The organism is Rhizobium sp. 21-4511-3d, from assembly GCF_053522545.1.
In genome coordinates this window covers 1-56931 of sequence record NZ_JBNWCF010000016.1, presented here as the reverse complement: position 1 = coordinate 56931, position 56931 = coordinate 1, and the positions used below count along the sequence as shown (strand labels likewise).

Here is a 56931-nt window from a genome sequence, read left to right as displayed (position 1 = left end):
CGGCAAGCTCGGCGGCCTGCCGCGTATAGATGCGGAAGGTCTCGTTGCCGCCCTGGCCGGTGCGGCCGTTGAGGTCGAACGTATCGGTACCGGCGCCGCCATCGACGATGTCGCGGCCGTCTGTTGCGCCGTTGTTGTTGGCGTTCCAGACGATGGTGTCGTTGCCTCCACCGGCGAGGATGATGTCGTTGCCGGTGCCGCCGTCGAAGGTGTCGCCGGTATTGTCGCCGATCAGGATGTTGTTGCCGGTTGTGCCGCTGACATCGTTGGTGTCGCGGGTGACGGATACCGTTGCAGTATCGGTCGCCGCACCGTCGCTCACCGTATAGGTGAAGTTGCGCTGCTGCGTCGTCGTCTGGGTAACGGTGACGTCACCGTTGGCATTGGCCACGGCCGTGAAGTTCGTCTGGTTTTCGGTGGCGCCGGTGATGTTGAGAATGCCGTCGATATCCGTATCGTTGGCGAGTAGTGCCCATTCCGGGATGACGAAGCTTCCGCTCTCGACATTGGTGATGACGGTGTCGTCACCGGCGACGGGTGCATCATTGACCGCGGTGACCGAAATCGTCGCCGTCGACGGATTGCTGTCCATCAGGCCGTCATTGACGACGACGGTGATGACGCGTGGCACGGTTCCCGGCTGATCGGAGTTATTGCCGAAGGAGATCGCCTGGATCGCCGCCTGGTAGGCAGCAAGGGTGGCGGTCCCCGTCAGCGTGATCGCGATCTGGCCGGCGACCGACGTGTCGGTCTGGGCTGTGATCCCAGCCGGAAGCGTGCCTGCGCTCAGCAGGTCGCCGTTCTGGGCGTTGGTCAGCACGATCCGTGCGGAGACAATCTGGCCGTCTTCGTCGGTGATGGTAGGGCCGGAGGCGATGGCGATCGGGTCGCCATTCTCCACAAAGGTCGCCGCGTAGTTCGTCGATGGTGCGGCAGCCAGGCGGGTGAAGTCAATCGTCACGTTGTCGATGGTGACCACTTCGTTGGTGTTGTTGAAAGATGTTGACGTGAAGCGAATGGTGGCGTCTGCCTCAAATCCGTCCTCGGGGCGAGGGAGCGTGAAAGTACGCGACGTCGTGTTGGCGTTGCCGGTGATAATGTCGATCGTAGTGAAGTTCTGGCCGTCTGCCGCAAACTCAACCGTTACGGTCTCCCCTGCGTCGAGATTAGCTTCCTCGATGTCGTAGCTCAGCGTTGCGACTGTTGCGCCCGCAAGGTTGACGATGCGCTCTATCGCAGCGCCGTTGCCGCTTTCAAAACGGAGTTCGCCACCGTTGACGAGCACGTCGCCTCCTGTTGCGCCGCCATTGTTGCCGGGATTTCCGTCGCTGCTTTCCACCCACGAAGAAGCCCAGGGCGTCGTGCCGTCAGAGCCTGAGTAGTTCGACGGGCTGAAGTCGTCCAAATACTGGCCACGATCGAGTGTGTAGAGCTGCAGCTGCGGCGGGCTCAGCATGTAATCGCCGTCGGCAAAGCGCAGGCGCTCGATGTTGAAGAGGCGGTCGGTGCCGTCGGAAACTGGATTGCCAACCGCTTCCTCCTCGCCGTCAGGCCCGCCGTCTGCGTCGAAGCCGGTATGGGCGACGGTGATGCTGCCATCGGCATTCTGGGTGATCGTGTAGTTGGCGCGGACGTCGGTGTAGACGGCGGTATCGATATCGCCTTCTTCCCCGCCGTCGATGATTTCGCGGACAATTTCCAGCTGGCTCGGGTTCAGCGTGCGGTCGAACATCAGGTCGCTGAGTGTGCGGCCATTAAACATCGCCGCGCCGTTGGGTGCAAAGACGCCCTTGGAGAGCCCGTCGGACGAGCCGATCTCCGTGCCGTTGAGGTCGTTGATGCGGATGCGGACGTTCAGCCAACGGTCGCCGTCGATGACGTCGTCACCTGCGAGACCGGTGATCGTATCGGCACCACCGCCACCGAGCAGGATGTCTGACGCATCGGCCGTATCCATGACGATGGTCTCGGTGACGCCGTTGACCGTCACACTGGTGCGGGCGCGGTGAGCGACGAGCTCGGAGAGACCGGCGATCAGGCTAAGGTTCTTCTCAAGCAGTGCGTTCGAATAGCTCTCGAGCGGGCTGCCGGTGCCGGGAATGGCGGCGGTGTTCTGCAGTTCCGCCGCGGCATTGGTCGGGCGGACACGGCCGGTCAGGATGTCGTCATGGACCCAACCTGAGAGACCTTCGACGAGGTCGAAGCGGTCGCGCAGGATGAAGGCTTCCTGGGTGGCGAAGAGCGGGATGCCGAGATCGGAATTGGCCGCCGTGTCATCGCCCTTGTGGATTGCCCAGTCGAAACCGGCCATGCCGTTGCTGCGCTGGATGCCATCGCCCTGGAACATGATGTCATCGCCGGATTCGGCGTCGTAGTCGGTGTCGCTGCCGTCGCCGTTCAGGACGTCGTGGCCGATGATCGAGGAGTTGAAGAACAGTTCGGAGTTTTCACCCGAGAGCGTGTCGAAACGCCCGCCGCCTTCGATCCAGTCGTTGCCCTCGTTGCCCATCAGGAAGTCGCCGCCGTCACCGCCGCGGATGAAGTCGTCGCCGAGGCCGCCGAGCACGTGCTTGCCGTCAGGACCGGCAATGATGAAGTCCTTGCCGTCATTGCCGAAGATCAGCGCCAGACCGCTGCCGCCATGGATGACGTCGTTGCCGCCTTCGCCATGCAGGAAGTCGGCCGCGCCGATATCGGTGCCGGCATTGGTGATGATGTCGTCGCCGTCGCCGCCGTGGACATGATCGACGCCGTAGCCGGCTTCGAGCGTGTCGTTGCCGCCATAGCCCCAGATCGTGTCGTCGCCTTCGCCGGCAATGATCGTGTCGTCTTCATCCGTGCCGCCCATGACGACATGATCGCCGCCGTGATAGGCCATGTAGTCGAGATCGCCGTCACCATCGGTGTCGCGGCGCACGACCAACGGCGTCAGAGCCTGCAGGATCGCGTCGGTGAAGACCGGGTCCAGGCCGACCTGCTTGGTGATGTCCATCTCAAGCGTATGGTCGGGCGTCGAGAAGATGTCGCCCGGCAGAGAGGTGGAGCCCGCGCCGAGATCGGTGTTGCGCATGATGATCTTGCTCAGCGAGTTGTTTTCCAGCTCGTTGAGAAGGTTCAGGCCCTGGACACGCGAGAGATAGTAGAAGCGGTCGGATTCCTGCAGGTTTTCCATCTGCAGTTCGAAGACGAAGGAGAAGGTGGAGCCCAGCATGCCGCCGAAATCCATCTTCTTCTCGGCAAGGCCGCCGATCCAGAGATCGATGTCGTTCAGGCCGCTCTCCACATTTGCCCAGGTGCCGGTCGAGTTCAGGAAGTCGAGGCGGTCGGAGGGTGCGCCCGCCGTGCCGAGCACGATGGAGGCTGCAGCAGCGCGCTTGGCGTCAAGCGTCGTGGCACCGGTGATCGAGGAATGCGTGCCGTAGGCGGCGATGAAGTTGACGATCGAGGCGGTGTTCTGCAGGTTCAGCGCGAAGTCCGTCCAGCTGACATAGGGCTTCAGCTGCGTGTCCTGGCCGGCTGCCTGATAGAACTGCGCACGCGCCTCGTTCAGCGTCGGCAGTCCGACGTCGCGGCCGCGGGCGATGTTGAGGGCAGCAAGGTCGAGCGGGATGCCGACCAGCTGGTTGCGCAGCACGTCGGTGACGAACTCGTCGATCTCGTTGCCGCCCTGGCGGGTCATGCCGCGGATGATCGCGCCGGCTGCCTCGTCGTGATCGATCAGCACGTCGCCGTTTGCATCGACCTCGCCGAGTTCGAGCGGGTTCAGGAAGCCGTCGAAGAGGGTGATGTTGTCGAAGCTGAAGGTGCCGTCGGGATTTTCGACGAGACGGTCGATATCCTGGTTCAGCATCGAGTGGCCGAATCGGTAAACAGCATGGGCGAATTCGGCAAAGATCGCCGGGTTGATATCGGTCGACGGCTCGAAGAGGAAGGCGTCGATATCCGGCTGCATCTTTCGGCCGAACTCTTCAAAGACCAGATGCTGATACTGCATTTCGGTCGTGAAGCGGCCAGCCTGGAAGAGGCGCTCGCCGTTCCAGACGAGGCCTTCGAGCTCGGCTTCGGTCGTTGGCAATGTGGTGATCGGCTCGAGGAGCCACTGGTTGATGAAGACCAGATCGGCGCTGTCGAGGACCACCTGCTTCGTCTGCTCGACGACGCTGTTGTGCTCCGAATGGAAGATATGGTGGATTGAGGTCAGGCCGATGTTTTCGTTACCGCGGCCGTCGCCGGTGATGTAGTGGGCGTCGAGTAGCTCGTCGTCGTATTCGAGGTTCTGACCGCGAGAATTCACGGCCACCGGATTGCCGGCGACATCGTCGGCATCCGCAACCAGCACACCACTGGCGATGACCGGTACTGCGGCATGGGCGATATCATCGAGGAAGGCATGGCCGATGCGAACGGCGCCGGCTGTGCTGACCGGGGCGCCCGGCGTGCCGGAGACGACGATGTCGTCAGCCGTGTTCGGGATGCCGTCGGCGCCAATGCCGGTGATGATCTGCGCATAGCCGTTGGCATCGGGGATGAAGCGGCCATAGGGATCGGTGCGCAGCAGCGGAATGTTGGTGACATCGGCATCCGTCAGCTCGATGCCGAGCATCTCGCGGGCCTGTTCCTTGATGTCGGCCCAGGTCGGCAGGCCGCGGGCGCCATCGAGAAGATTGCCGGTCGCGACCGGCTTGCCTTCGTGCATGACATATTCGCGCAGGAAGACCTGATGCGAGGCATGCGAGGTGTAGGTCTGGTTCTGGTCGACCCAGGGGGTCGTGGTGTTGGCGGCGACTTCGCCATCGGCGTCGCGGCTGGCGCGGGTCAGGACCATGAAATTGGTATGCGGCGATGCCGGATTGTAGAGCGGGTCATCCGGCGACAGCGGGATATAGACCGTGCCTGCGCCGCCCTTGGCCACGAGGTCGAGGCCGTGGTCGAAGAACTGGCCGAACAGCGTGAACATCGAGTTGTAAGGTGCGGAATCGCCGATATCGGGCGAGACGTTTTCGAAGGTGTAGACGTAGACGGGCGTACCGGCCGCGGCGAGAACGGTGCCGTCGGGACCGATCACGTCATTCGCGTGGACGACGGCGGCGCCGTTGGCGTCCTGCATCGGCGCGCGCGTCGCCGTCTTGCCCTCGGCGAGCATGGCGTCATAGACCATGATCGCGGCCGGGTTATTGCTGGTCTGATCGACGATCAGGTTGGAGATGATGCGCGGATCGGCATCGACGACGGTGCCCGGCGCCAGCATCGGGTTGCCGGTCGGCGTGCCCGGCGTATAGTTGCCGTTGGTCAGGTAAACCGGATTGGCCGGTGTCCCGAACATCTGTGTGTCGTCGTTCTCGTTGAGGTAGTTCGGCTGCACCAGCGGCGTGAACGGCTGGTCGGCTGCGCCCCAGGTTTCCTTGCCGTCGAGCAGGTTGTTGTAGCTGCCATCGACGGTTCTGAGACCATAGGGCAGGAGATGCGCCTGCGGCGCGCCCGTGCCGGTCGCGCCGGCTGCCTCGCCGGCTTCGGCGACGAGAGCCGCGAGGTCGCCACCGGCCGCATGCTGTTCGGCGATGGCGATCTGCTTCAGGATGAATTCGAGATCGTGTCTTACTAGCGTTACCATTTTCCCCTCCGTCGGCGCGCTGTCCCGGCGCCTGATGTTTGCAAATTTCCCCTGTCCGCCGGATCGCTTGACGATTCCGGCGGCTCGATATGCCCTTGATCTGTTTAGAAGCCCGCCTTGCACGGCTGGCTTGGGATGATGCGATCTTGCGGAAAATTACCGGGGTTTTGAACGGCGCATGGTCGGACGATGTTTTCGATGTTCGTCCACCGGCGGAGCAGGTCTTCGGTCCTTATTACTCCGGGAGCAAAGTCCTATGATGAATTGGCCTTTGGTCTGATAGCATCGGTCTGCGCCTATAGTATAAAAATGGTCCTTTCTTTCGTGCCGCAATACTGCGACGATAGAGGCCTGATCGGCATTGGGGGACGTTTTGCCGAGTAAATACTTTAGGGTGGGGATATTAACGTGCATGAAGAGGTGAAGGAGCCAGCGCAGCAGCGCTCGCCGCTGTTCACGCATGTGATCGCCTGGGTGGCGCATCGGACGCTTTCCACGCAGTTTCTGATTGCGAGCGGCCTCGTCATTCTGATCGCCACGCTCTCGGCCGGCTATCTGACGACGCGGCTGGTGTCCGACAAGGCGCTGAACAGCAAGGCGGGGACGACAGCACTTCTGGTGCAGAGCCTGACGGAGGCAGAGGTCCAGGCGCTGGCGCTCTCGAAGGTTCTTCCGGCTGCCAGCATCGAGCTTCTGGATTCGCTGTTCGACGATCCGGATTTCAAGGCGCGGTTTCCGCATCTGGAAATCTGGGCGACTGATGGGACAGTCGCCTATTCGCGCGCGAAGCCGATGATCGGCCAGCGTTTCGAGTTTCCCGATGGGCTGCAGCGGGCGCTGAAAGGTGAGATCGTCGCCATCTATGCCGATCTCAAGGCCGCCGAACATACGTTCCGCAATATCAATACGGAATATCTGGAGATCTACAGCCCGCTCCACGACCAGGCTTCCGGCCGCATCATCGGCGTCGCCGAGATCCACGAGGAGCCGAATAGCTTCATGGGCGAGCTCGCCCGGTTGCGGATCGTCACCTGGGCGACGGTCGCGCTGTTTTCGTTCGTCGTCATGCTCGGCCTGTTCCTGATCGTCAGGCGCGGCAGCCGGACGATCGAGACCCAGCGCCATGCGCTGAGCCATCGCGCCGAGGAGGCGGAGCTTGCCTCGAAGGAACTGATGGAGCTGCGCGATACGGCGCGGCGCGCCTCGATGGAGCTCGCCAACATGAACGAGACCTTCATCCGCCGCATCGGCGCCGATCTGCACGACGGTCCCGTTCAGCTGATGACGCTCGCCATCCTGCAGCTCGACGAGCTGCGGGACCTGACCCGCAAGGATGAGCGCGACAGGGCGCTCGACGCGACGAACAAGGCGCTGGGCGAAGCGCTCATCGAAACGCGCACGGTAACCAAATCGCTGCTCCTGCCGGAGATTCTGCATCTCTGGGCCAAGGATGTGGTGGCCGAAGCGATCAAGCAGCACGAGGCGCGCACCCGAACCAAGGTCGCCTTCACCTCAAGCGGCACGAATGCCGATCTGCCCCCGGCGCTCAAGACCTGCATCTACCGCTTCGTGCAGGAGGGGCTCAACAATGCCTACCGACATGCCGGCGCCAACGGTCAGCGTGTCCGATGTCGGATCGACATGCCGGTCGTCTCGATTTCGGTCGAGGATGACGGTCTGCCTCCGGGGACGCTGCCGCTTGCGGCGCGCGAAGGCGGAATGGGCCTCTACGGCCTTCGCCAGCGCATCGAAAGCTTCGGCGGGTCGCTGACCATCGGCAAGCGCCCGGATGGCGGCATGGCGCTGACAATGACGCTGGAATTGCAGCAGGCCGATGCCGCCGCCCATTGAGCGGGAACTAGCCGAATTGATAGGTAGCTATAAGCATAGATGTGGAATAGACACAAATACGATGAAGTTAACCAAGCATTAAAATCCAGCTTTATGTTTTGCTCTGATTACATTAGAGCTGTTGGATAGAAAGACGAGGGGGTTATTCGTCATCATGTCTATCTCGGTCGCGTTCGTAGATGATCATCCAATATTACTGGATGGACTGGTTAATCTTTACTCCGCTAAGGATGACCTCCGGGTCACGGCGCGCGGGGAGAATGCTATCGACGCCCTGAAGATCGTCGAGGAGCATCGTCCCGATGTGCTCGTCACCGATCTCAGCATGCCGGGCGACACGCTGGCGGCGCTTGAGCTGATCCAGAAGAATTACGAAGGCACCAAGGTCGTGGTCTTCACGGCGACCGCCAATATCGACACGGCGATCCAGGTTCTCAATCTCGGCGTCTGCGGCTATGTGCTGAAGGGCAGCACAGCGCGCGATCTCTACGAGGCGATCAAGACCGTCCATGACGGCAGCACTTTCATCACGCCGGGCTTCGCCACCAAGGTCATCCTGTCGATGAAGACGGCGGAAATCCGCCGCAAGGCGCAGATGCAAAAGCGGCTCAGCGCCCGCGAGGAGCAGATCGTCACCTACCTGCTGCAGGGCAAGACCAACCGCGAAATCGCCAGCATGCTCGACATCAGCGAGAAGACGGTCAAGCACTACATGACGCTGCTGATGCAGAAACTCGATGCCCGCAATCGCGTCGAAGTCGTGCTCGCGGCCCAGAAGCTGCAGGCGCCGGTCGAGGCCAGCGCTCCGTCCTCGATGCTTCTCTCCTAGGCCGAGAAACTAGGCTGGCAATGCTGCCGGCTGGCCGCGGCCGAGCGAGAAGCGGATGCGGTATTCGGCCGGTGAGAGGCCGAGAATCTTCCTGAAAACCTTGCGGTATGTCTTCGGATCCTCGTAGCCGCTCTGCCAGGCCACCTGCTCGATCGTCATATGCGACCGCTCCAGCAGTTCGCGGGACTTGGCGATCCGCAGGCGCTGGCAATATTCGGTCGGATTGATGCCCGTCGCCTTCTGGAAGCGGCGCAGGAAGGTGCGCTCGCCGAGCCCGGCGCGTTCGGCCATGGCAAGCAGCGTCAGTCCTTTTACGTTCGTCCCGTGAAGCCAGTGCTGAATCTTCAAGATGATGGTGTCGCCGTGATCGAGCTTTGGCGAGAAGGTGGCGTAGTAACTCTGCTCGCGGGCGCCGGGATCAACCAGCATGAAGCGCGCGGTCGCCAGCATGACGCTTGAGCCCATCAAGCGGTCGACGAGTTTCAGCCCGAGATTGATCCAGGCCATCATGCCGCCGGCGGTCATGATATCGCCCTCGTCGATGATCAGCTTGTCGGTGTTGACGCCGACATCGCCGTAGCGACTGGCGATTAGCTCCTGATGCGACCAGTGGGTGGTGATCGTGCGGCCGGAGGCGAGCCCGGTTTCTGCGAGCAGATAGGCGCCGCCGCAGACCGAGCAAATCGTCGTACCCTCGGCGTGGCGGGCGCGGATCCAGCCGGGAAGGCCGCCCATGCGGCGGCCGACCGGCAGGTCGTTCAGCGTTGGCGGCAGGATTAGTGCCATCAGCTTCTCGCCGGTGCCGGGCTGGCTTTCGAACATCTTGCGGACGGAACCATCCTCCTGCAGGTGCCAGTGGCTGACGCGCACCTGCGGCGCGGTCTCGCTGTGCTCGGCCGCCTGCATGCCGGCCACCTGGAACATGTCGGTCAGACCATAGATCGCCGACATCAGGGCACCCGGATAAATGACGATGCCGATATCCACCGGCGCGTCCAAAGCCGCTTTTGTCAATTCCGCCCCCATCGTTGTCAGCTTCGCCCGTCGAGAGCCTAGGCCCGCGGGTCTATCAAATCAACCAGCGCACCGGACAGGACGCGACGAGATCTGAGAGACCAACCGGAGGACAGGACAATGGCACAGGCAACCGCAGCAACCGCAATGATTTCCCGCAGAAACATGCTGGCCGGCGCATTCGGCGCAGCAGCGACGGCAACCGCACTTTCCACCATCGCAACCCCAGCCAAGGCCGAAACGAAGGCCAACCAGAGCAACGAAGGAACACGGACCATGGGCAGCAGGATTATCACCCGCGACGGCGTCGAGATCTATTACAAGGACTGGGGCAAGGGCCAGACGGTCATCCTCAGCCACGGCTGGCCGCTTTCGGCCGACAGCTGGGAAGCGCAGGCCTTCCATCTCGCCAATAACGGCTTCCGCGTCATCACCCATGACCGCCGCGGTCACGGCCGGTCCAGCCAGCCGTGGGACGGCAACGACATGGACCACTATGCCGATGACCTCTCCGATCTCATCGGGCAGCTCGATCTCAAGGAGATCATCCTGATCGGCTTTTCGACCGGCGGCGGCGAGATCAGCCGCTATATCGGGCGCCACGGCACAGGCCGCGTCGCCAAGGCCGGCCTCATCTCCGCCGTGCCGCCGCTGATGGTCAAAACAGACAAGAACCCGGGCGGCCTGCCGAAGGAAGTTTTCGACGGCATCCAGGCAGCGAGCCTCAAGGATCGTTCGCAGCTCTACAAGGATATCGCCGGCGGCCCGTTCTTCGGCTTCAACCGTCCGGGTGCCAAGGCTTCGCAGGGCATGATCGACAGCTTCTGGATGCAGGGCATGATGGGCGGCCACAAGAACACCTATGACAGCGTCGTCGCCTTCTCGCAGACCGATTTCACCGAGGACCTGAAGAAGTTCGACGTGCCGACGCTGATCGTGCATGGCGACGACGACCAGATCGTGCCGATCGATGCCGCCGGCCGCGCTTCCAAGACGCTCATCCCGCACGCGATCCTCAAGGTTTATCCCGGTGCGCCGCATGGCCTGACGGATACCCACAAGGATCAGCTGAACGCTGATCTTCTCGAATTCGCCCGTTCGTAACCCCTGTCGCGGGCGGCGCCATCGATCCCGGCGCCGCCCTGCCTTACACCGAAACCGGAGGATGTTCAGATGACCCGCATGACCGAAACCAATCCCTATAGCTTCGAACATGGTGCATTCGACATAACCGTCTTCAGCGATGGTTTCATTATGCTGCCGGACCAGATCATTCTGCCGGATACGCCGGCGGAGGATCGCCCCGCCATCCTCGGCCGTATCGGCGGCGATGCGACGGCCGCTCCTTTCCAGGTCAACATTCCGCTGATCCGGATAGGCAAGGATCTGATCCTCGTCGACAATGGATCGGGCACGCGCTTTCAGGATACAGCAGGGCGCCTTGCAGGAAATCTGAAGGCAGCGGGCATCGACCCTGAAGCGATCACCAAGGTGATCTTCACCCATGTTCATCCCGATCACTCCGGCGCCACGGTCAATCCCGACGGAACGCTGCTCTATCCGAATGCCGACTACTATGTCAGCGAAGCCGAATGGGCCTTCTGGACGGACAAGGATTTCGAGATCCACATGCCCGAAGCGCTTCACGGCTTTGCCCGTGGCGCCCAGCGCGATCTCAACGCCGTCAGGGATCGCCTGACGCTGGTAAAGCCCGGCGACGACATCGTTTCCGGCATGCAGGCGGTCAGCACGCGCGGGCATACGCCCGGCCATATCTCGCTCGAGCTTCGCGGCCGCGACAATCTGCTGATCACCGGCGATGCCGCAACCAGCAATGTCGTCTTCTTCGAACATCCGGACTGGCACTTCGGCTTTGACACCGAGCCGGAGATCGCGCTCGCAAACCGCAAGATGGTGCTCGACCGTGCCGCCGGCGAGAAGCTCAAGCTGCTCGGCTACCACTGGGCCTATCCCGGCGTCGGCTATGCCGAGCGGCAGGGCACTACGTACAGATTTTCGGCTGCGGATTGATCGCGGGAGGGGAGTGGCCGGCCTTGATACACAGGCTGCGTTTACTCCCCATTCACCATGTTCGCCGGATTTCCCCACTTTCCTCAGTGCTGTTGGCAAACAAATTATTGACGCTGATTTTGACTCGCGTACTATATCTAGTGTTCGAGGTTCTCACGATTCGTAGGGGTCGTGGGCTAAGACGGGAATTCGGTGAGGCCCGCCGCAAAGCGGGACAATGCCGGAGCTGCCCCCGCAACTGTGAGCGGCGAGCATCTGTCCCATTTCGGGTCACTGGGTCATGAAGACCCGGGAAGGCCGGGATGAATGTGATGATCCGCAAGCCAGGAGACCTGCCTTGAGCGAAAACGTCCACGGGCGGGGTGTCCGGCTGGCGAGCGATGAGGTGCGCGCATGATGCGGCTCTTCGCTTCCTCCGGTGTGTCCTGCATGTGCCACTTCGGGGTGAAGTCTAATGTCTTTGAGTTTCAGATCATACCGGCGCGAATGACGGGCTGCTGACGCCCGGCAATCGGCAACGGCTGCCTTCCATTTCGATCTTCCCAAGCGCGGACATCGGCGGATGTCCGAGCGATATCCCATGCCTTCCAGTCACGAGGTTTTCACAATGAGCATCACCGTCTACAGCAAGCCCGCCTGCGTCCAGTGCACCGCGACCACCCGCGCCCTCGACCGACAGGGCATCGACTACACGATCATCGACGTTTCCACCGATAGCGCTGCCTACGAGCTGGTACAGGGTCTCGGCTACCGTCAGGTCCCCGTCGTCATCGCCGGCGAGCAGCATTGGGCCGGCTTTCGCCCTGACATGATCAGCGCGCTCGCCTGATCGGCTGCCGCGATGGGCGAGATCGTCTATTTTTCCAGCCGGTCGGAGAACACCCATCGTTTCGTCGAGAAGCTCGGCCTTCCCGCGCAGCGCATCCCCATCACCGGCGAGACCCTGCAGGCAGGGTCGCCCTATGTGCTTGTCGTTCCGACCTATAGCGGCGAGGGCGGCAAGGGGGCCGTGCCCAAACAGGTGATCCGTTTCTTGAACGATACGGCAAACCGTTCGAACCTTCGCGGCGTGATCGCTGCGGGCAACAGCAACTTCGGCGAGACCTACGGGCTTGCCGGCGACATCATCTCGCGCAAATGCCAGGTGCCGTACCTCTACAGGTTCGAGCTTCTCGGCACGGCCGACGACGTCGCCAATGTCAAACACGGATTGGAACGATTTTGGACACGGCAGTTCTCGAGCGCCCCTTGAAGGCGCAGGCCGCTGACGCCGCGCTGGATTACCACGCGCTGAACGCGATGCTTAACCTCTATGACGACGAGGGGAAGATCCAGCTGGACAAGGACCGGCAGGCGGCCAAGCAATATTTCCTGCAGCACGTCAACCAGAACACCGTCTTCTTCCATAACCTCCGGGAGAAGCTCGACTATCTGGTGACCGAGGGCTATTACGAGCAGGAGGTGCTGGACCAGTATTCGTTCAATTTCGTGCGCGATCTCTTCGACCACGCCTACGACAAGAAGTTCCGGTTTCCGACCTTCCTCGGCGCCTTCAAATATTACACCAGCTACACGCTGAAGACCTTCGACGGAAAGCGCTATCTGGAGCGGTACGAAGACCGTATCTGCATGGTGGCGCTGGCGCTGGCACGCGGCAACGAGGCGCTCGCCCGCGACATGGTCGACGAGATCATTTCCGGCCGCTTCCAGCCGGCGACGCCGACCTTCCTCAATGCCGGCAAGAAGCAGCGCGGCGAGCTCGTCTCCTGCTTCCTGATGCGGGTCGAGGACAATATGGAATCGATCGGCCGCTCGATCAATTCGGCGCTGCAGCTTTCCAAGCGCGGCGGCGGCGTGGCGCTGTCGCTGACCAACATCCGCGAGGCCGGTGCGCCGATCAAGCATATCGAGAACCAGTCGTCTGGCATCATTCCAGTGATGAAGCTCCTTGAGGACGCCTTCTCCTATGCGAACCAGCTCGGCGCACGGCAGGGGGCCGGCGCGGTCTACCTGAATGCGCACCACCCCGACATCATGCGTTTCCTCGATACCAAGCGCGAAAATGCCGACGAGAAGATCCGCATCAAGACGCTGTCGCTCGGCGTCGTCATCCCCGACATTACCTTCGAGCTCGCCAAGAACAACGAGGATATGTACCTGTTCTCGCCTTATGACGTCGAACGCGTCTACGGCGTGCCCTTCACCGAGATTTCGGTCAGCGAAAAGTATCGCGAGATGGTGGCCGACAGCCGCATCCGCAAGAAGAAGATCAAGGCACGCGACTTCTTCCAGGTGATTGCCGAAATCCAGTTCGAGAGCGGCTATCCCTACATCATGTTCGAAGACACGGTGAACAAGGCGAACCCGATCGCCGGGCGCATCACCATGAGCAATCTCTGCTCGGAAATCCTGCAGGTCAGCGAGGCCAGCGAATATAACGACGACCTGTCCTACAAGCATATGGGCAAGGACATCTCCTGCAATCTCGGCTCGCTGAACATCGCCGCAGCAATGGATTCGGCCGATTTCGGCAAGACGATCGAGACCTCGATCCGGGCGCTGACGGCAGTCTCCGACATGAGCCATATCTCCTCGGTTCCGTCGATCGAGAAGGGCAATGACGAAAGCCACGCCATCGGTCTCGGACAGATGAACCTGCACGGCTATCTCGCCCGCGAGCGGATCCATTACGGCTCCGAAGCGGGCGTCGATTTCACCAACATGTATTTCTACACGGTGACCTACCATGCCATCCGTGCATCGAACCGGCTGGCAGTCGAGCGTGGCCAGAGCTTCAAGGGTTTCGAGAATTCGAAATATGCGTCCGGCGAATATTTCGACAAATACACCGAGCAGGAATGGAAACCGGCTACGCAGACGGTTGCTGATCTGTTTAGCAATGCCGGTATCGAAATTCCCACGCAGGAAGACTGGATGGCGCTGAGGCAAGCGGTCATGTCGGGCGGTCTCTATAACCAGAACCTGCAGGCCGTGCCGCCGACGGGATCGATCTCCTACATCAACCACTCGACCTCATCGATCCACCCGATCGTCTCGAAGATCGAGATCCGCAAGGAAGGCAAGATCGGCCGCGTCTATTACCCGGCCGCCTTCATGACCAACGACAATCTCGATTACTACCAGGATGCCTACGAGATCGGGCCGGAGAAGATCATCGACACCTATGCGGCGGCGACCCAGCACGTCGATCAGGGCCTGTCGCTGACGCTGTTCTTCCGCGACACCGCGACGACTCGCGATATCAACAAGGCGCAGATCTACGCCTGGAAGAAGGGCATCAAGACCATCTACTACATCCGCCTTCGCCAGATGGCGCTGGAGGGGACGCAGGTGGAAGGGTGTGTGTCGTGTACGCTTTGATGCGTTAGCATAATGTCTTGAGCAAGCGGCCCCCTCACCCTAGCCCTCTCCCCGAGGGGAGAGGGGATGTTGAGCGAGAGCCGCCGCGGTATCCCTTCTCCCCTCGGGGAGAAGGTGCCGGCAGGCGGATGAGGGGGCTACAGATGAATTCCTTCCAAAGGGCACACTATGAACATCGCCGTAAAACCAGTCAGCCGCATCCGCGCCATCAACTGGAACCGCATCGAGGACGACAAGGACCTCGAAGTCTGGAACCGCCTAACAGGCAATTTCTGGCTTCCGGAAAAAGTGCCGCTATCGAACGACATTCCATCCTGGGCGACGCTGAAGCCCGAGGAACAGCAGTTGACGATCCGCGTCTTCACCGGGCTGACGCTGCTCGACACGATCCAGAACGGCGTCGGCTCGGTGAAGCTGATGGCGGATTCCGCGACCCAGCATGAGGAGGCGGTGCTCTCAAACATCTCCTTCATGGAAGCGGTGCATGCGCGTTCCTATTCGTCGATCTTCTCGACGCTCTGCCTGACGCCGGATGTCGACGACGCCTATCGCTGGTCGGAGGAGAACGAATTCCTGCAGCGGAAGTCGGCGCTGATCATGGAGCAATATGCTTCGGGCGATCCCTTGAAGAAAAAGGTCGCGAGTGTCTTCCTCGAAAGCTTCCTGTTCTATTCCGGCTTCTATCTGCCGATGTACTGGTCGAGCCGCGCCAAGCTCACCAACACCGCCGACATGATCCGCCTGATCATCCGCGACGAGGCGGTGCATGGCTATTATATCGGCTACAAGTTCCAGCGTGCCGTCGAGCGGCTGCCGGAGGCGAGCCGCCAGGAGATCAAGGACTTTGCCTTCGATCTGCTGCTGGAGCTCTACGACAACGAGGCGAAATATACCGAGGCGCTCTATGACGGCGTCGGTCTGACCGAGGACGTCAAGAAGTTCCTGCATTACAACGCCAACAAGGCGCTGATGAACCTCGGCTATGAAGCGCTGTTTCCGCCGGAAGCCTGCAAGGTCAATCCGGCGATCCTGTCGGCGCTCTCGCCGAATGCCGACGAGAACCACGACTTCTTCTCCGGCTCCGGCTCGTCCTACGTCATCGGTAAGGCCGTGGCTACCGAAGACGAGGACTGGGACTTCTGATTCTCCGGGCCAATCCGGGTATTCGAGGTAACTTCTGTTTATCTATCAAAGTGTTCGCTTGAATAACAATTCGCTTCAGCGCCACGGTGACTGTCTACAACCTCACTGATATCATTTGTGGCGGCTTAGGTTTGCAAGGCGGCGTGTCAGATAAGCTTACGCTTCTGCTGCGTCGCGCCGGCCGGGCTGGCGGAATCAGCTTTAGCTTTGGGGACAGCCATCCGAAGAGTTAAGGTATGGAAGCCGAAGCATTTTAATCGGCCTCCTCGCTTTCGCTTAATACGTCCGACTTCCGAATCTTGCCCCTTTCACGGATATCATCTGATGTCACAGAGATCGAAAAACCATCACTACGTTCCGCAGGTTCTTCAAAGGAGGTTCGCTGTATCCAAACAAGAGATCTGGCACTCGCGACGAGGAGAAGATGGATTGTTCGAGGCGCCAAAGTTGCGCTTGATCGACAAGACATTCAAATTGCGAAATTACTATACCGTCGAGGTCGATGGTGTCTCGTCTGACGTCGTTGAGCGGCGATTTTATGGGCCGATTGATGACTACCTCGGAAAGGTGCTTCCAGAGGTGTTCGAGTCCTTCGATCGGGGAGTCGTGCCGACCTTTTCAGGTAGGGCCTTAACAAGCTTGCAACGTGTTGTCCTTGAGATGACCAAAAGGACGCCTGATTTTGTTGCCGCGTATGTAGATGAGACAAAGGGCCGAGAATTTGTCGAAGAGTTGCTGGCGGACACCTCTGGAGAGTTACTTGATGAAGACCGGGTCGTTCTACAGAAGGAGTTGGGAAATGCAGCTCGGCTCCGGGAATATGGGCGGCAGATTCGGGTGACCGCCACTGTCAGAGAATCTGACGATGTGCATGAAGCTTTGGTGCCGTTCCAAGCGAGATGGGTGATGAGCCGAGGGACGCATTCTTACATCCTGACAAGTAGGATGGCGATGCGAATAGGGAATGGGGGACACAACGGTTTGGCGAACCCAGATGCCGAGATATGGATGCCGGTTTCGCCTAAGGTCTGCTTAGTGTTGGTAAGAGATGCTGGGCGCAAAATTCCACTTCGTGTAGACGATAGCACCGCTAACATTCGTCAATTCAATGAATATGCCGCCTCAGTCAGCAGAGAGATTGCTTCTCATTCGCCGGAACTACTGGAAAGCTTGACGGGAAAGAAAAGAATCGAACCAAGCTTAGTGCGCGAGACTAGTTGACCACCGCACGAATGGAGAGCTCGTGTTTGGATACCGGCCAGTGTAGCGACGGCTTAGGCTACGCGGGTCACCCACTCACTGAGTTTCCAGGACTTTCACATTAGCCTTCTGGATCAAGCGGTATTCTAACGCATCTGCGCCTCGACGCTCGGGCGCAGGTTCATCAAAAAAACCACATCAGGACAATATTTGGCGTCCTCCCTCTATCACTTCTTCTGAGAAGCCTCAGTTCAGCGATGCAAGGTCGCCGCTGTGGCCGCCGACCTCGACGGTTGCCGTCAGGCCGGCGATCAGCTTGATGTCATCCGGCACCTTGTCGAGATTGATGCGGACGGGAACGCGCTGCGCCAGGCGCACCCAGCTGAAGGTCGGGTTGATATTGGCAAGCAGCCCCGTACCCGAGGTGCGCTCGCGATCCTCGATGCCGGTGGCGATGCTGTCGACATGGCCTTCCAGCGTCTGGCGATGGCCCATCAGATGGATGGTGACGCTCTCGCCGACATGGATACGCGGCAGCTTGGTTTCCTCGAAATAGCCTTCGACGCGCAGCGAATCCGTATCGACGAGCGCGACCTTCGCCGTTCCCGCCGTGACGTAGTCGCCAGGACGCAGGCTGAGGTTCGAGACCGTGCCGTTGACGGTGGCCTTGACGGCCGAGCGGTCGAGATTGAGCTGGGCCAGATCGCGGTTGGCGACGGCCTGGAGGTAAGTGGCTTCGGCCTGGTCGGCGGCAGTACGGGCCTGTTCCTTTTGCTGCATGGAGGCAGCGTCGCCGAGGCGCTCCTGGCGTTCGGTCTCGCGGCGGGCCTGTTCGAGGGCCGCCTTGGCGCCTTCGAGGGCCGCTTCGGTCTGAGCGAGCGCAATCTTGAAGCGTTCGCCATCGACGCGGAAGAGGACGTCGCCCTTCTTGACCGACTGGTTGTCCTTGACCGCGACGTCGCTGACGAGGCCGGACACATCGGGCGCGATGCCGACGACATCGGCGCGCAGGCGCGCGTCGCGCGTCCAGGGTTCATCCATGTAATGCACCCAGAGGCCATGACCGGCATAGACGGCAGCGGCAACGAAGGCGAGGGTGACGATCAGGCGGGAGATTGATTTCAGCGTGTTCATGCGAAGTACCAGCGTGTCAGAGAGGAGACCGCTCCAAGGAGCAGCACATAGAGGGAGAGATCGAAGAGGCCGCGGTGCCAGACGAGCGAATAGGCGCCGAGCCAGCTCAGTCCGCGGCGGACGATCATCACGAGAAGAAAGGAGAGCACCATGAGAACGAGAAGGCGCGGCACATAGACGCCATAGAGATCGAATTCGGCAGGCATGACAGTTTACTCGGCTGCAATCTGAAGGGGGGCGGGGATGGCTTCGGGGGCCGGCCAATGTTCCGGCGGCGGCGCCTCGGGGAAGAGTGCGCGGCGGAGGCCGACCAGCGCATCGATATTGTCCCGGGTTTCCGCCTGTTCATGGGCGATCGTTCCCAGGCTGTCGTCGATCGTCGCCCGTAACATATCGGGCGGATCGATCGCCTGACCGGCGTCGAGCCTCGAGCGGTAAAAATCGGAAACGCCTGTCAGCACGCGGCCGATGGAGACGGCGCTCGCGCCGCTCAGTTCCTTCCGCTTCGTCTGCAGCATCAAGACGTTGAAGCCGAGACGGACATCGGCAAAGCCGTCGACCTTCTTCAGCTCCCGGTCTTCGACCGCGGCAAGGCGCGGAACGAGCTGGCCGAGGCGGTCGAGGATGCGGCCGGAGAGCCGTTCATGATCGGTGCGGCGCTCGCCGGCTGCCGTTTCCGCCAGATCCTTCCATCCGGCGCGCACCAGCCGCCAGGCGGCAAGTTCGGCGCCGAAGGGCCTTGCGATCAGCGTCCAGACGAGGGCAAAGCCGATGCCGGCAAGGGCTGCGATCGCCTCGTTGGTGAAGGTCGTGAAGTCGGACGTATAGCGATCCTGCAGGGCAATGAAGGAGGCGCTGTTCACTGAAAGCAGCATCGCCAGCATGTTGAATTGCGGGCGGGTGATCAGAAGACCGAGCAGCAGGAATGGCGGGGCGAAGGCCACCACCAGGAGCTCATAGGAATTGACCGCCGGCAGGATGGCAAAGATGTAGGTGAAGGAGATGACCAGGCTGACCGCCGACCAGATGAACATCGAGCGGATGAAGGGCGCGGGGCGATCCATCGCCGCAAAGAACGAGCAGGCGACGGCCGCCATGGTCACGAAGCCCGCGCCATTCTGCCAGCCGGTGAAGATCCAGAAGAAGCAGGCAACCGCGATGCCCGCCACGACCGAACCGGCGGCAAAGGCAATCAGCGCAAAATCATAGTGCCGGACGCGGCCGACCACCTGGCGATGGCGGAAAACCGGATGCCAGGGGCCTGCATGACGGCCGCTGGCGATCTCGTCGCGCAGCGTCAGGCAATCGTGCCAGAGATCGACGATCTCGCCGAGGCGGGCAAGGGCGCTGCGATAGAGGAGAGCATTCCAGCCGGTCTCGCTGCTCGCGGATGTCTGGACGTCGTCGATGCGGTGGCGCAGCCTGGCGCCTGTTGCGTCGGGCTTTCCGCCGCCGCCCTGCTGCAGCCAGGATGCGGCGTCGTTGAGCAGAACGGAAAGTGCCGGCGGCAGCTCCTGTCCTGATGATTTCAGGGCATGGAGGCGGTCGGCGAGGGAGGAAAACAGCGGTAGCAACATCAGCAATCTACCGCGCAGTTCGCGCGAATGGCGCACGATATCGCGGCCGTTGGCATCATGGCCGAGCTGGCTGATGACGAGATCGAGGCCCGTCACGTCGGAGGCGAGCTTCTGCCGCTTCAGCGGGGTCGCGGGCGAGGCGCCTTCGCCGCGCAGAATCTCGTCCGCCCAGCTTCCGGCATCGTCGAGCCAGGTGGTGATGCGCTGGCCGAGCAGCGAGCTGACGCTGGCAGGAAAGACGACGGCACTGACGAGACTGGCGCAGACGATCCCGATGATGATCTCTTCCGAACGGGCGAGCGCGGTGTCGAAGACCGTCTCCGGTGAGCCGACGGAGGGCAGGGCGATCATCGGCAGCGAATAGCCGGCCAGCATGAAGACATAGCTTCTGGCACTGCGATCAAGCATCGAGATGAAAAGCAGCGTGCCCGTCCAAAGTGCGACGACGATCGACAGCAGTTCAGGAGCGTTGACGAAGAGGGGAACGAAGAACACGGCCGCCGACGCGCCGAGCAGCGTGCCGAGCGCGCGATAGAGCCCCTTGGAGCTCGTGGCGCCCGCCAGTGGATTTGCCACGACATAGACGGCCGCCATCGCCCAATAGGGTCGCGGCAGGTCGAGCGACAGCGCCACGAAAAGCGCCAGCATCGACGCAAGGAACGCCTTGCCCGAAAACAACCAGTCACGCCATCCAGGTATCACGACGCTGCCTCGATTTCCTTTTCGATGGCGCCGGTCTGCGTCACGTCGATATTGTCGAAGGCCTGAAGCACACGCACGGCGGCTTCGAGGTCAGCCTTGCTGACGTCTTGCATGATGCGTCCGCGCAACTCGTCGAGCACGGCTTCCATGCGCGCCGCAAGCGCGCTGCCTTCTTCGGTCAGGTAGAGACCCTTGGCCCGGCGGTCGGCCGGGTCGTCCTTGCGCACGACAAGACCGAGCGTCTCGAGCTGGTCGAGAAGACGCACCAGCGAGGGGCCCTCGATACCGACATGGCTTGCGAGCACCACTTGCCGGACACCGCCGCCGAGGCGGCCGATCCAGAGCAGGGGGGCAGCACAGGCCTCGGAAATTCCGTGGCTGCTGAGAGCGAGGTCGACCGCACGGCGCCATTGGCGGCCGGTCGAAAGCAGGTTGGCGGTAAAGACGCGCTGAAGGCTGTTGTAGGAGGTCATGCGGCATATATAGCATTAAATTCGATAGGATTCAAATTATTCGCTATCTATTTTATCCGCTGCGGCGATTTGGCCAGTCGTGGTTACCAAAACCTTTCAGATCGCCGTGAAGCCGTTGTCGACGAAGAGATGGACGCCGTTGACGAAATTCGAGTCGTCGCTGGCAAGGTAAAGCGCGGCTCGCGCCACATCCTCGGGCTCGCCGATCCGGCCCTGCTGGGCGGCGATCGCCGCGTCGGAGACATCGACGCCGAGCTTCTGCAGTTCGGCGACCTCGCGCAGGCCATGCGGCGTGCGGATGAAGCCGGGGCAGACGGCATTGCAGCGGATATTGCGGTCGCGGAACTCGACGGCGATGGCGCGGGCAAACATATGCACGGCGCCCTTTGTCGTGTCGTAGAGCACTTCCATCGGCGTTGCCGCAACGGCCGAGATAGACGAGGTGCAGACGATAGAGCCGCCACCTGATGCAATCATCTTCGGCAGCACGGCCTTGGTCATCAGGAACATCGAGCGGACGTTGACCCCATGCAGCCATTCCCACTCTTCGAGCGTCGTTTCGAGGAACGGCTTGATGACGATCGTACCGGCGTGATTGAAGAGCACCGTGACCGCGCCGAACTTCTCCTCGACGCCTTTCACCGCATCATTGACGGCCTTTTCGTCGGAGACATCGGCGACCCAGTATTCGGCAGTACCACCGGCATCCCGGATAGCCTTCACGGTCTCGGCGGACGCTGCCTCGTTGCGGTCGATGATCGCCACCTTTGCGCCCTCGGCCGCAAAGAGCTTCGATGCCGCCCCACCCATGCCCGTCGCGCCGCCGGAAATGATCGCAATCTTGCCTGCCAGTCTTCCGGCCATGGGGACGTCTCCGTGTTTGATGTGAATGGGTTCAGTTTGCCGTCGAAATTCCCGAAGAGCGCAGGTCGCGACGGAAATCGGAGGGCGACATGCCGGCGATGTGCCGGAAGGATTTGTTGAAGGCGCTGATCGAGCCGAAACCGCTGTCCATGGCGACCTGCAGCACATTCGCTTCCTCGCTCATCAGCATCGCCTGGGCGCGCGAGAGCCGCAGCAGGTTCACATATTTGCTGAGCGTCATGCCGGTTGATTTCTTGAAGAGGTTCATCGCGTATTTGGGATGAAGATCGGCGGCCCGGGCGATATCGATCGTGTCGATATCCTCCATGAAGTTGGCGGCGATGAAATCGCACATGCGCGCCACGTTACGCGACGACTGCGCGTAGGGCGGGTCGTTCTCGGCAAGCTCGGCGCCAAGGCCGATCATCGAATAGGGTTCGAGCAGGATGCGCTCGATGCGCAGGAGCAGCTCGTCGACGGCATGCTGCGACTTTGCCGGATCGCCGGAGGTCGCGTAGCGGTGCCAGCGGGCGAAATTCTCGTTGTCGGCGGCATCGGTCGCCGAGGTCAGCATGGTCGCGCCGCGCATCAGCTGGCTGGAGATGGCGACCGGCAGGCGCATGCGGAAGAAATAGACGAGCGGCAGATGGGCGCCGGCATAAATCGAATCGTCGGATGATTCGTCCATCTGATGCGGCTGGCCGCCCCAGAACAGGCACATCTCGCCGGCCTTCAGCGAAAATTGGTGGTCGCTCATCCGGTAATGCACGGTGCCGCGCATCACATAGTTGACCTCGACCTGCGCGTGCCAGTGGGGCATAACCATGACGGGCGGATGGGCGTGGAACATCTGCAAAGCGGTGGGTAGGCCCTCGATGCTGCTCGCACCCGGTTGATAGATGGCTCTTCCCGCGACCTTACTTTCCGCCAAATCCATGTTCCCTTTTTAGGAGACAGCCGGTGCCTGCAAGCTAGTGTAGGCACGTTCGCTAAGGGACGGCAATTGAAAAGGGAGGATTTTCAATGCGCTTCAATCTTATCGGTGCGACGGCTGCTGTCGCGCTTCTTGCTTCCGGCTCCGCTTATGCAGAGCAGGGCACGCTCACCATCTGGAGCTGGAACGTCGCCGCATCGGCGCTGAAATCCACAGTGGAAGGCTTCAACAAGAAATACCCCGACGTCAAAGTCGACGTTCAGGATCTCGGCAACCAGCAGGTCTTCGACAAGATGCTGGCCGCCTGCGCCGCCGGAGGAGACGGCCTGCCTGACATCGTCACCGTCGAAAACTTCGAAGCGGAAATCTTCTGGAACCGCTTCCCGGATTGCTTCACCAACCTGAAGGACCTCGGCTACAACGCCGATATCCAGGCAAAATTCCCCGACTTCAAGCGCACCGAGCTTGAAGTGGGCGATGTCGCCTACGCCATGCCGTGGGATTCCGGCCCGGTCGCAGTCTTCTACCGCCGCGATTTCTATGAGAAGGCTGGCGTCGATCCGGCGAGCATCAAGACCTGGGACGATTTCATCGCTGCCGGCAAGAAAATCTCGGAAGCCAATCCCGGTGTCGTCATGGCTCAGGCCGATTTCAACGGCGACAGCGAATGGTTCCGCATGATCTCCAACGAGCAGGGCTGCGGCTACTTCTCCGAGGATGGCCAGTCGATCACCATCAACAAGCCCGCCTGCGTCGCGACCCTTGAAAAGGTCAAGCAGATGAAGGATGCCGGCACGCTGACGGCCGCCATCTGGGACGAGAAGATCCAGGCAAACACCGCAGGCAAGGTTGCCAGCCAGATGTATGGCGGCTGGTATGAAGGCACGATCCGTTCCGGCTCGCCGGATCTCTCCGGCAAATGGGGCGTCTATATGATGCCGAGCCTGACGGCTGATGGCCCGCATGCCGCCAATCTCGGCGGTTCGTCGCTGGCGATCGCTGCCAATTCCGAAAACAAGGAAGCGGCCTGGAACTACATCAACTACGCGCTGGCCACCAACGAAGGCCAGGTGACGATGCTGAAGTCCTTCGGCCTCGTTCCCTCGCTGCTCTCTGCCGTCCAGGATCCGTTCGTCAACGAGCCGCAGCCCTATTGGGGCGGCCAGAAGGTCTGGGCCGACATTCTCTCCACCCTGCCGAAGATCGTGCCGAGCCGCGGCACGCAGTTCCAGACGGATGCGGATGCCATCTACAAGGCATCGCAAACCAAGTATTTCGCCGGTGGCTATCCCGATGCCAAGGCAGCGCTTGACGACGCTGCCAAGCAGATCGCCACCGCGACGGGTCTTCCGGTCGCAGAATAAGTAACGAAGCCGGGCGCAGCTTGCGCCCGGCGCTCCATCCCCCGGGATGGCTCGTTGCGTCTGTGAGGAGGAAAATATGCCGATCCGCAACCGGAGCGCCTACGCGTTCCTCGCGCCCTATCTTATTGTTTTCGCCACCTTCTGGGTGTGGCCGATCATCAGTTCGTTTCTGATCTCGTTTCAGAATACGCGCGTCAATCCGTGGAAGTTCAGCCTTTCGGCCAACTGGGGGCGCCTGTTCGGCGACCCGGCCTTCTACAACGCGCTCTACAACACGCTGATCATCCTGGTGATCCAGGTTCCGGTGATGATCGCGATCGCCACCGTCATGGCGGTGCTTCTGAATTCGCCGCTGCTGAAGCTGCGCCCGCTCTTCCGCTTTGCCTTCTTCGCGCCCGTCGTCGTCGGCGAGGTTGCCTATGCGGCCGTCTTCCGGCTGATGTTCAGCATCGATTTCGGTATCGTCAACAAACTGATCACCTCGGTCGGTCTGCCCGCCGTCTCCTGGTTCGACAATGCCAACGCCGCCATGGCGCTCGTCATCATCGCGGTGACCTGGCGCTGGGCAGGCTACAACGCCATCATCATCCTGGCCGGCCTGCAGTCCATTCCAGACGATGTCTATGAGGCCGCGACGCTCGATCGGGTCAGCAAGACGCAGCAGTTCTTTCATATCACCCTGCCGCTGCTGAAGCCGATCATTCTCTTCTGCGTGGTGCTCTCGGTTATCGGCACGATGCAGCTCTTCACCGAACCGTTCCTGATCACCAATCGCGGCGGTCCAGGTGGTGGCACGGAGACGCTTGGCCTGCTGCTGTACCGCCAGGGGTTCCTGTCGCTGAACTTCGGTTATGCGTCAGCCGTCGCTTACACAATGGCAGCGCTCGCCGTTGCAATCTCGCTGCTCAATCTGTGGGTCGGGAGGGAGCCGAAATGAAATCCAAGTCGCAATCGCTTCTCCTCAGAAAGATCGCGCTGCATGCGGTGCTGACGCCGCTGGCGATCATCTGGCTGTTTCCGCTCTGGATGATGTTCATCTTCTCGACCATGCCTGATTACGGCATCTTCAGCCCGGAGATCGTGCTGTTGCCGTCGACGAATTTCGTCGCGAACTTTAGGGATCTGGAAGCACAGACCGGCTTCACCCGGGCGATGTTCACCTCAATCTCGGTGGCGGTCATCTACACCGTGCTCTCGGTGCTCCTGACGTCGATGGCGGGCTGGGCTCTAGCGCGCTATCGCTTTGCCGGGCGTTCCGTCGTCGTCGCCATCATCCTCGGCACCATTACGCTGCCCTTTGCCGTGGTCGTCATCCCGCAGTTCATCATGGTGGCGCGCGAGTTCAAGCTGGCGAATACCTGGGTGGCGCTCATCGTTCCGCCGCTCTTCAATTCGCTCGGCGTTCTCTTCATGCGCCAGTCCTTCTCGATGATGCCGAACGAGCTGTTCGATGCGGCGCGCGTCGAGGGTGTCAAGGAATGGCAGATCTTCCTGAGGATCGCGCTTCCCTTGGCGCGGCCGACCATGGCGGCGCTGGCCATCATTCTCTTCCTGGTGTCGTGGAACAACTATCTCTGGCCGCTGCTGATCAATTCGCGCCCGGCGATGATGACCGCACCCGTGGCATTGGGAACGCTGATCGGCCTCACCAAGGTTTCCTGGGGCGGCATCATGGCGGGTGCCACGATGCTGACCGCGCCGATCCTCATCGTCTTCGTGCTTCTGCAGCGTCACTTCATCGCCGGCATTGCCGCCGGCGCAATCAAATAATCGGGGAGCCGCATGGCAGAGCTTTCACTCACGAACGTCATCAAGCGCTACGGCGCCCTTGAGATCATCCACGGCGCCAATCTGGAGGTGAAGGACGGCGAGTTCGTCGTCTTCGTCGGCCCTTCGGGCTGCGGCAAGTCCACGCTCCTGCGCATGATCGCCGGGCTCGAGGATATTTCCGGCGGCGAGATCAATATCGGCGGCAAGGTGGTCAATGATGTCGAGCCCGCCGACCGCGGCATCGCCATGGTCTTCCAGTCCTATGCGCTCTATCCGCATATGACGGTGGCCGAGAACCTTTCCTTCGGCCTGCGCATGAACGGCAATCCGAAGGAGGATACCGAGAAGCGCGTCCAGCACGCCGCCGGAATCCTGCAGATCAACGAGCTGATGCAGCGCCGCCCGAAGCAGCTTTCCGGCGGCCAGCGCCAGCGCGTCGCGATCGGCCGCGCCATCGTGCGCGAGCCCGAGGTCTTCCTCTTCGACGAACCGCTGTCGAACCTCGATGCCGAATTGCGCGTGCAAATGCGCGTCGAAATCTCCCGCCTGCACAAGCAGCTCGGCACGACGATGATCTATGTGACTCACGACCAGACGGAGGCGATGACGCTTGCCGACAAGATCGTCGTGCTGCGCGCCGGCAATATCGAGCAGGTCGGCGCGCCGCTCGACCTCTATGACGATCCGGCAAACCAGTTCGTCGCCGGCTTCGTCGGTTCGCCGAAGATGAATTTCATCAAGGCTGTTGTCACAGGCAAGGATGCTGCGGGACTGACGATCGCGCTCACCGCAGACAAGAATGTCCGGCTGACACTGCCGCTTGCGGCTGCGCTAGCCGAGGGCACGGAGGTGACGCTCGGCGTTCGTCCGGAGCATTTCGGCGATGCCGGTCGTGGCGATGCCGATCTGACCGTCAGCGTCGATGTCGCCGAGCATCTCGGCAATACGAGCTACATCTACGCAACGCTCGGCGGCGAGCAGCTCATCATCGAGCGACCGGAATCGCGCGCTACCGGCAATCGCGACAGCCTCACCGTCTCGCTCGCCGCCAAACGCAGCTTCCTGTTCGACAGCGCGGGCCAACGCCTGCGCTGACCATCTGCAATCCCAAGACGATTTTATGAAAGAGGAATAGATATGAGCTCAGAACAACCGATCCGCTGGGGCATTATCGGTCCCGGCACCATCGCTCGCACCTTTGCGGATGGCATCGCGCATTCGCGGACCGGCAAGCTTTCGGCCATCGCGACCCGCAATCCTGACAAGCCCGGCCTCGGCGACGGTTTCTCGGGCGCCCGTATCGTCAAGGGCTATGACGCGCTGCTCACCGACCCCGAGATCGACGCGATCTATATCGCCACGCCGCATACCGGCCATGCCGAGTGGGCGATCAAGGCGATCCGCGCAGGCAAGCACGTGCTCGTCGAAAAGCCGATCGCGCTTTCTGCTTACGATGCGGACGCGATCTATCATGAGGCGAAGAAAGCCGGCGTCTTTGCCGGCGAAGCCTTCATGTACCGCGTCCATCCGCAGACAGCGAAGATCGTCGAGCTGGTGAAGAGCGGCGTCATCGGCACCGTCAGGATCATCCGCTCCAGCTTTGGTTTCAACATGGGCAGCTTCAAGCCCGAGCATCGGCTGTTTTCCAATGACACCGCAGGCGGCGGCATTCTCGATGTCGGAGGTTATCCGGTCTCGATGGCGCGGCTGATTGCCGGGGCTGCCGAAGGCAAGCCTTTCTTCGAACCCGAAAAGGTCTCGGGCGTTGCCCATCTCGGCCAGTCCGGTGTCGATGAATGGGCCTCGGCTGTCCTGAAATTCCCGAACTCGATCATCGCCGAAGTCTCATGCTCGATCATGGCCAACCAGGATAACACGCTGCGCATCATCGGCTCCGATGGCCGTATCGAGGTCAAGGATTTCTGGTTCGCATCCGGCCACAAGGGCGGCACCGGCAAGATCGAGATCATCAAGGGCAACGAGCAGGAAACGGTCGAGGTCAAGGAAGACCGCTGGCTCTATTCCTTCGAGGTCGATGCCGCAGGCGATGCGATCCGCGCTGGAAAGCATGAGTTCACCTCGCCGGGCATGAGCTGGGCAGATTCAGTCGGCAACCTTCGGGTTCTCGATCAGTGGCGCGCGTCGGTCGGCCTGGAATACGGGGTCGAGAAGGCAACGAAGCGGACGCTCAATCTCGCGGGCGCACCGGTCAAGCTCGGCAACAGCATTCCGAAGCGTGAAATTCCGGGTATTCTGAAGCCCGCTTCGGTCGTCACACTCGGCTTCGAATTCTTCCCGAATTTCGCCGCCGCGTCGTTGACACTCGATGCCTTCTACGAGGCAGGCGGCAATGCCTTCGACACGGCCTATGTCTATGGCGGTGGCAAGACCGAGGCGATCTTCGGCGACTGGCACACGAGCCGCAAGGTTCCGCGCGATGAAATCGTGCTGATCGGCAAGGGCGCCCATTCGCCGCTTTGCTACCCTGACATGATCGCCAAGCAGCTCGACCAGTCGCTCGACCGGCTGAAGACCGACTACGTCGATATCTATTTCATGCACCGCGACAACACGGCCGTACCGGTCGGTGAATTCGTCGATGCGATGGATGCCGAGGTCAAGCGCGGCCGCATCCGCGGCATCTTCGGCGGCTCGAACTGGACCCGGGCGCGCATGGAAGAGGCAATCGCCTATGCCGACAAGAACCGCAAAACGGCGCCGGCAGCCCTTTCCAACAATTTCTCGCTAGCCGAGATGCTGGATCCGATCTGGGCCGGTTGCGTCGCGGCTTCCGACGACGAATGGAAGGCGTGGCTGAACAAGAAGCAGATCCCGAACTTCGCCTGGTCGAGCCAGGGCCGCGGCTTCTTCACCGACCGCGCCGGACGCGACAAGCACGACGACGAGGAAATCGTCCGTTGCTGGTATTCGGACCGTAACTTCGAACGCCGCGACCGGGCCATCGAACTCGCCAACAAGCTTGGCCGCAGCCCAATCCATATCGCGCTCGCCTATGTCATCGCCCAGCCCTTCCCGGTCATCCCGCTGATCGGCCCGCGGACGATCGCCGAGCTGGAAGACAGCCTCTCGGCGCTCGACATCAAGCTGACGCCGGAACAGGTGAAGTGGCTGGAAGGCTGATCGAAGGTTCGGGGGGCCTCGCAAGGGCGCCCCGAATGCTTACAGGGCGGTCGTCACCTGCGACCTGACATCGTCGGCGAAGGAGTGAAGCTCGTTGCTCGGCAGCGAGCCGACGAGGCTATAGCCGAGACCGTCATTCGCCCAGCTCCAGCCATTCACGGCCCCGCTGGAACTCTCGATCATCGGTCTGTTTTGGTCGACCAGCATTTTGCGTGACAGCATCACCAGCCGACTTCCATGGTCGTTGTCATACATCAGCATGACGCCGGGACCATGCAGCGTGGACACCACCCGTCCGCCCATCAGCCGGTATCCGGCTTTCGACAGATCCGGGATGACTGCAGAGGCGCCTAGTGTCGAGGATGCCAGCTGCTTCAGCGTATCGCTCTCGCTGGCGCGAACTTCGACCGGGCGGACCTTGTCGGAAGCGAAGGTTCCGTAGCTCGCCGACGCTTCTTGCGCCAGCATCGCGACACCCTCGGTCGCAGGTGCCGTCATGCCCTTCACCAACCAGCCGCCGGTAGCGCCAACGGCCAGAAGCGCCATCGCCGCGGCTGCCATCGGCGCAAATCCGGCACGCGCCCGAGGCCGTCGGGCGGCGGCGATATGAGCCAGATTGAGCCGGCTCGGGACAGGCTCCTGCATGACGGGATCCATGGCTGAGCGCAATGCTGCAACCTGGCTTGCATAAGAGGAAAGGCGAGCGGCGGCTTCCGGGTTGCCCTGCAGATAATCCGAGACTTCGCGATGGCGCTCGGCATCGAGAACATCGTCAACATAGCCCTGAAGATCGTCTTCGGTGATGGGTTTCCTGGTCATTTGATCCTCCGCAGGTGCGGTCCGGCAGATGGCATATTGATGGGCTTGCGCTCAAGTAGCGTTCGCAGCTGTTCCCTGGCGCGCGAGAGAGACGGTGCCGATCGGAATATCGAGCACCTTGGCCGCTTCCGAATAGGTCATGTCCTCGACGGATACCAGAAGCAGGATGCTGCGATAATCGGGTGGCAGGCGGTCGATCGCCGCCATCACTTCCTGTCCATAGACAATGCTCTCCTGGACGGCCTCTCCAACGTTGCCAGCTTCCGGCACGTCTTCAATAGCGACCGCAAAGCCGCGGCGCGCCTGTTGCCGTAGGCGATTGACCGCCAGATTGTGGAGAATGGCGAAAACCCAGGAACGCGGGTCGTCGTTGCGCCGCCGGTGCCAGTTGGCCACGACCTTTTCCAGACAGTCCTGAACTGCGTCATCCGCGCTCTCGGGATCGCCGAGCAGACCGCGCGCGTAGCGGCGCAGCGCCGGAATCATCGGCTCAACATGTGAAAGCATATCGTCCATCTCACCAGTCTCCGCGAGGATGGCCCGCACTGCAAGCGCGGGCCATCCCTTTGTTATTCCACCTGGACCTGAACGATCTTGCCCGGCTTGCCGTCGGCCGAAGCGGCGACCACTAGGTAGCGCTGCTCGTCCTTGTGCTTGGCCTCGACGATCTGCCGGATCGGACCGACAGCGTTGACGATCGCTGCGCCCGCCGGATTGGTCATGAAGGCCGAAAGGCTCTGCAGTGGGCCGCTGCCATCCGGCTTTTCAGAGAGAGCCAGGATATAGGGCGTCTTCGCATCAAGTCCGGTGACCGAAGCCTGCAGCACCTGCGTCAGGCCCTGGTCGAACAATGAGACTGAGGTCGGCGCCTTGTCCTTCGAGCCCTTGGGACCGAGCTTGAAATGAGCTGCCTCGCCCGCCGCGCCGAGCGGCATGAGGTTCTGCATGCCGTCTCCCTCAGGCACGGCATTCGGCACGTAATTCACCGCCTGGGCAGCCTGCCCGATCGGAATGGTGGCGATGACCTTGTTGGTCAGGGTATCGATCGCGGCCATGGCATCGGCATTCTCAAGGCCGACATAAACGCGGGTGCCGTCACCGGAGGGCCAGATGCCGTGTGGCAGATTGCCGACCGGGATGGTGGCCACTTGTTCGAATGTGTCGGTGCGGAATGCCTTGACCTGATTGAGGCCGCCGACCGTGACGTAGGCGAAGCTGCCGTTCTTGTTGGTGACGAGATTGACGTGGTTGGTGATCGGTCCCGTATCGATCGTCTTGATCACGTCGAAGGGTGGCTTTGCGTCGAAGACCTGCACCTTGCCAGTGTCCTTCAGGGTGAACCAGACCTGTTTGCCATCTGGCGACGCCGCAATATTCGGGCAGAAGGGGCTCGCCTGCTTCACATGGCCGACGATCTGATGATCGGCGACGGAAACGGCGACGGTGTCGGGGTTAAAGGACGAGCAAATATAGGCATATTTGCCATCCGGCGAGAAGATCTGCATGCCCGGGCCCGAGGGAACCTTGATCTGAGCCTTTTCTGCAAAGCTGTCAGCGTCGATGACCGAGATATAGTCCTCGCCGCGGACGGTAACCCAGACTTCCTTGCCGTCAGGCGTGTAGAATGCTTCGTGTGGCGAGCGGCCGATATAGGTGGTGTGCTTGACGGTGTTCGTTGCGGTATCGATGAAGGTCACCGAATTCGAGCCGATCGAGACAACTGCGATGGTCTTCTTGTCAGGTGAGAAGCCCATGCCATGAACGAGGACCTGTCCCTTATACAGCGGGCTCAGATTGCCCGGCTGCGGATCGCCGAGCTTGATGACGCCAAGCAGCTTGTTGGTGGAGGGATCGGTCACCGAGACGGTGTTGGAAAACTGCTCGGCAGCATAGACGCGATCTTTGCTGCTGACCGGGATGTCTGCATCGGAGGCGGCAAAGGGTGCCTGGCCGGCAAAGGCGGAAAGTGGTGCGAGCGTGCTGCCCGCCAGCAAGGCTGCGGCGATTGATCTGCGAATGGTCATGGGGCAATGCCTTCTTTACATCTTCATGTTCGGATCCATGCCCTGCATGGTTCCGGCTGGGGTATTATCCGGAGTGGCCTGGGTCGGGGCCGCCTCGGATGGTGGGAGCGGATCGCTGATCGCCAGCTTCATGGCGGCGATTTCCTGCTGCTGATCCACGATGATTTCCTGGGCGATACGCTTGATCTGCTCGTTCTTCCCGTATTTCAGGACGGCGATCGCCATATCGATGGCTCCCTGATGATGCGGTGTCATCATGGCCACGAAGTCGCGATCGACATCGCCGCTCGGCTTGAGCTCCATGTCGGCCATCATCTTGTCCATCGCGCTGTTGTTCTCGGCGAGATAGGCGGCTTCCGGACTGTCGGATATTGCGGCCGCGGCTGGCTGGTGCTGCGCGTCATGGGCAAAGGCGGTACAGGCACCAGCGGCTGCGAGGATCACGGCGATCGCCGCCGCGGATGTCTTGTGGGAATAGGCTCTCATGGCTTCTTTCCTTGCTGTGATGCATCGGTAGACACTGGCCGCGGCGGTCTATTCCCAGCCGGGCGAAAAAATTACGTCGGGTCGTCGAGGCCAAGCGAGGCGACCAGGGCAATGGCCGTTAGGCCGAGGACGATCTCTAGGGATGAGCCGAGCAGAAGGAGCCGGTTGGCGAGCTGCGGATATTTGCGCTGCATCGGCACGGCGCCATAGCGGTTGGCGGTTGCGATGACGGTCATTGAAAGGACTACCGCCATCTTGAGGGCGAGCTTTTCTTGATACGCGGACCGCATATCTGCAGGCAAATGGCCGAGAATCTGCAGGCTGTTTGCAAGCCCGCTAGCGAGTACCAGTGCCACAGCACCATGCCCAATCCGCGAGAAGCGCCGCAGCGACTTTACCGCCTCGGCCCGGAGGTTAGGTTGCCGCGCCAGCTGCATCAGAACAAGGAATGGCACCAGCGCGCCAAGCCACGCGGTCCCGGCAAGGATATGAATCGCCTCGGCCGAGATTTTTAGGACGCCAGCTGGCCCCCAACTCTCAGCGGCATGGCCGAGCAGCGCCGCCTCGGCAAGAGCCAGGCCGGACAAGAGGATAGCAGCTCTGCGGTAGCCCGCAAGGAACACCGCGAACGCTACGGAGCAGGTTAGAGCGCGGATCAAAAGCGCAAGGCCGACATTGGTCGAAAAAGCGACGCTATTCAGCAGGTCAGGATCGAGCGCTGCTGCCCAATCGGAAACGATCTCGGCTGTCTGGATGGGGATGGCGGCGAGACCGGCGAATGCGGCCAAACCAATGGCCGCAGGCAGCAATGTTCTCATTTGGTGATACAGGTGCGCAGGGATAGCGCCGGTGCAGATGAGTGCAAAACCGCCGCCGCCCCAAACGACGCTCAGACCGGCATCGCAGGCGAACCGCGCCAGCACCAGCGCGGTGTGCGGGCTCACGGTTCTACCGTGAAGCCGAAGGAGCCGGATGTCTTGTGCCCATCGACCGACAGGATCTGCCATTCGACCGTGTAGGCTCCGGGTGAAAGCGTGCTCGATGGCATGGCAGAGAGCGCCTTGCCATGCGCTTTTTCATTCGTGAGCGGCACCAAGTCGCCGGAAGCCGCGGTCAATGTCAGGTGTGAAAACGCGGGCTCGATGTTTTCGGTGAGGGTGATTGATATGCTGTTCGGCGCCGCCGTCAGCTTTGCGCCATCCGCAGGCATTGCGGTTTCAAGATGGGCATGCGCTGAGGCCATTCCGGCGGCGAGCAGTGTTGCGAAGAGGGAGGTGGCGAGGATCGCGGGTATCTTGCGGGGCACGTCCTGTTCCTTTCGAACTGGTTACATGCCGGTAGACACCCGCGACTGAAGCGTATTCCACAGTCTGGCAAAAAATGCCGGAGAGCGAAGCTGCCTATGCAGCAGCAATCAACGTAGCCGCACCGCGAAACAGGAAGACGGTTGCGACAGCGGCGACCGCAGTCAGCGCGAGCCCGCCCAAAATGACCAGGCCATCGCGCTCGATGAGGCCGACGGCCATGACGCAGATGGCGACGGCGGGTGCGATATTACCGAAGGGTATCGGCAGGGCGATGACGATCGCGAGTGCGAAGACCGGGACGCCGAGCAGGCATGGGAGGAAGCGGCCGGCGAGGGCCTTCATGCGCTGTGGCCGGATCAGCTTCTCGACCTGCCGCACCATCGGTCCGGCGTGACGCTCCATGCTCTCGAAGACCTTGCCAGAGAGACGGCGGTTGCGGAGGATCTCGGGCAGCCAGGGGCTGCGGGCGCCGAAGACGAATTGCAGTGAGATGATCGCCAGCGCCGTGCCGAACACCGCGCCGAACGGGCCGGGGATCGGGATCAGCGGCGGGATGGCGAGCAGCAGGATGACAAACCCGAAGCCCGACGGTCCCATTTCATCGATGACTTCGCCGATGCTGAGACCGTCCCGCTCGCGGGCGGTGGCGGCAAGGCTGGCGAGCGTGCGCGACGCCACGCCTTCTGATCGCTGCGCATCCGCCATGCATCAGGCCTCTGCGCCGCCGCGTTCACCCTGGAAGATCTGCGTCAGGGCCGCGCAATTGGGATCGCTGGTGTCGAAGAGTGTGGTCGGCGAGGTCCAGCCGGTGGCGATGCCGATTGCCGTGCCGGTTGCCCAGACCGGCTCTTCGCCGGCGCGCTGCAGCAGGCGCGGGCCATGGGTCGCAACGCATTGCTGCGATTGCTGCAGGGCCTGAACCGGAAGATTTGCAGCATCGACGCGCTCGCGGATTTCAGCGTGCAGCGGGTCGACGACGAACAGGGCAAAAAGCCAGGCGGCGATTTCGGAGATCAAGGTGGTGCTCCCTTGGCGTCGGCGCGAATGTCGGAAATGGTCCGACATCGCGAAAGTGCCGAAGCTTTCGCCAGAGGGGCCCGGACCAGCGGGTCACGCGCTCATTTGGGGATCGCGGCGCCGGTTTCAAGTGCTGGTAGCAGCCAAAATGATGCGTCGCTGAGAGGCTGGAGTGGGCTCGGCGCATCGCTTCAGCCTCGTCCAGGCGAACTGATATCCTTTTAAATTCAGATCCATAGCACACCACGGTTGCAGTTTTTGCCCTGGAGACCTTGCGCCTCGCCTTTGGCTTTTGCTAGCTACGCATAAAGTTGATTATAAGAATCATGTTTTTGAATCCTTTTCCGGCGATGAACGTGGGGGCGTAGAGATGTCATTGAAACTTAAAAAACTGCAGCTGCTTTCGGCTGCCGCATTGCTTGCGGTCGCGGTTGCCGATACCGCCTGGGGACAATCTGCAGAGCAGGAGAAACCGGCCTCCGGTGATGGCGCGACGAACCTCGCGCCGATCGTTGTCGAAGGGCGCGATCAGGGCGTTGCAAAGATCGTCGAGACGGATGGCTACGTGCCGAAATCCGGACGCACGGCGATGAAGACCGATACGCCGGTTGCCGAGACTGCCCAGTCCGTCTCGGTGATCAGCCGCAAACAGCTCGACGACCGCCTTCCGCAGAATGTCGGCGAGGCCGTAAGCTATACGCCCGGTGTCCGCGCCGGCCAGTATGGCGCCGAGCCACGTTACGACGCCTTCAAGATCCGCGGCATCGACCTGACCTATACCGGCATCTTCCGCGACGGCCTGCGCCAGATCAGCAGCCCGAACGGGCTCTTCCGCATCGAGCCCTATGGCGTCGAGGCATTGACGGTCCTGCGTGGGCCGGCGGCATCCATCTACGGCGCCAGCAGCTCGGGGGGCATCGTCGATATCATCTCGAAGCGCCCGACCGAGGAGCAGTTGCGGGAAATCGAGCTGCAATATGGTTCCTACGGCCGCGTTCAGGCCGCTTTCGATCTTTCCGGGCCGGTGACCGATGACGGTGTCTTCCTCTACCGGCTGACGGGCGTCGCGCGCGATGCCCGCAACGAGATCGAGGCCATCAAGGACGACAGGCTGATGATCGCGCCGGCCTTCACCTGGCAGCCGGACGAAGGCACCAAGCTGACCATTCTCGGCGAGTATATGGACTCCACCACCGGCGGTACCTGGGGCTACATCAACAACTACGACAGTTCAGGGTCGTCGATCGGGGCGACGCCTGTTTACGGCGGTGATGAGCGGTTCAACGATTTCACGCAGAAGCAGTGGCGCATCGGCTACGAATTCGAACACGAGCTGACGGAGGGCCTGACGCTGCATCACAAGCTGCGCTATTCCGAGCTCTCTGCCCGTCAGGAATGGGTTTTCGCCGACTATCCCGGGATCGGGTACGAGGACAATCACGGTCTCGCGGCAGACACCTATCTCGAAGGCGATTTCAGCACCGGCGCTGCCCAGCACAAGCTGATCGCCGGCATCGACTACAGCTTCATGGCATATGATGCCCGCCAGGGCTCCGGGCCTGATCTCTTCACCGACACCTACACCTATGTGCCGGCGCTGACTTATTTCGAAAAGCAGAAACAGAACTCGATCGGTATCTACCTGCAGGATCAGATCGAGATCGGCAACTGGCGGATCGCGGCCGGACTTCGCCACGACTGGCACCGGAGCGAATACACGCCCGGCGGCGTCGACTACGTGCGCAACGACAGCGAGACGACAGGGCGCGCATCGATCGGCTATGTGACGCCCTGGAGTGTCATGCCTTACATCAGCTACGGCACCTCCTATGTGGCAAATCCGGGCGTCGTGCTGACCAGCGGCGGTGTCGGCCACCAGGCAAATCCGACGCTCGGCGAGCAATATGAAATCGGGCTGAAGTACCAGATACCGGATCAGAACGTGCTGATCTCTGCGGCCTATTTCAACATCGACCAGAAGAACGCCTCGGTCTACGAGACCTCGTCGGGCGTCAATCTCCTGCGCCAGCTTGACCTGCGCTCGCGCGGCTTCGAGCTCGAAGTTACCGCTTCGCTGGATAATGGTCTCAGCTTCACCGGCGGCTACTCCTATAATGACGTCGAGATCACCAAGCTGACGTCCGAGACGGTCGGCAATCAGCTCAATTCCTCGCCCTATCACATGGTCTCGCTCTGGGCGGATTACGAGGTTCAGAGCGGCCCGCTCGAGGGGCTGGGTGTCGGCGCCGGCGTTCGCTACGTCGGCTCGAGCTTCGGCGACAACAAGCATACACCGGTGTTGAACAACGGCGCCCGGACCTTCGTCGATGCAGCACTTCGTTATGATCTCGGCAAACTCAACCCGTCGATGGAAGGCGTCAAGCTGCAGGTCAACGCCACCAACCTTCTCGATCAGGTGGATCAGGTCTGCACCACGGGCTTTTGCTACTACGACGAAGGTCGCAAGATTGTCGGCAGCGTGAGGTACCGGTTCTGATGTCCGCCAGCGAAGCCTCACCTGCAGAGTTCCCGTCGCCGGTCGCCATCTTCGTCGCCATCGGCGGCGTCTACGTAGCCCAAAGCGTCATCGGCGGGCTGACCATGCTCGGCCTTCCCGCCGTGCTGAGACAACAGGGATTGCCGCTCGACCAGATCGGCCTTCTCTATCTGACGGTACTTCCCTGGGCGGTGAAATTCCTGTGGTCGCCGCATATCGAGCGGTTCCGCCTGCCGGCCATTGGCCGCAACCGTTCGAACGTCATCGTCATGAGCGGCAATCTCCTTTGCGTTGCCGGTATCGTCGCGGTCGGCATCCTGCAGCCCGCGGTGCTGCTGCCGGTGATCCTGACGCTCGCCTTCGTCGCGCTGGTGGCTTCGACGGTCGATATCGCCTGTGATGGCTATGCTGTCGAAAACCTCGCCAAGCGGCATCACGGCTGGGGCAATGCGGCGCAGGTTGGCGGCTCCTACCTCGGCTCGGCGATCGGCGGCGGGCTATTCCTCGTGCTGGTGGACAAGATCGGCTGGCAATATGCCTGCTTCATCATGGCGGGGGCGATCCTGGCGCTCAGCTTGCCGTTTTCGCTCGGCCCTGCGGCAAACGAAGGCGAGCGGCAGCGCAGCCATACGCCGTCACTTGCCGCAACCATCAGGCGGCCCGAGATCCGCCGCGGAATGATTGCGACGGCGCTCTTCGTCGCGGCTCAGAAATGGGGGCTCTCGATGCTCGGGCCGTTCCTGATCGACCAGGGCTTCGATCTCGCCACTATCGGCCTGCTCAATGGCGCGGGAAGCATGTTCATCGGCTTGGCGGGCGCGCTTGCGGGCGGGGCGCTGGTTCGGATGTTCGGGACGCGGGCGGTGCTTGCGGGATCGCTCGCCGTTCAGGCGCTCCTGCTTGCCGGTCTGCTCTATGCCGGCCTCGGCGGCGGGATGCCGCGATCCGCGACGCTTGCCATCGCCATTGCCAGCTCCTCAGGCATCATGTCGATTGGCTTTGTTGCCCTCTATGCCCAGTTCATGGACTGGTCGGATCCGCGCCAGGCGGGGGTCGATTTCACGGTCTTCCAGTGCATGGATGGGATCGTCAGCATTGTAGGAGGTCTCGGTGCCGGATGGCTTGCCGAGCGTCTTGGCTATGAGAGCCTGTTTGGTGGCGCTGCCGTGCTCTGCATTGCCGCCATCGTCCCGATCTTCCGGCTGCTGCGGAGAGTTGGCTAAAGCGGCGCTGGCATCTTTGGCAGGGTCGTATATCCATGGGAGCAGACGATGAAACCTGCATCCACGGACGCCCGCAATGCTCACCAAAGACGATCGCATCCTGATCCTTTCGCCGCATCTCGATGATGCGGTGCTCAGCTGCGGTGGCCTCATGGACAAGGCTGTGAGGGATGGCACCACCGTCGTCGCAGCGACGATCTTCACCGCAGATACCGATATCGGCGGCGAGCCGTCGCCGCTGGTTCGTGAACTCCACGCGTGGTGGGGTCTGGGTGCCAATCCATACGAGGTGCGCCGCGGGGAGGATATCGCCTCGATCAGCTATCTCGGCGCGGATCATATCCATGGCGGCCTGTCGGATTCGATCTATCGCCGCGGCCCGGATGGTGCGTCCCTCTATGCGACGCGCCAGGCGGTCTTTTCGCCTCCCGTCGCCGATGATCCCGCATGGGACGAGGTGCGGGCGCTTCTCGGGCAATGGCTTGCGGGGATAAGGCCGACCATCGTTCTCTGCCCGATGGCGGTCGGGCGGCATCTCGATCACGTCGTGACGACGGAGACATTCCGCGGCCTTCACGACGCGTCGGATGCGGAGGTCTATCTCTATGAGGACATTCCCTATTCGGCCGGTTTCTTCCCGCCGAATTATCCGGACAATGTGCCCGCCGCATTGGAGCGGACGAAGTGGACGATCGACGGGCCTGTCGATATTGCCGTCGATTTCGAGCGGAAGTTTGCGGCGATCCTGAAATATGAATCCCAGATCGCCGAAATCTTCCCCGGCCTCGATGCGAGGGAAGAACTCCGGAAATATATGGGCGACGGCTCCGTCTACAGGGAGCGGTACTGGCGCATCAGGCGCTGAGCACCGTCCGGGGCGGCGTCAGGCCGCCGTTGGAGCGCGCGTCCTGCTTTCGGGTTCGTGCGGCCAGAGCGTCCATCAGCGCCGCCTTCACCTTGTCGAGATGATGCGGCTTGGTCACGACGTTGACTGCGCCCTCGAAGTCGGCGACCAGTTCCGGATTGCCGGTCATGAAGACGACTTCGATGCCGTATTGATCGATCAGCGTGCGGGCGATCTGCGGGCCGGTCGGCCCGTCGGCGAGCTGAACATCGACGAGAGCGATATCGGCCCGCCGTGCCAGTGCTATGGCTTCGATTTCCGTTCTTGCGAGCCCTGCGACTTCAAAGCCGTTGTCGAGCACCATGCTTTCGAGATCCCAAGCGATGATGCCCTCGTCCTCAACTATCAGTACTTTCATATCACTTCCAACTGCTGCCCCTGCGAGCGGAATTAGAGATGGGGGCTGGAAGGTCAATAGCGCTGGTTAAGAGTTTGGTAACGAGGGCGTGATGAGCCGCCTCACGACGGCTGCAGTTTGAAATCGCTTCCCTCGGGCAACAGCTGCCCGCCATCGACGACGATGGTCGTACCAGTGATGTAGCTCGCATCGTCGGATGCCAGGAACAGGAAGGCATTGGCGACATCGCGCGGGCTGCCGAGCCGGCCGAGCGGGATCGCATCCTCCATGTTCTTGATGAAGGCCGGGCCACGGTGAAGCTGCATGGCCTCGGTCATGATATTGCCCGGCTCCACACCATTGACGGTGATGCCATAGGAGGAGAACTCGAGGGCCGCTGCGCGGATGAAACCGTTGATCCCGGCCTTGGTCGCCGAATAATGCCCATGACCCGGGCTCGTCACATGCGGGCCGGTGATCGACGAGGTGAAGAGAATGCGGCCATAGCCCTGCTTCTTCATCGGATCGAGAGCTGCGCGCGCCGCATTGAAGGAGCCGCGCAGGTTCACGGCGATCACATTGTCCCAGTCCTCGGGGCTGGTGTCCTCGATCAGTTGCCAGGGATAGACCCCGGCATTCTGGACGATGATATCGAGCCTGCCATAGGTCTCGACCGCGAAGGCGACGACGGCCTTCGCATCTTCCATCTTGGAAATGTCGGTCTTGAAGAAGGCGACGCCGAGGTCTGCGGCGGCCGCGCGGCCGCCTTCCTCTTCGTAGTCGGCGAGAACGATCGTCGCGCCTTCTTCCTGAAAGCGCTTGGCGGTTGCCTTGCCGATGCCGCGGGCCGCACCAATGACGATTGCGATTTTTCCGTCCAGTCTTCCGGTCATGCGAGCCTCTGACGCAGTTTTTGTTTGAAGGTATCGAGAAGGACTGCCGCCAGCACCAGGAAGCCGTGGATCACCTGGGTGAAATTGGCGGGCAGGCCCATGAGATTGATCGCCGTGTTGATCGACGACAGGAGAAGCACACCGGCATAGACGCCGGGGAGCGCACCGACGCCACCCTTCAGGCTGACGCCGCCGATGACGACGGCCGCGAAGGCGTTGAAGAGCAGGCCGACGCCGAGATTGGCAGTGGCGCCCGAGGTGCGGATGGCAAGCAGCCAGCCGGCGAGCCCGGCGATCGCGCCGGCCATGACGAAGGCAATGATCAGGTTGCGCTGCACCGGAATGCCGGCGCGGAAGGTTGCCGTCTCGTTGCCGCCGATCATCGTCAGATGCCGGCCGAACGGGGTCTTGGCCATCATCACCGAAAACACGATGAAGCAGGCGATTGCGATCCAGGCCGTCAGCGGCAGGCCGATGAGGCGCTGGATGCCGAACCAGCGGATGGCGGGCGCCAGATCTTGCGCCGAGCGGCCGCCGGAGACGGCGAGCACGATGCCGCGCACCCAGATGTAGGACGCCAGCGTGATGATGAAGGCATTCATCTTCACCTTGACGATCAGGAAGCCGTTGAGCAGTCCGATCAGCCCGCCGACGGCAAGCGCGATCAAAAGCGAGACTGGCACCATCAGCCATTCCGGGCTGAGCGTGAAGCCCATGCCGATACCGGCCGAGCAGAACAGGATGCCGACGGCCATCGCCGAAAGGGCGGCGACCGATTCCACCGAGAGGTCCATGTGACCGGCGATGATGACGAGCGCCAGGCCGATCGACATGACGCCGAGAACGCTGGAGGCCTCGATGATATTGGCGAAGATGCCGAGCTGGAAATAGTTCGGGACGAGCGCCGAGAAGACGGCGAGCACGAAGATGAGCATGAACCAGACGAGATTGTCGAGGACGAGCTCAAAGAATTGACGCGTGCGAGGTGTCATGCGGCCGATCCGGTTGTCTTTGAGGGAGCCCGGGCCTTGAAGCCCGGGCGCTGGAATGTCGCTCATTCGACTGATTTTACCTGAGCGGTCGGCGCCTTCTGGTTACCCCAGAAGGCCGGGTCGTCGACATTCTCCTTGGTGATGGCAGCACCGGGGATCTTGATGTTCGGACCCCATGCCTCCTTGGTGACGACGCCCTTCAGGCCGAGCACGTCATATTCGCCGGGCTTGATCTCTTCCTTCTTGGCGATCCTGTCCATGAACATGGCAACGGCTGCGGCCTGGGCATAAAGCGGCTGCTCGACTTCGACATTCAGCCAGCCCTTGCGGATCAGGTCGAGACCGACAGGAGCGCCGTTCGAGCTCATCAGCATGACATCGCCGGGCTTCTTGCCGGCCGCTTCAAGCGAAGCGACGGCGGCGACCGAGAGATGCGCGGCATGGCTGAAGATCAGGTCGATGTCAGGGTTGGCAAGCATCTGGTCGGAAACGATCGTTCCGGCATTGCTGGCTTCCCACTGCATGGCAGGCACCGAGATGATCTTCACATTGGGGAAGGCCTTCATCTTCTCTTCGAAGCCCTTCTGGATGTCGAGCGTGTAGGGATCGCCGGGGTCGCCGAGAACCTGGAGAACCTTGCCCTTCACATCGCCATTCTTCGCCTTCAGGAGCTTTTCGGCCTGTTCGGCGGCGACGTAACCGATCTCGATCGTTCCGGCGACGGAGGTGAAATCGGATGGCGTCGAGGTGATCTGGCGGTCGAATTCGACGACCGGGATACCGGCTGCACGGGCGGCCTCGATCGAGGGCTTCAGCGCGTTGAAATCGACGGCGGCAAGGATGATCGCCGCGGGTTTCAGCGCGATGACGTCGTTCATCTGCGATTGCTGCGCATCCGTCTTGTTGTCGGCGTTCAGCGTCTTCATTTCATAGCCGGTCTGCTTGAGAAACATCTCGAGCGCGCTGACCGAGCCGGTCTGGAATTCGTCGAGCAGCGTCGGGACGAGGTAATAGACGGTGCCTTTCGACTGCGCGAAGGCAGTCGTCATCAATGACAGGCCGAGCGCCAGAACGGTCAGCGCGGCTAAGACTATTCGCTTCATGTCGTTCTCTCCTTTTGCGCCGGACCCTCAGTTTTTATGACCCCACCGGTCCGGCACCGGCGAGGTTTTGTCCGGTGATCATGCCGATCACCGCGTCTGCATTTGTCTTCGATGTCTCGACATCGCCCGCGACGACGCCTTGGCGGATCACCACGATGCGGTCGGCCACCTGGAAGGCCTGCTGCATGATGTGGGTGATGATGACGACGCCGATGCCCTGGTTGGCGACGTGGCGGATCATCTCCAGGCCGCGCCGCGTCTGCTCGACGCCGAGTGCGGCAAAGGGTTCGTCGAGCAGCACCAGCTTGCCGCCCCAATGGACGAAGCGGTTGAGCTCGATCGCCTGACGCTGGCCGCCCGAGAGATGCTCGACCTTGGTGCGCAGCGAGGGAATGCGGGTGCCGGCGTTGGCAAGCGCATCGCCGACCACTTTTTCCATGGCGCGTTCGTCGAGGAAGGGGATGCCGAGCACCTTGCGGGTAATCTCGCGGCCCATGAAGAAATTGGCGACGACATCGACATTGGTGGCGAGCGACAGGTCCTGATAGACGGTCTCGACACCGGCTGCCTTGGCCTCGGCAGGGGTCTTTGCCACATAGTCACGGCCTTCGAAGATCATCCGTCCCGAGCTCGGCTCCAGGCCGCCGGAGATGATCTTGACCAGTGTCGACTTACCCGCACCGTTATCGCCGAGCAGCGCCACAACCTCGCCCTTGCCGATCGAGAAGCTGACGCCCTTCAGCGCTTCGATCGCGCCGAAATTCTTGCGGATATTGTCGAGCACCAGCAGCGGTTCGCTCATGCGGCGATCCCTTTCTCGTCGGGGGTGGAAAACATCTGGCCGAAGCGCGGCGAGAGCACGCTGGAAACAGCAAGGGCGGCGGCGCCGCGCAGCACCGAGTTCTGGCAGTCGCTCGCCATGACCAGCCGCGGATGGCTGCGGCCTTCGCGAACAGCAACGGAGTTCGGCAGGCCCACTGAAGCGACCAGCTTTTCGATGAGCTCGGGCGGCGCGAGGCCGCCGAGCACGATCGTCTGCGGATCGAGCAAGTTTTCGATGGTGCGGATGGCATTGTGAAAGATCGGGCGGATTTCCTCGGCCCACATCGTCTGCGACAGGCCTCGGCGATTGAAGGCATCGAGGGAGAGGTAGCGCTCCAGGCAGCCCCGGTTGCCGCAGGGGCAGGGCTCGCCATCGGGAACAGCCGGGATATGGCCGATTTCACCGGCATTGCCCCAGCCGCCGCGCATCACCGCGCCGTCATGAACCATGGCACCGCCAAGACCGACGCCGAAATAGAGATAGTAGTAATTCGAGAGCTCTGCACCCAGGCCGTAAAGCTGTTCGCCAAGGGCAGCACAGGCCATGTCGGTGTCGATGAAGGCGGGCAGGCCGGAGGCCTCGCCGAGCCGCTCCTTGAGCGGCACATCCTTCCAGCCCGTCATCGTCGTCGGGCCGATGAAGCTCATGGATTCGACGCCGAACGGACCGGGCAGCGCCATTCCGGCGCTCAGGATCCGTTTCGTCTCGCCGGTACCGCGCAGTTCGGCAACGAGTTCGCCGATCAGCCGGAAGGCAAGGTCGGGGGCAACGTTCGGGGCGGTGCGATGAGCGCTCTGGACGATATTGCCGCTGAGATCGACGAGCGCCGCATCGATGCCGAGCGGTGTCAGGTGAATGCCGGCGACATAACCGCCTTCAGGATTGATGCGGAGTACCGATGGAGGAATGCCGCGTCCCTTCGGCTCTTCGCGGACGGAGAGGATGTAGCCCTGTTCTTCGAGCTCGCGGACGATGGTGGAGACGGTCTGCACCGTCAGGCTGACGCGCTTGGCGATCTCGGCGCGTGTGACCGGGCCGTTCAGCCGGATCGCTTCGAGAACGATACGCCGGTTGTACGGACGGCCTGATTCCTGATTGGTACCGCGCAACGTCATGTTACTGCCCCCAAGAACACGATCAGCTTCGCACCGAGTTTTTATTTAGTCAAACGGTTTTCAGAAATAATGCTGACGGCTGCCCAAGGTTGGTCCTGCACTGTCAGGCGCCAATGCGATTGATGGAATTTGATCAAGAATTATCCCGCCAAGTCAGGCGCTCTCGCCTAGTTTCCGATCAAACGCCATGAATTTCGGGAGGATGGGATGAGCAACTGGATCAAGGCCTGCGAGATCGATGATGTCGAGAATGAGGATGTGATCCGTTTTGATCACGCCGGCAGGACATTCGCGGTCTATCGCAGCCCCGATGACAAGTTCTTTGCGACCGATGGCATGTGCACGCATGAGAAGGTGCATCTGGCTGACGGGCTGGTCATGGACAACATCGTCGAATGTCCGAAACATAACGGCCGCTTCGACTATCGCACCGGCGAGGCCCGCGGCGCCCCCGTCTGCGTCAACCTCAGGACCTACCCCGTGAAGGTCGAGGATGGCGCCGTCTATCTCGGTCTGGAGTGATGCCGATGGCCGATTTCGTTATCATCGGCGCCGGGCAGTGTGGGGCGCGGGCCGCCATGGCGCTGCGCGAGCAAGGCTTTGATGGAAGCATCACGCTCGTCGGCGAAGAGCCGCATCTGCCCTACGAGCGCCCGCCGCTTTCCAAGCAGCATATGCTGGTGTCAGAGGGCGCATTGCCACCCTTCATTGCGGATGGAGCGGCGTTTGCGGAGCGAGGGATAACCGTTGTCACCGATGACGCGGCGGCCCAGATCGATCGCGACAGCAGGACGGTCCGTTTGGCCAGTGGCCGCACGCTCCCTTATGACAAATTGCTGCTTGCAACCGGCGCCGCACCCAGGCGGCTGCCGGCTGCCGATGGCATGGAACATGTCTTCTATCTCCGCACCCATGACGATGCCGCGCGTCTTTCCAGGCGATTGTCGCCAGGCAGCCATCTTGCCATCATCGGCGCCGGTTTCATCGGTCTCGAGCTTGCCGCTTCGGCAAGAAAGCGCGGCCTCGAGGTGACTGTCATCGAAGCGCTGCCGCGCATCCTGATGCGGGCGGTACCGGAGGCGATTGCCGAGAAAGTCCAGGCTCTGCATGAGGCAAACGGTGTCAGCATCCTCCGCGGGTTCGGAATCGAGCGCCTCACGGGCAGTGCTGACGGTATTAGCCTGACATTGGCTGATGGGACCGTGGTGAACGCCGATATGCTCGTCGTCGGTATCGGCGCCCAGCCGCGCGCCGAGCTCGCAGCGCTGGCAGGGCTTACCATCGAAAACGGCATTGCCGTCGATCAAACCTTGCAGACCTCTGATCCGGCAATCTTCGCGGCCGGCGACTGCTGCTCCTTTCCCTATGACGGCCGCAGGATCCGGCTCGAAGCCTGGCGGAATGCGCAGGATCAGGGTACCCATGCTGCCGCAAGCATGCTTGGCGACGCCAGGCCCTATGAAGCCGTGCCATGGTTTTGGTCGGATCAGTTCGACTGGACGCTGCAGATCGCGGGGCTTGCAGACAGGGCAGTGTCAGCAGTGCGCCGCGATATCGGCGACGACGCCTTCATCCTCTTCCATCTTGCCGAAAACGGCCGTCTCGTCTCGGCGAGCGGCTGGGGTCCGGGCAACAGGATCGCCAAGGACATCCGGCTCGCCGAGATGCTGATCGCCAAACATGCGACACCCGACGCAAGCGAACTGACTTCGCCTGCAGTGAACTTGAAATCCCTGCTGCCACGCGGCTAGGGTTGGATCAGCGAAATTCTGGGAGGAAATTCAATGGCAGAGGTCAGGATCGGCATTATCGGCACAGGCGTGATGGGCAGCGACCATGCCGCAATCCTTGCCGAGGGTGTCGCCAATGCAAGGCTCGTCGCCGTGCAGGACTTCAGCCGCGAGCGGGCGATTTCCGTCGCCGGGCAGCTCGGCGTCCGCGTCATCGCCGAAGCCGATGCGCTGATTGGCGACCCCGAGGTCGACGCCGTCATGGTCTGCTCGCCGGACGAGACGCATGCGGCGCTGGCGCTGAAGGCGATTGCCGCGGGCAAGCCGGTCCTCGTCGAAAAGCCGCTGGCCTCAAGCCTTCCGGAAGCCGAAGAGATCATCCGCGCCGAGGAGAAAGCCGGCCGCCGCCTCGTGCAGGTCGGCTTCATGCGCCGCTTCGATCCTGGCTATCGCGAGATGAAGCAGGCACTGAACACAGGCGAGTTCGGCCGCGCCCTGTTTCTCCATTGCATTCACCGCAATGCGGTTGCGCCTGACTACCTGACGTCGGATCTCGTCATCGCAAATTCCGCCGGGCACGAATTCGACATCGCCCGCTTCCTGCTCGACGAGGAAATCGTCTCGGCTTACGTCGCAAGCCCTCCGGCGACGCGCAATGCGCCGAACCGCCAGCCGCAATTCATCCTGCTTCAGACTGCCTCGGGCGTCGTTGTCGACATCGAGGTCTTTACCGATGCGCAATATGGCTATGATGTCCGCGCCGAGCTCGTCTGCGAGGACGGGACGGTGGCGCTCGATCCGTCACCCCATACGTCACTGCGCGTGAAAGGAAACGATGGCTTCCGCACGCCGGCTGATTGGCGCCCGCGCTTCCGCCAGGCCTATCGCGCGCAGCTTGAGGCGTGGACGGCAGGCATCCTGAGCGGAGCGCCGACCGGCGCCAGCGCCTTCGATGGCTTCATGGCGATGCAGGTCACCAAGGCCTGCCTGCAGGCATGGAAATCGGGCGAGCGGGTTGCCGTGGCTCAGCACGAAAAACCCGCGCTCTACCGCGTTTGACCGCCGCTCAGAGCCGCGACCAGAGCGTCCTGATCTCGTTTTTCAGGAACAGAGCCTCCTGCCCGCGATCTGTGCTGTCCTCGCCATCGCGCCCGGTGATCGCATAAGGTTTCGGGCCGAGCTCGCAGGTGAAGGCGAGCACCTCATCCGGTCCGGCACGCTGCTTCCAGCTGCGGAAGCCATACTCCCACCAGCCCATGAACAGGTCGAGCCAGGGCTTGTGATGCGGGAAGGAGATCTCGATCTGCACCTGCTCGCGCGAGGCGACGCGGCCGTGGAAGGCCCAGGAACTGTCGAGAATGCGATTGATCAGCGCGTGGTTCTCATCGGAAACCGGCCAGGCGAATTCGCGGCCCACCAGGAAATGCGAGAGGTCGCCGAGAAGCTTCAGATCCGGCAGGCGGTCCATCAGGTCGAGGGTGAAGAACAGATCGGTCGTCATCCGGTCGCGATGCGTCTCGATGAAGACGGGGATGCGCGCCTCTTCGGCCAGACGATGCCAGCCTTCGAGCAGCGGCAGGCAATCCTCGATCCGGCGCAACCGGACATCCGGCTGCAGGCAGAGATGCGCGACGCCGAACTCCGCCGCATTCTCCAGCGCCGGCTTCAAGTCGTCGACGGTCTTCGGAAAACACTGTCCCTCCGCCTTCAGCCCACGGTCTTTCAACAGGCCGGCGAGGTTCTGCACGTAGCCGCGATCATACCAGTGGGCGCTGACGCCATCGAAGCCGGCCTCGGCGATCAGGCGGATATTTTCCTCCAGCGATCGTTCCGGCTCTCTCGCGCTTCGAAGCTCCATCGCCCAGAGTGACTGGAAGACATTGAGGGTCTGCATGGCTTACCTCCCGGGTGCCTTGTTCAGAGATTCTGCGCGCTGACGGTCATGAACCGCACGGGATCGGTGATGACCTCGGTGCGGATGATGTCGAGCTTGCGCAGGATGAGATCGACGGAGCGGCGCGCCTGCACTTCGGGCGCCTGGTCGAGACAGATGTCGAGAAGACCGTTTTCGAGATAGCGCTTCTTCTTTTCGGTCAGCTCGTGGCCGACCCAGAAGATATCCCGCTGCTTGGCCCATTGCTGCAGGACGATCGCCACGCCCTCATCACCGCCGCCGGCCGAATAGACGCCGATGATCTCGGGGTCGCGCCTGAGCGCTTCTCCCAGCAGCTCGGCGCATTGCAGATCGTCATCGCGGCCCATCATCACCAGCGAAAGCGCGTGACCATCGGCGCCGCGCTCGGCCATGTAGTCGGAAAATCCCTGGATGCGCTGGCGGTGGTTCGAATAGGAGCCGCTATGGCAGATGGCAGCGAAATGTCCTGGCCGCGCTGCCAGCATGCCCGACATGTAGTAGGCGGCGCTGCGGCCCGCCGCATAATTGTCGATGCCGAGATAGGGGACTTCCGCGTCGTCGCAGCGGGTCACGACCTGTGCGACCTCGACTCCCGAGGCGCGCACCTGGCGCAGCGCCTCGATCACCTTCGGGTGGTCCTGCGAGCAGATGATCAGCCCGGAGCGGCGAAAGCTCGGATTGGCGATGTGGTGCGCCATGCCGATCGGGTCGCTTTCCTTGATGAAGGTGCGGTGCAGGATGACGGCGCGGTCGAGCGACGCCGATATGCGCTCGAAGGCCTGGTTCAGCCGGGCGAAGAACGACGTCTCCGGCCGCACAAGGATGACTTCGATGCGGATCGCGCCGCGATGGGTCTCGGTCGAACGCTCGCCATAGCCGAGCTTCTTGGCGGCGCGGATGACCTTCTCGGCGGTCTTTTCGGTAACGCCGCCGCGCCCGTTGATGACCCGCTCGACGGTGGCGATCCCCAGTCTTGCCTCCCGGGCGACATCCTGCAGCGTCGTCTTTTTCATCAAAACCTCCCCCAAATTCGCCTGGACAGTCAAGCATTCCAGCCTCTCCGGTGAAATACCGCAATTGATCAAAACACATCAAAACTGCGATGGGAATTGGCCCTCCGGCTGCGGTAATTTTTGCCTCACGAGTTGGAGGGTTTCAGATGGACGACACACTATACGGCAAACGCAACAAGCGCGGCGACTGGGCGCCGTTCAAGCTCATCCAGTATCCGCCTGTGTTCATCTGGCCGGTCCAGCCGCTGCGTTTCCTGAAATGGCTGTTCGGCTATCCGGGTTATCTGATGCCTTGGAACGTCCTTTACGCGGTGATCGGCACGCTGCTGTGGCTCTACGCCACGCCGTCGCTCGAGACGGCAAAGACCTTCTCGATCGGATGGATCGCCTATCTGCTCGTTCGCAATGCGGCGATCGTGCTGGTCTTCTTCGGCGCCTTCCATCTGCGCCTCTACATGCAGAAGAAGCAGGGCACGAGCTTTAAGTTCAACGCCAAATGGCCCTCTGTCGGCAACGACGCCTTCCTTTTCGGCAACCAGACGGTCGACAATGTCATCTGGACCTTTGCCAGCGCGGTGCCGATCTGGACGGCATTCGAGGTGCTGACGCTCTGGGCTTTCGCCAACGGCATCATTCCCTATGTTTCCTTCGCCGAGCACCCGGTCTATTGCGCCGTCGTGATGTTCTTTATTCCGACCTTTCGCGACCTGCATTTCTATCTGGTGCATCGCCTTATCCACTGGCCGCCGCTGTATCATGCGGTCCACAAGCTGCATCATAACAACGTCAATCCCGGCCCCTGGTCCGGTCTTGCCATGCACCCGATCGAGCACCTCCTCTATTTCTCCGGTGTGCTGATCCACTGGATCGTGCCGTCCAATCCTGTCCATGCGATCTTCCACCTGGCGCATGCAGGCCTTGCCCCGGCACCGGGCCATGCCGGCTTCGACAAGATCGTCGTCGGCGAGGAGAGCGCCATCGATACCCACAGCTACGACCACTATCTCCATCACAAGTATTTCGAGTGCAATTATGCCGATGGCGTCATTCCGCTCGACAAGTGGTTCGGCACTTTCCACGACGGCTCACCCGAAGCCCAGGAGCGCATGGACAAGCGCTTCATGGAGCAGGCAAGACGCCGCGCCGAGAAGAAGGCGCGCGGCGAGCAGCAGGCAGGCTGACTGATTTCCCAAGCGAGCGACCGAGAAAGGCCCGGCCCCAAAGCCGGGCCTTTTGCTATGCGGATGCCCCTGCAAATGAGGCGTTTTCATCAAATTATCGGCGGACCGCGTGGACTTCCCCGGCTAACGTTTTCCTGCGGCCGCCTGGCGCCGCCTTATCTCTGGGAGGAGAGAACATGCTGAAATTGCTGACCACCAGCGCAGTTGCGCTGGTGCTTGCGTCGCAGGCGCACGCTGCCGACCGTATCGGTGTTTCGATGGGCACGCTGTCCAACAACTTTCAGACGTTGATCGTCAACGGCATGGAAGACTACGCCAAGTCGATCGGCGTGGAGCTGCAGATCGAAGACGCGACGACCGACGTCAACAAGCAGCTCGATCAGGTGAAGAATATCGCGGCCGGCGGCGTCTCTGCAATCATCGTCGACCCCGTCGATTCCGACGGTACGCCGGCTCTCAGCAAGGTCGCCGAAGATGCTGGCATTCCGCTCATCTACGTCAATGTCCAGCCGACCGACCTCAACACGCTCGGCAAGCAGCAGGCCTTCGTCGGCTCCAACGAGACCGAATCCGGCACGCTGCAGACCAAGGAAGTCTGTCGCCTGCTCGGCGGCAAGGGCAATGTCGTCATCATGATCGGCGACCTCACCAGCCAGGCGGCGCGCCAGCGTACGCAGGACGTTCACGATGTCGTCAAGACGCCCGAATGCAGCGGCATCAACGTCGCCCAGGAGCAGGTCGGCAACTGGAGCCGCGTCAACGGCGCCGATCTGGTTTCCAACTGGCTGACGTCAGGCGTCGAATTCGATGCCATCATCGCCAATAATGACGAAATGGCGCTCGGCGCGATTTCGGCGCTGAAGGCCGCCGGCGCCTCGACCGACAAGATCATCGTCTCAGGCATCGACGCGACGCCCGAGGCGCTGCAGGCGATGAAGACAGGCGATCTCAAGGTCACCGTGTTCCAGGATGCCAAAGGCCAGGGCAAGGGATCGATCGATGCCGCGATGAAGGCGATCAAGGGCGAGAAGCTCGACCGCGAGGTCTGGATCCCCTTCCAGCTTGTCACCCAGAAGAACATGGCGGATTTCGAACACCTGAACTAAGGCGCGGCCTGCCTCACAGGCGGCGTCAGGACGGCCACGATGCGCTCAGGCCATCGTGGCCATTCGCATGTCAGGCGGCGGGCAGGGGCTCGCTGATGACGACGAAATTGGCGCAGCTATGCTCGACATTGGCTATGCGGATGCGCAATTCGCGCCGCGAGGTCAGCAGAAACAGGAAGACCTTCTTGGCCCGCTGCGCTCTGCGCAGCACTTCCTCCCCGCCGAAAAGCAGGCCATCGCGCTCTCCGAGCTCGAAGGCGACATGCTCGCTATAGTTCTCGTCCGTGATGGTGATTGTTCCGAGACCCGACAGCATGTGAGCATTCCTCATGATGGGAATGACTTTTGTCGAAGTCCTAAATTAGTGCAACACGGTGTTCCGGTTTTCCACGAGATGTTGGAAAGCGTACCGGCGATCATAGAAAGGGCACGCCGAATGAAGGCGTGCCCTTACATTGGAGAGAACGAGTGGCGCCTAGAACTTGACGCCGACGCCGATCATGATGGTGTTCTGGTTCAGGTCGAAATCGCCGCCAGCCGCGCCGAAATTGCCGCTGCCGTAATCGGTGTAGCGATATTCGCCGCGGGCAAAGATATTCTGGGTGAAGGCGTAGTCGATGCCGGCGCCGATGGTCCAGCCGTTCAGCGTATCCGATTCGTCGGGCCCGACATCCGGATTGGCCTCGGCGCGGGCGATCGCCCAGCCGGCCGTGCCGTAGATCAGCGCATTGTCGAAGGCATAGCCGACGCGGGCGCGAACCGAGCCCTGCCAGGTCGTCTCGACCGAGCCAAAGGCTACATCCTCTTTGTTCCAGTTGTGCAGGACGTCACCTTCGACACCGACAACCCAGTTGTTGTCGAACTGATAGTTATAGCCGCCGAAGACGCCGAGAATGCCGCCATTGGCATCGACATCCGATGCCCCGGAAGGATCGAAGGTGTTCCAGCTATAGCCACCCTCGGCGCCGATATAGGGACCGGACCAGGTGAAGACAGGGGTTATCGCTTCGGGCTCGACAGGGGCGGGCGGCGGCGTCAGGTCCGCGGCCTGAGCGGAAATGCCGGCAAGTGAGGCAGCCAGCGCGGTGAGAATAACGAATTTCATATTCGGTCTCCCTAATGCTTAAGGGTCAAGTAGGGTGCCTGATCCAAAAGTCTCTAATTAATTTTGTAGCTGAGACCCCGGAATACAAGACCGGCGACCGGCCTGCGACAGATGCGCCATTGACTTCAGGCCGGGAAAACGACAGGTTCCGCCCATTCCGAGGGGAGCATCTGACGATGCTGAGATGGCGGTGAGCCGGACCCTTGAACCTGATCCGGGTCATGCCGGCGTAGGAACGGAACAAGATACCGGCGGTATCTCCCCTTCTTCTTCGCTTTGCCTGGATCTCCAATTCTGTCTGGAGATCGCTTCGTCATGTCTGTCTTTCCGTTCCCGCATCCGGCCCGCGCGAAGGCCTAGCGATGCGTCCGCTCAACGCCCTCGGCGGCGTGGCCCTGCTTATCGCTCTCTGGCAGGCGGTCATCTGGGTCTTCGCGCCCGCGCATTTCATTCTGCCGTCGCCTGCCGACGTCGTCGCCGTCTTCGGCAGGCAGCCGCTCTTCCTGCTTGAGCAGAGCCTGACGACGGCGCTCGAAATCGTCCTCGGCCTGCTCTGCGGCGCCATATCGGGCGCTGCCGTCGCCTTCGCGCTCGCCGCCTTTCCGGCTGCCGCCACGCTCGTCTGGCCGATGGTACTGATCCTGCAGGCTTTCCCTGTCTTCGTGCTGGCGCCGATCCTGGTTATCTGGCTCGGTTTCGGCATCGCCTCGAAGATCGCCATGGCGACGATCATCATCTTCTTTCCCGTCGCCTCCGCCTTTGCCGACGGGCTGCGCCGCACCGAGCGGGATATTCTCGATGCGGTATCGCTGACAGAGGCGAGCCATTGGCAGACGCTGATGCGGATCCGCCTGCCGCTCGCCCTGCCGTCCCTCGTCTCCGGCCTCAGGATCGCCGCACCTCTCGCGCCACTCGGCACCGTGATCGGCGAATGGGTCGGGGCGTCCTCCGGCCTCGGCTTCGTCATGGTCCAGGCCAATGCCCGCATGCAGACGGACATGGTCTTTGCCGCCATGGCCGTGCTCGCCGCCATGACCGTCATCTGCCGCGTCGCTGTCGACAGGCTCACCTCCGGCTGGACCCCATGGGCCACCACGAACTGACTTCTTCTTCCCGCATAATCATGGAGCAAACATGCTGCGTCTGATATCCGCCACTCTCCTTGCGATCGCGACCCTCGCGTCGCCCTCCTTCGCCAACGACAAGCTGACTGTCATGCTCGAATGGTTCGTCAATCCGGACCATGCGCCGATGGTGATCGCTCAAGAGAAGGGCCTGTTCGCCGCCGCCGGTCTCGACGTCACCCTGATTCCGCCCGCCGACCCCTCCGCTGTGCCCCGCCTCGTCGCTGCCAAACAGGCGGATATCGGCATCCACTACCAGCCCAATCTCTATCTCGATCATGAAGCCGGATTGCCGATCGTCCGCATCGGCACGCTGGTCGAAACGCCGCTGAATACGGTGACCGTGCTGGCCGACGGGCCGATCAAGAGCCTCGCGGATCTGAAGGGCAGGAAGGTCGGCTTCTCCGTCACCGGCTTCGAGGATGCGATGCTGAAGCGGATGCTCGAAAATGCCGGTCTCAAGAAGGACGATGTCGAGCTCGTCAACGTCAACTTCTCGCTCTCGCCGTCGCTGATCGCGGGCAAAGTCGATGCGACCGTCGGCGGCTTCCGCAATTTCGAGCTGACGCAGATGAAGCTCGAGGGTCATGAGGGCAAGGCCTTCTATCCGGAAGAAAACGGCGTGCCGCCCTATGACGAACTGATCTTCATCGCCCATCGCGATTCGGCCGCCGATTCGCGTCTGCCGCGCTTCCTCGGTGCGATCGAACAGGCTTCCGTCTTCATCACCAACCACCCCGATGACGCCTGGCAGATGTTCATCAAGGCCTATCCTGATCTCAATGACGAGCTGAACCGCAAGGCTTTTTTCGACACGCTGCCGCGCTTCGCCAAGCGCCCCGCCGCTCTCGATACCGGCCGCTACGAGCGCTTCGGCGCCTTCATGCAGCAGATGGGGCTGGTCAAGACGGCGCCCAAAGTCGAGGACCTCGCCGTCGAGATAAAGTAGCCTGTGGCGCGTCTGCCACGGCCCTTTGCAAAGCCCCCGGCCGTTAACCGAATGTACCGGCCGGGAGCCTCGCGTTAACTATTTGTTAACCACGAAGCAGCTACACCGAAGCAATCAAAAATTAACCAAGATTGCTAATGTGTTAACCGACGCACGCTCCATCCGTATCAAAGGCCGTTCGTTCCTGGCGGTCGTTTTGACGCCCGATCTGCCCTTCGAGGAGTGGCTGGTCCGGCTCGACGATCTGGCCTCGCGCTCGGCAGGGTTTTTCCTGGGGCGTCCCGTGGTTCTCGACGTTTCGGACCTGCAGGCGGACCGGGCGCTGTTGAAATCGATGATTGCGGCTCTCGCCGAGCGCAATGTGCGGATCATGGGGATCGAAGGCGCGCGTCCCTCGCAGCTTGACGCGACGATGCCTCCGGGCATGACGGGTGGGCGCCCGGCGCCGGATGTCGAGGTGACGGAAACGGCGCCTGCGCCTGTGAAGGGCGCTACACCGAAGGCTGAAGAGCCGGTGCAGGTCGTGGCGCCGCAGGTGATCACCCGCGCACCGCTCTCCTCGATGGTCCTGCACGAGCCGGTGCGCTCCGGCCAGTCGATCATCTTCCCGGAAGGCGATGTGACGATCATCGGCTCGGTCGCCTCGGGCGCCGAAGTCATCGCCGGCGGTTCCATTCATATTTACGGCGCGCTGCGCGGCCGGGCGCTTGCGGGCTCCGTCGGCAATGCATCGGCGCGGATATTCTGCCGCAAGCTCGAAGCCGAGCTTCTGGCGATCGACGGCATTTACAAGACCGCGGACGATCTGCCCGCGGACCTGCGCGGCCACGCTGCGCAGCTTTGGCTCGAAAACGACGCGATCATGGCATCGCGGCTCATTTAACAGACGAATTGGTTCAGGAGCAGGAGAGGGGATATGGGTAAGGTCATAGTTGTTACCTCGGGTAAGGGTGGCGTTGGCAAGACGACCTCCACCGCGGCACTCGGCGCAGCACTCGCGCAGCGCAACGAGAAGGTCGTCGTCGTCGACTTCGACGTCGGTCTGCGCAATCTCGATCTGGTCATGGGCGCCGAGCGCCGGGTCGTCTACGATCTGGTCAACGTCATCCAGGGCGATGCCAAGCTGCCGCAGGCGCTGATCCGCGACAAGCGGCTCGAGACGCTGTTCCTGCTGCCGGCCTCGCAGACCCGCGACAAGGACTGCCTGACCGAAGAGGGCGTCGAGCAGGTCATCAACGATCTGAAGCGTCACTTCGACTGGATCATCTGCGACAGCCCGGCCGGCATCGAGCGCGGCGCGACGCTCGCCATGCGCCATGCCGATATCGCAGTCGTCGTCACCAACCCGGAAGTATCCTCGGTTCGCGACTCCGACCGCATCATCGGCCTGCTCGACGCCAAGACGGCCAAGGCCGAGAATGGCGAGCGCATCGAGAAGCACCTGTTGCTGACGCGCTACGACATCACCCGCGCCGAGCGCGGCGACATGCTAAAGGTCGATGACGTGCTCGAGATCCTGTCGATCCCGCTGCTCGGCATCATTCCTGAAAGCATGGACGTGCTGCGCGCCTCCAATATCGGTGCTCCCGTCACGCTCGCCGACCAGAACACGGCACCTGCCAGGGCCTATTTCGAGGCCGCACGGCGCATTGCCGGCGAGGCGCTTCCGGTCACCATCCCCGGCGAGAAGCGCGGCTTCTTCGGCAAGATCTTCGGCCGGAGGGCAGCATGAACGTGTTCAACTTCTTCCAGAAGAAAAAGTCGGCTCCGGTCGCGCGTGAGCGCCTTCAGGTGCTGCTGGCCCATGAGCGCGTCACCCCCGGCGCCGATCTCGTCACCGTGCTGCGCGAGGAAATTCTCGCCGTGATCGCCAAGCATGTGGAGATCGACGGCGACCGGCTGCAAATCAAGATCGACCGCGGCGAACATGTCTCGGTGCTCGAGATCGACGTGGAAATCCCGGCCAAGGCGGCGCGCGCCGCTTAAAGACGGATCGATCGAACGGAATAAAAGGCGGCCTCGGCCGCCTTTCTGCGTTTCAGGCTGCCGGGCAGGGTGGTCTAGGCTTCTCCATGGGACTGCAGGCTTGCTGCCGAAGCGCATATCTGGTGCGCATAGGTCGGCATGCGGGCGGTGAATTCAAAAAGCTCTGAAAAAACAGCCTGCTACAAGAAACTTCGGAATTTTCTCTATTGCGCTGTTGACTGTTTGTGAGGGATAGCCGTATAAGCCGCGTCACTGAACGAGGG

General features: G+C 61.6%; 52 protein-coding genes, 1 pseudogene and 2 riboswitches (1 of these 55 only partly in view). Of the genes and pseudogenes, 27 read left to right on the top strand and 26 right to left on the bottom strand.

Going from position 1 to position 56931, the window contains the following annotated elements; all coding sequences use genetic code 11:
- Positions 1-5611 carry the 5' portion of a peroxidase family protein gene (locus ACQZ5H_RS27435; protein ID WP_449099542.1) on the bottom strand. Its footprint begins 1478 nt before the window's first position, so only the first 5611 of its 7089 coding nucleotides appear in the window; the start codon lies at positions 5609-5611; the stop codon falls past the left edge of the window.
- A gap of 408 nt (positions 5612-6019) precedes the next feature.
- On the opposite strand from ACQZ5H_RS27435, the gene ACQZ5H_RS27430 reads away from it, so the two are divergent.
- Positions 6020-7462 (top strand): sensor histidine kinase, encoded by a 1443-nt coding sequence (locus ACQZ5H_RS27430; RefSeq protein ID WP_449099541.1) that lies wholly within the window; start codon positions 6020-6022, stop codon positions 7460-7462.
- Positions 7463-7616: 154 nt separating this feature from the next.
- A complete protein-coding gene (locus tag ACQZ5H_RS27425; RefSeq protein ID WP_449099540.1) occupies positions 7617-8291 on the top strand; it encodes a response regulator in 675 nt (224 codons plus the stop codon).
- A 9-nt stretch (positions 8292-8300) separates the two neighbouring features.
- Here the strand turns inward: ACQZ5H_RS27425 and ACQZ5H_RS27420 are convergent, their stop codons facing one another.
- Positions 8301-9305, bottom strand: coding sequence for a GlxA family transcriptional regulator (locus ACQZ5H_RS27420; protein ID WP_449099539.1), 1005 nt, complete (start codon positions 9303-9305; stop codon positions 8301-8303).
- A gap of 120 nt (positions 9306-9425) precedes the next feature.
- Here ACQZ5H_RS27420 and ACQZ5H_RS27415 point away from each other — a divergent pair, with 120 nt between their 5' ends.
- The 7 genes from ACQZ5H_RS27415 (at position 9426) to ACQZ5H_RS27385 (ending at position 17081) form a co-directional block, all read left to right on the top strand.
- A complete protein-coding gene (locus ACQZ5H_RS27415; protein WP_449099538.1) occupies positions 9426-10409 on the top strand; it encodes an alpha/beta fold hydrolase in 984 nt (327 codons plus the stop codon).
- A 69-nt stretch (positions 10410-10478) separates the two neighbouring features.
- Positions 10479-11336, top strand: coding sequence for an MBL fold metallo-hydrolase (locus ACQZ5H_RS27410; RefSeq protein ID WP_449099537.1), 858 nt, complete (start codon positions 10479-10481; stop codon positions 11334-11336).
- Positions 11337-11466: 130 nt separating this feature from the next.
- A riboswitch (cobalamin riboswitch) is annotated at positions 11467-11690 on the top strand.
- Between the two features lie 253 nt (positions 11691-11943).
- Positions 11944-12165 (top strand): glutaredoxin-like protein NrdH, encoded by a 222-nt coding sequence (gene nrdH, locus ACQZ5H_RS27405; protein WP_109462202.1) that lies wholly within the window; start codon positions 11944-11946, stop codon positions 12163-12165.
- 12 nt (positions 12166-12177) lie between these two features.
- On the top strand, positions 12178-12588 hold the full coding sequence (nrdI, locus tag ACQZ5H_RS27400) for a class Ib ribonucleoside-diphosphate reductase assembly flavoprotein NrdI (RefSeq protein WP_449099536.1): 411 nt from the start codon (positions 12178-12180) through the stop codon (positions 12586-12588).
- Positions 12558-14717, top strand: coding sequence for a class 1b ribonucleoside-diphosphate reductase subunit alpha (gene nrdE, locus ACQZ5H_RS27395; RefSeq protein WP_449099535.1), 2160 nt, complete (start codon positions 12558-12560; stop codon positions 14715-14717). The genes nrdI and nrdE overlap by 31 nt, the downstream gene beginning before the upstream one ends.
- A gap of 168 nt (positions 14718-14885) precedes the next feature.
- A complete protein-coding gene (gene nrdF, locus ACQZ5H_RS27390) occupies positions 14886-15860 on the top strand; it encodes a class 1b ribonucleoside-diphosphate reductase subunit beta (RefSeq protein WP_449099534.1) in 975 nt (324 codons plus the stop codon).
- Between the two features lie 324 nt (positions 15861-16184).
- Positions 16185-17081 carry a DUF4238 domain-containing protein gene (locus ACQZ5H_RS27385; protein WP_449099533.1) on the top strand — a complete coding sequence of 299 codons (897 nt, stop codon included), beginning with the start codon at positions 16185-16187 and terminating at the stop codon, positions 17079-17081.
- 225 nt (positions 17082-17306) lie between these two features.
- On the opposite strand, the gene ACQZ5H_RS27380 is transcribed toward ACQZ5H_RS27385, so the two are convergent.
- From ACQZ5H_RS27380 to ACQZ5H_RS27355, 6 genes are all read right to left on the bottom strand, one after another.
- Positions 17307-18194, bottom strand: coding sequence for an efflux RND transporter periplasmic adaptor subunit (locus tag ACQZ5H_RS27380; RefSeq protein ID WP_449099532.1), 888 nt, complete (start codon positions 18192-18194; stop codon positions 17307-17309).
- Entirely contained in the window at positions 18191-18400 is a 210-nt protein-coding gene (locus ACQZ5H_RS27375; RefSeq protein ID WP_112718564.1) for a DUF1656 domain-containing protein, read from the bottom strand. The genes ACQZ5H_RS27380 and ACQZ5H_RS27375 overlap by 4 nt, the downstream gene beginning before the upstream one ends.
- A gap of 6 nt (positions 18401-18406) precedes the next feature.
- Complete coding sequence (locus ACQZ5H_RS27370) at positions 18407-20419, bottom strand: FUSC family protein (RefSeq protein WP_449099531.1); 2013 nt, start codon at positions 20417-20419, stop codon at positions 18407-18409.
- A gap of 50 nt (positions 20420-20469) precedes the next feature.
- Positions 20470-20946, bottom strand: a complete 477-nt coding sequence (locus ACQZ5H_RS27365; RefSeq protein ID WP_112718646.1) for a MarR family winged helix-turn-helix transcriptional regulator — start codon at positions 20944-20946, stop codon at positions 20470-20472.
- A 96-nt stretch (positions 20947-21042) separates the two neighbouring features.
- Positions 21043-21810 carry an SDR family NAD(P)-dependent oxidoreductase gene (locus ACQZ5H_RS27360; protein WP_112718562.1) on the bottom strand — a complete coding sequence of 256 codons (768 nt, stop codon included), beginning with the start codon at positions 21808-21810 and terminating at the stop codon, positions 21043-21045.
- A 31-nt stretch (positions 21811-21841) separates the two neighbouring features.
- Positions 21842-22747, bottom strand: coding sequence for a helix-turn-helix domain-containing protein (locus ACQZ5H_RS27355; RefSeq protein ID WP_112718560.1), 906 nt, complete (start codon positions 22745-22747; stop codon positions 21842-21844).
- Between the two features lie 86 nt (positions 22748-22833).
- Here ACQZ5H_RS27355 and ACQZ5H_RS27350 point away from each other — a divergent pair, with 86 nt between their 5' ends.
- From ACQZ5H_RS27350 to ACQZ5H_RS27330, 5 genes are all read left to right on the top strand, one after another.
- Positions 22834-24108 (top strand): ABC transporter substrate-binding protein, encoded by a 1275-nt coding sequence (locus ACQZ5H_RS27350; protein WP_112718558.1) that lies wholly within the window; start codon positions 22834-22836, stop codon positions 24106-24108.
- Between the two features lie 76 nt (positions 24109-24184).
- On the top strand, positions 24185-25045 hold the full coding sequence (locus tag ACQZ5H_RS27345) for a carbohydrate ABC transporter permease (RefSeq protein WP_112718556.1): 861 nt from the start codon (positions 24185-24187) through the stop codon (positions 25043-25045).
- Entirely contained in the window at positions 25042-25878 is an 837-nt protein-coding gene (locus tag ACQZ5H_RS27340) for a carbohydrate ABC transporter permease (protein WP_112718554.1), read from the top strand. The genes ACQZ5H_RS27345 and ACQZ5H_RS27340 overlap by 4 nt, the downstream gene beginning before the upstream one ends.
- 12 nt (positions 25879-25890) lie before the next feature.
- Positions 25891-26973 carry an ABC transporter ATP-binding protein gene (locus ACQZ5H_RS27335; RefSeq protein ID WP_449099530.1) on the top strand — a complete coding sequence of 361 codons (1083 nt, stop codon included), beginning with the start codon at positions 25891-25893 and terminating at the stop codon, positions 26971-26973.
- 42 nt (positions 26974-27015) lie between these two features.
- The gene (locus tag ACQZ5H_RS27330; protein ID WP_449099529.1) at positions 27016-29019 is read left to right on the top strand and encodes an aldo/keto reductase; all 2004 of its coding nucleotides are present in this window, start codon (positions 27016-27018) and stop codon (positions 29017-29019) included.
- Positions 29020-29058: 39 nt separating this feature from the next.
- Here the strand turns inward: ACQZ5H_RS27330 and ACQZ5H_RS27325 are convergent, their stop codons facing one another.
- The 8 genes and pseudogenes from ACQZ5H_RS27325 to ACQZ5H_RS27290 all read right to left on the bottom strand — a co-directional run bounded on the left by ACQZ5H_RS27325 (position 29059) and on the right by ACQZ5H_RS27290 (position 34672).
- Positions 29059-29838, bottom strand: coding sequence for an anti-sigma factor family protein (locus ACQZ5H_RS27325; protein ID WP_449099528.1), 780 nt, complete (start codon positions 29836-29838; stop codon positions 29059-29061).
- A pseudogene (locus ACQZ5H_RS27320) lies at positions 29835-30354 on the bottom strand (RNA polymerase sigma factor). The gene ACQZ5H_RS27325 and the pseudogene ACQZ5H_RS27320 overlap by 4 nt, the downstream one beginning before the upstream one ends.
- Positions 30355-30407: 53 nt before the next feature.
- Positions 30408-31862 carry a YVTN family beta-propeller repeat protein gene (locus tag ACQZ5H_RS27315; RefSeq protein WP_203430453.1) on the bottom strand — a complete coding sequence of 485 codons (1455 nt, stop codon included), beginning with the start codon at positions 31860-31862 and terminating at the stop codon, positions 30408-30410.
- A gap of 15 nt (positions 31863-31877) precedes the next feature.
- Positions 31878-32348 carry a DUF305 domain-containing protein gene (locus ACQZ5H_RS27310; protein ID WP_449099527.1) on the bottom strand — a complete coding sequence of 157 codons (471 nt, stop codon included), beginning with the start codon at positions 32346-32348 and terminating at the stop codon, positions 31878-31880.
- Positions 32349-32419: 71 nt separating this feature from the next.
- Positions 32420-33292, bottom strand: a complete 873-nt coding sequence (locus tag ACQZ5H_RS27305; protein WP_449099526.1) for a CopD family protein — start codon at positions 33290-33292, stop codon at positions 32420-32422.
- On the bottom strand, positions 33289-33654 hold the full coding sequence (gene copC / locus ACQZ5H_RS27300) for a copper homeostasis periplasmic binding protein CopC (protein WP_449099525.1): 366 nt from the start codon (positions 33652-33654) through the stop codon (positions 33289-33291). The genes ACQZ5H_RS27305 and copC overlap by 4 nt, the downstream gene beginning before the upstream one ends.
- A 94-nt stretch (positions 33655-33748) precedes the next feature.
- Positions 33749-34360, bottom strand: a complete 612-nt coding sequence (locus ACQZ5H_RS27295) for an exopolysaccharide biosynthesis protein (RefSeq protein ID WP_449099524.1) — start codon at positions 34358-34360, stop codon at positions 33749-33751.
- 3 nt (positions 34361-34363) lie between these two features.
- The gene (locus tag ACQZ5H_RS27290; protein WP_449099523.1) at positions 34364-34672 is read right to left on the bottom strand and encodes a hypothetical protein; all 309 of its coding nucleotides are present in this window, start codon (positions 34670-34672) and stop codon (positions 34364-34366) included.
- A gap of 376 nt (positions 34673-35048) precedes the next feature.
- Between ACQZ5H_RS27290 and ACQZ5H_RS27285 the strand changes: the two genes are divergently transcribed.
- From ACQZ5H_RS27285 to ACQZ5H_RS27275, 3 genes are all read left to right on the top strand, one after another.
- Complete coding sequence (locus ACQZ5H_RS27285; protein ID WP_449099522.1) at positions 35049-37169, top strand: TonB-dependent siderophore receptor; 2121 nt, start codon at positions 35049-35051, stop codon at positions 37167-37169.
- Positions 37169-38392: an MFS transporter gene (locus ACQZ5H_RS27280; protein WP_112718542.1), complete on the top strand. Its 1224-nt coding sequence runs from the start codon at positions 37169-37171 to the stop codon at positions 38390-38392. Before ACQZ5H_RS27285 ends, ACQZ5H_RS27280 begins: the two co-directional genes overlap by 1 nt.
- A 76-nt stretch (positions 38393-38468) precedes the next feature.
- Positions 38469-39257: a PIG-L deacetylase family protein gene (locus ACQZ5H_RS27275; RefSeq protein ID WP_449099521.1), complete on the top strand. Its 789-nt coding sequence runs from the start codon at positions 38469-38471 to the stop codon at positions 39255-39257.
- On the opposite strand, the gene ACQZ5H_RS27270 is transcribed toward ACQZ5H_RS27275, so the two are convergent.
- The 6 genes from ACQZ5H_RS27270 to ACQZ5H_RS27245 all read right to left on the bottom strand — a co-directional run bounded on the left by ACQZ5H_RS27270 (position 39247) and on the right by ACQZ5H_RS27245 (position 44559).
- A complete protein-coding gene (locus ACQZ5H_RS27270) occupies positions 39247-39654 on the bottom strand; it encodes a response regulator (RefSeq protein WP_112718538.1) in 408 nt (135 codons plus the stop codon). The two genes, ACQZ5H_RS27275 and ACQZ5H_RS27270, sit on opposite strands and share 11 nt — an antisense overlap.
- 101 nt (positions 39655-39755) lie before the next feature.
- Entirely contained in the window at positions 39756-40526 is a 771-nt protein-coding gene (locus tag ACQZ5H_RS27265; RefSeq protein ID WP_112718536.1) for an SDR family NAD(P)-dependent oxidoreductase, read from the bottom strand.
- Positions 40523-41518, bottom strand: a complete 996-nt coding sequence (locus tag ACQZ5H_RS27260) for an ABC transporter permease (protein ID WP_112718644.1) — start codon at positions 41516-41518, stop codon at positions 40523-40525. Before ACQZ5H_RS27260 ends, ACQZ5H_RS27265 begins: the two co-directional genes overlap by 4 nt.
- 62 nt (positions 41519-41580) lie before the next feature.
- Positions 41581-42621, bottom strand: a complete 1041-nt coding sequence (locus ACQZ5H_RS27255) for a sugar ABC transporter substrate-binding protein (RefSeq protein WP_203430462.1) — start codon at positions 42619-42621, stop codon at positions 41581-41583.
- A 34-nt stretch (positions 42622-42655) separates the two neighbouring features.
- Entirely contained in the window at positions 42656-43423 is a 768-nt protein-coding gene (locus tag ACQZ5H_RS27250) for an ATP-binding cassette domain-containing protein (protein WP_413712242.1), read from the bottom strand.
- A complete protein-coding gene (locus tag ACQZ5H_RS27245) occupies positions 43420-44559 on the bottom strand; it encodes an ROK family transcriptional regulator (protein ID WP_449099520.1) in 1140 nt (379 codons plus the stop codon). The genes ACQZ5H_RS27250 and ACQZ5H_RS27245 overlap by 4 nt, the downstream gene beginning before the upstream one ends.
- Before the next feature lie 207 nt (positions 44560-44766).
- Here ACQZ5H_RS27245 and ACQZ5H_RS27240 point away from each other — a divergent pair, with 207 nt between their 5' ends.
- The 3 genes from ACQZ5H_RS27240 to ACQZ5H_RS27230 are packed head-to-tail and all read left to right on the top strand — an operon-like array spanning position 44767 to position 47348.
- A complete protein-coding gene (locus tag ACQZ5H_RS27240; RefSeq protein ID WP_130280899.1) occupies positions 44767-45081 on the top strand; it encodes a MocE family 2Fe-2S type ferredoxin in 315 nt (104 codons plus the stop codon).
- A 5-nt stretch (positions 45082-45086) separates the two neighbouring features.
- Positions 45087-46310 (top strand): NAD(P)/FAD-dependent oxidoreductase, encoded by a 1224-nt coding sequence (locus tag ACQZ5H_RS27235; protein WP_449099519.1) that lies wholly within the window; start codon positions 45087-45089, stop codon positions 46308-46310.
- A gap of 33 nt (positions 46311-46343) precedes the next feature.
- Positions 46344-47348: a Gfo/Idh/MocA family oxidoreductase gene (locus ACQZ5H_RS27230; RefSeq protein WP_449099518.1), complete on the top strand. Its 1005-nt coding sequence runs from the start codon at positions 46344-46346 to the stop codon at positions 47346-47348.
- A gap of 7 nt (positions 47349-47355) precedes the next feature.
- Here ACQZ5H_RS27230 and ACQZ5H_RS27225 read toward each other — a convergent pair whose 3' ends face one another.
- A complete protein-coding gene (locus tag ACQZ5H_RS27225; RefSeq protein WP_449099517.1) occupies positions 47356-48183 on the bottom strand; it encodes a sugar phosphate isomerase/epimerase family protein in 828 nt (275 codons plus the stop codon).
- Positions 48184-48206: 23 nt separating this feature from the next.
- Positions 48207-49217: a LacI family DNA-binding transcriptional regulator gene (locus ACQZ5H_RS27220; protein WP_449099516.1), complete on the bottom strand. Its 1011-nt coding sequence runs from the start codon at positions 49215-49217 to the stop codon at positions 48207-48209.
- A 146-nt stretch (positions 49218-49363) separates the two neighbouring features.
- On the opposite strand from ACQZ5H_RS27220, the gene ACQZ5H_RS27215 reads away from it, so the two are divergent.
- Positions 49364-50398 (top strand): sterol desaturase family protein, encoded by a 1035-nt coding sequence (locus ACQZ5H_RS27215; protein ID WP_112718520.1) that lies wholly within the window; start codon positions 49364-49366, stop codon positions 50396-50398.
- A gap of 176 nt (positions 50399-50574) precedes the next feature.
- Positions 50575-51504 carry a sugar ABC transporter substrate-binding protein gene (locus ACQZ5H_RS27210; RefSeq protein ID WP_449099515.1) on the top strand — a complete coding sequence of 310 codons (930 nt, stop codon included), beginning with the start codon at positions 50575-50577 and terminating at the stop codon, positions 51502-51504.
- 70 nt (positions 51505-51574) lie between these two features.
- On the opposite strand, the gene ACQZ5H_RS27205 is transcribed toward ACQZ5H_RS27210, so the two are convergent.
- Entirely contained in the window at positions 51575-51820 is a 246-nt protein-coding gene (locus tag ACQZ5H_RS27205; protein ID WP_112718516.1) for a hypothetical protein, read from the bottom strand.
- Positions 51821-51979: 159 nt separating this feature from the next.
- The gene (locus ACQZ5H_RS27200; protein WP_199625869.1) at positions 51980-52609 is read right to left on the bottom strand and encodes an outer membrane beta-barrel protein; all 630 of its coding nucleotides are present in this window, start codon (positions 52607-52609) and stop codon (positions 51980-51982) included.
- Positions 52610-52759: 150 nt separating this feature from the next.
- A riboswitch (TPP riboswitch) is annotated at positions 52760-52862 on the top strand.
- A 109-nt stretch (positions 52863-52971) separates the two neighbouring features.
- On the opposite strand from ACQZ5H_RS27200, the gene ACQZ5H_RS27195 reads away from it, so the two are divergent.
- From ACQZ5H_RS27195 to minE, 5 genes are all read left to right on the top strand, one after another.
- Positions 52972-53712: an ABC transporter permease gene (locus tag ACQZ5H_RS27195; RefSeq protein WP_449099514.1), complete on the top strand. Its 741-nt coding sequence runs from the start codon at positions 52972-52974 to the stop codon at positions 53710-53712.
- Positions 53713-53743: 31 nt separating this feature from the next.
- Positions 53744-54682, top strand: coding sequence for an ABC transporter substrate-binding protein (locus tag ACQZ5H_RS27190; protein WP_449099513.1), 939 nt, complete (start codon positions 53744-53746; stop codon positions 54680-54682).
- Positions 54683-54812: 130 nt separating this feature from the next.
- Positions 54813-55565 (top strand): septum site-determining protein MinC, encoded by a 753-nt coding sequence (gene minC, locus ACQZ5H_RS27185; RefSeq protein ID WP_130280976.1) that lies wholly within the window; start codon positions 54813-54815, stop codon positions 55563-55565.
- Positions 55566-55598: 33 nt separating this feature from the next.
- Positions 55599-56414: a septum site-determining protein MinD gene (gene minD, locus ACQZ5H_RS27180; protein WP_112718510.1), complete on the top strand. Its 816-nt coding sequence runs from the start codon at positions 55599-55601 to the stop codon at positions 56412-56414.
- On the top strand, positions 56411-56668 hold the full coding sequence (gene minE / locus ACQZ5H_RS27175; RefSeq protein ID WP_112718508.1) for a cell division topological specificity factor MinE: 258 nt from the start codon (positions 56411-56413) through the stop codon (positions 56666-56668). Before minD ends, minE begins: the two co-directional genes overlap by 4 nt.
- Positions 56669-56931 lie beyond the last annotated feature (263 nt).

Bases quoted from the DNA above. Each gene is read 5' to 3' on its own strand.
- ACQZ5H_RS27425 (WP_449099540.1), top strand. From the start codon at position 7,617: ATGTCTATCTCGGTCGCGTTCGTAGATGATCATCCAATATTACTGGAT.
- ACQZ5H_RS27415 (WP_449099538.1), top strand. From the start codon at position 9,426: ATGGCACAGGCAACCGCAGCAACCGCAATGATTTCCCGCAGAAACATG.
- ACQZ5H_RS27410 (WP_449099537.1), top strand. From the start codon at position 10,479: ATGACCCGCATGACCGAAACCAATCCCTATAGCTTCGAACATGGTGCA.
- nrdH (WP_109462202.1), top strand. From the start codon at position 11,944: ATGAGCATCACCGTCTACAGCAAGCCCGCCTGCGTCCAGTGCACCGCG.
- nrdI (WP_449099536.1), top strand. From the start codon at position 12,178: ATGGGCGAGATCGTCTATTTTTCCAGCCGGTCGGAGAACACCCATCGT.
- nrdF (WP_449099534.1), top strand. From the start codon at position 14,886: ATGAACATCGCCGTAAAACCAGTCAGCCGCATCCGCGCCATCAACTGG.
- ACQZ5H_RS27385 (WP_449099533.1), top strand. From the start codon at position 16,185: ATGTCACAGAGATCGAAAAACCATCACTACGTTCCGCAGGTTCTTCAA.
- ACQZ5H_RS27380 (WP_449099532.1), bottom strand. From the start codon at position 18,194: ATGAACACGCTGAAATCAATCTCCCGCCTGATCGTCACCCTCGCCTTC.
- ACQZ5H_RS27375 (WP_112718564.1), bottom strand. From the start codon at position 18,400: ATGCCTGCCGAATTCGATCTCTATGGCGTCTATGTGCCGCGCCTTCTC.
- ACQZ5H_RS27370 (WP_449099531.1), bottom strand. From the start codon at position 20,419: ATGCTGGCGCTTTTCGTGGCGCTGTCGCTCGACCTGCCGCGACCCTAT.
- ACQZ5H_RS27365 (WP_112718646.1), bottom strand. From the start codon at position 20,946: ATGACCTCCTACAACAGCCTTCAGCGCGTCTTTACCGCCAACCTGCTT.
- ACQZ5H_RS27360 (WP_112718562.1), bottom strand. From the start codon at position 21,810: ATGGCCGGAAGACTGGCAGGCAAGATTGCGATCATTTCCGGCGGCGCG.
- ACQZ5H_RS27355 (WP_112718560.1), bottom strand. From the start codon at position 22,747: ATGGATTTGGCGGAAAGTAAGGTCGCGGGAAGAGCCATCTATCAACCG.
- ACQZ5H_RS27350 (WP_112718558.1), top strand. From the start codon at position 22,834: ATGCGCTTCAATCTTATCGGTGCGACGGCTGCTGTCGCGCTTCTTGCT.
- ACQZ5H_RS27345 (WP_112718556.1), top strand. From the start codon at position 24,185: ATGCCGATCCGCAACCGGAGCGCCTACGCGTTCCTCGCGCCCTATCTT.
- ACQZ5H_RS27340 (WP_112718554.1), top strand. From the start codon at position 25,042: ATGAAATCCAAGTCGCAATCGCTTCTCCTCAGAAAGATCGCGCTGCAT.
- ACQZ5H_RS27335 (WP_449099530.1), top strand. From the start codon at position 25,891: ATGGCAGAGCTTTCACTCACGAACGTCATCAAGCGCTACGGCGCCCTT.
- ACQZ5H_RS27330 (WP_449099529.1), top strand. From the start codon at position 27,016: ATGAGCTCAGAACAACCGATCCGCTGGGGCATTATCGGTCCCGGCACC.
- ACQZ5H_RS27325 (WP_449099528.1), bottom strand. From the start codon at position 29,838: ATGACCAGGAAACCCATCACCGAAGACGATCTTCAGGGCTATGTTGAC.
- ACQZ5H_RS27315 (WP_203430453.1), bottom strand. From the start codon at position 31,862: ATGACCATTCGCAGATCAATCGCCGCAGCCTTGCTGGCGGGCAGCACG.
- ACQZ5H_RS27310 (WP_449099527.1), bottom strand. From the start codon at position 32,348: ATGAGAGCCTATTCCCACAAGACATCCGCGGCGGCGATCGCCGTGATC.
- ACQZ5H_RS27295 (WP_449099524.1), bottom strand. From the start codon at position 34,360: ATGGCGGATGCGCAGCGATCAGAAGGCGTGGCGTCGCGCACGCTCGCC.
- ACQZ5H_RS27280 (WP_112718542.1), top strand. From the start codon at position 37,169: ATGTCCGCCAGCGAAGCCTCACCTGCAGAGTTCCCGTCGCCGGTCGCC.
- ACQZ5H_RS27275 (WP_449099521.1), top strand. From the start codon at position 38,469: ATGCTCACCAAAGACGATCGCATCCTGATCCTTTCGCCGCATCTCGAT.
- ACQZ5H_RS27270 (WP_112718538.1), bottom strand. From the start codon at position 39,654: ATGAAAGTACTGATAGTTGAGGACGAGGGCATCATCGCTTGGGATCTC.
- ACQZ5H_RS27265 (WP_112718536.1), bottom strand. From the start codon at position 40,526: ATGACCGGAAGACTGGACGGAAAAATCGCAATCGTCATTGGTGCGGCC.
- ACQZ5H_RS27260 (WP_112718644.1), bottom strand. From the start codon at position 41,518: ATGACACCTCGCACGCGTCAATTCTTTGAGCTCGTCCTCGACAATCTC.
- ACQZ5H_RS27255 (WP_203430462.1), bottom strand. From the start codon at position 42,621: ATGAAGCGAATAGTCTTAGCCGCGCTGACCGTTCTGGCGCTCGGCCTG.
- ACQZ5H_RS27250 (WP_413712242.1), bottom strand. From the start codon at position 43,423: ATGAGCGAACCGCTGCTGGTGCTCGACAATATCCGCAAGAATTTCGGC.
- ACQZ5H_RS27245 (WP_449099520.1), bottom strand. From the start codon at position 44,559: ATGACGTTGCGCGGTACCAATCAGGAATCAGGCCGTCCGTACAACCGG.
- ACQZ5H_RS27240 (WP_130280899.1), top strand. From the start codon at position 44,767: ATGAGCAACTGGATCAAGGCCTGCGAGATCGATGATGTCGAGAATGAG.
- ACQZ5H_RS27235 (WP_449099519.1), top strand. From the start codon at position 45,087: ATGGCCGATTTCGTTATCATCGGCGCCGGGCAGTGTGGGGCGCGGGCC.
- ACQZ5H_RS27230 (WP_449099518.1), top strand. From the start codon at position 46,344: ATGGCAGAGGTCAGGATCGGCATTATCGGCACAGGCGTGATGGGCAGC.
- ACQZ5H_RS27225 (WP_449099517.1), bottom strand. From the start codon at position 48,183: ATGCAGACCCTCAATGTCTTCCAGTCACTCTGGGCGATGGAGCTTCGA.
- ACQZ5H_RS27220 (WP_449099516.1), bottom strand. From the start codon at position 49,217: ATGAAAAAGACGACGCTGCAGGATGTCGCCCGGGAGGCAAGACTGGGG.
- ACQZ5H_RS27215 (WP_112718520.1), top strand. From the start codon at position 49,364: ATGGACGACACACTATACGGCAAACGCAACAAGCGCGGCGACTGGGCG.
- ACQZ5H_RS27210 (WP_449099515.1), top strand. From the start codon at position 50,575: ATGCTGAAATTGCTGACCACCAGCGCAGTTGCGCTGGTGCTTGCGTCG.
- ACQZ5H_RS27205 (WP_112718516.1), bottom strand. From the start codon at position 51,820: ATGCTGTCGGGTCTCGGAACAATCACCATCACGGACGAGAACTATAGC.
- ACQZ5H_RS27200 (WP_199625869.1), bottom strand. From the start codon at position 52,609: ATGAAATTCGTTATTCTCACCGCGCTGGCTGCCTCACTTGCCGGCATT.
- ACQZ5H_RS27195 (WP_449099514.1), top strand. From the start codon at position 52,972: ATGCGTCCGCTCAACGCCCTCGGCGGCGTGGCCCTGCTTATCGCTCTC.
- ACQZ5H_RS27190 (WP_449099513.1), top strand. From the start codon at position 53,744: ATGCTGCGTCTGATATCCGCCACTCTCCTTGCGATCGCGACCCTCGCG.
- minD (WP_112718510.1), top strand. From the start codon at position 55,599: ATGGGTAAGGTCATAGTTGTTACCTCGGGTAAGGGTGGCGTTGGCAAG.
- minE (WP_112718508.1), top strand. From the start codon at position 56,411: ATGAACGTGTTCAACTTCTTCCAGAAGAAAAAGTCGGCTCCGGTCGCG.